The 57,671-nt window shown below is 69.2% G+C and carries 48 protein-coding genes and 1 pseudogene (2 of these 49 only partly in view); 27 read left to right on the forward strand and 22 right to left on the reverse strand.

The features are described from left to right. Positions 1 to 538, reverse strand: the 5' end (the start) of a protein-coding gene (locus tag QSK05_RS01340) for an MMPL family transporter (RefSeq protein WP_285593045.1). It extends 1,643 nt beyond the left edge of the window; only the first 538 of its 2,181 coding nucleotides appear in the window; the start codon lies at positions 536 to 538; the stop codon falls past the left edge of the window. A gap of 185 nt (positions 539 to 723) precedes the next feature. On the opposite strand from QSK05_RS01340, the gene QSK05_RS01345 reads away from it, so the two are divergent. Further along, positions 724 to 990 (forward strand): metal-sensitive transcriptional regulator, encoded by a 267-nt coding sequence (locus QSK05_RS01345; protein ID WP_285593047.1) that lies wholly within the window; start codon positions 724 to 726, stop codon positions 988 to 990. 119 nt (positions 991 to 1,109) lie between these two features. On the opposite strand, the gene ileS is transcribed toward QSK05_RS01345, so the two are convergent. Beyond that, positions 1,110 to 4,262: an isoleucine--tRNA ligase gene (ileS, locus tag QSK05_RS01350; protein WP_285593049.1), complete on the reverse strand. Its 3,153-nt coding sequence runs from the start codon at positions 4,260 to 4,262 to the stop codon at positions 1,110 to 1,112. Positions 4,263 to 4,639: 377 nt separating this feature from the next. On the opposite strand from ileS, the gene QSK05_RS01355 reads away from it, so the two are divergent. Next, a complete protein-coding gene (locus QSK05_RS01355) occupies positions 4,640 to 6,283 on the forward strand; it encodes a glutamate--tRNA ligase (RefSeq protein WP_285593051.1) in 1,644 nt (547 codons plus the stop codon). Between the two features lie 78 nt (positions 6,284 to 6,361). On the opposite strand, the gene QSK05_RS01360 is transcribed toward QSK05_RS01355, so the two are convergent. Together QSK05_RS01360 and QSK05_RS01365 are read right to left on the reverse strand one after the other, a co-directional pair. Further along, the gene (locus QSK05_RS01360) at positions 6,362 to 6,793 is read right to left on the reverse strand and encodes a TraR/DksA family transcriptional regulator (protein ID WP_285593053.1); all 432 of its coding nucleotides are present in this window, start codon (positions 6,791 to 6,793) and stop codon (positions 6,362 to 6,364) included. Between the two features lie 234 nt (positions 6,794 to 7,027). Beyond that, entirely contained in the window at positions 7,028 to 7,879 is an 852-nt protein-coding gene (locus QSK05_RS01365; RefSeq protein WP_285593054.1) for a patatin-like phospholipase family protein, read from the reverse strand. Between the two features lie 345 nt (positions 7,880 to 8,224). On the opposite strand from QSK05_RS01365, the gene QSK05_RS01370 reads away from it, so the two are divergent. The 3 genes from QSK05_RS01370 (at position 8,225) to QSK05_RS01380 (ending at position 10,858) form a co-directional block, all read left to right on the forward strand. Beyond that, entirely contained in the window at positions 8,225 to 8,431 is a 207-nt protein-coding gene (locus QSK05_RS01370; RefSeq protein ID WP_231483722.1) for a hypothetical protein, read from the forward strand. An 85-nt stretch (positions 8,432 to 8,516) separates the two neighbouring features. Then, on the forward strand, positions 8,517 to 9,227 hold the full coding sequence (locus QSK05_RS01375; RefSeq protein ID WP_285593055.1) for a pyridoxamine 5'-phosphate oxidase family protein: 711 nt from the start codon (positions 8,517 to 8,519) through the stop codon (positions 9,225 to 9,227). Between the two features lie 173 nt (positions 9,228 to 9,400). Continuing rightward, positions 9,401 to 10,858, forward strand: coding sequence for an FAD-binding oxidoreductase (locus QSK05_RS01380; protein WP_285593057.1), 1,458 nt, complete (start codon positions 9,401 to 9,403; stop codon positions 10,856 to 10,858). A 13-nt stretch (positions 10,859 to 10,871) separates the two neighbouring features. Here the strand turns inward: QSK05_RS01380 and QSK05_RS01385 are convergent, their stop codons facing one another. Then, positions 10,872 to 11,378: a methylated-DNA--[protein]-cysteine S-methyltransferase gene (locus tag QSK05_RS01385; RefSeq protein ID WP_285593059.1), complete on the reverse strand. Its 507-nt coding sequence runs from the start codon at positions 11,376 to 11,378 to the stop codon at positions 10,872 to 10,874. A gap of 113 nt (positions 11,379 to 11,491) precedes the next feature. Here QSK05_RS01385 and QSK05_RS01390 point away from each other — a divergent pair, with 113 nt between their 5' ends. The 3 genes from QSK05_RS01390 to QSK05_RS01400 all read left to right on the forward strand — a co-directional run bounded on the left by QSK05_RS01390 (position 11,492) and on the right by QSK05_RS01400 (position 15,789). Continuing rightward, complete coding sequence (locus QSK05_RS01390) at positions 11,492 to 12,268, forward strand: LamB/YcsF family protein (protein ID WP_285593061.1); 777 nt, start codon at positions 11,492 to 11,494, stop codon at positions 12,266 to 12,268. 452 nt (positions 12,269 to 12,720) lie between these two features. After that, on the forward strand, positions 12,721 to 13,944 hold the full coding sequence (locus QSK05_RS01395; protein ID WP_285593063.1) for a lycopene cyclase family protein: 1,224 nt from the start codon (positions 12,721 to 12,723) through the stop codon (positions 13,942 to 13,944). A gap of 150 nt (positions 13,945 to 14,094) precedes the next feature. Beyond that, positions 14,095 to 15,789: an alpha/beta hydrolase gene (locus tag QSK05_RS01400; protein WP_285593065.1), complete on the forward strand. Its 1,695-nt coding sequence runs from the start codon at positions 14,095 to 14,097 to the stop codon at positions 15,787 to 15,789. Here the strand turns inward: QSK05_RS01400 and QSK05_RS01405 are convergent, their stop codons facing one another. The 3 genes from QSK05_RS01405 to QSK05_RS01415 are packed head-to-tail and all read right to left on the reverse strand — an operon-like array spanning position 15,790 to position 18,587. After that, entirely contained in the window at positions 15,790 to 18,030 is a 2,241-nt protein-coding gene (locus tag QSK05_RS01405) for a heavy metal translocating P-type ATPase (protein WP_285593067.1), read from the reverse strand. Between the two features lie 14 nt (positions 18,031 to 18,044). After that, positions 18,045 to 18,269 (reverse strand): heavy-metal-associated domain-containing protein, encoded by a 225-nt coding sequence (locus QSK05_RS01410; RefSeq protein WP_285593069.1) that lies wholly within the window; start codon positions 18,267 to 18,269, stop codon positions 18,045 to 18,047. Between the two features lie 36 nt (positions 18,270 to 18,305). Further along, positions 18,306 to 18,587: a metal-sensitive transcriptional regulator gene (locus tag QSK05_RS01415; RefSeq protein WP_285593071.1), complete on the reverse strand. Its 282-nt coding sequence runs from the start codon at positions 18,585 to 18,587 to the stop codon at positions 18,306 to 18,308. A gap of 328 nt (positions 18,588 to 18,915) precedes the next feature. Here QSK05_RS01415 and QSK05_RS01420 point away from each other — a divergent pair, with 328 nt between their 5' ends. Further along, positions 18,916 to 19,491 (forward strand): Uma2 family endonuclease, encoded by a 576-nt coding sequence (locus QSK05_RS01420; protein WP_285593074.1) that lies wholly within the window; start codon positions 18,916 to 18,918, stop codon positions 19,489 to 19,491. A gap of 15 nt (positions 19,492 to 19,506) precedes the next feature. Here the strand turns inward: QSK05_RS01420 and QSK05_RS01425 are convergent, their stop codons facing one another. Then, positions 19,507 to 20,355, reverse strand: a complete 849-nt coding sequence (locus QSK05_RS01425; protein WP_285593076.1) for a helix-turn-helix transcriptional regulator — start codon at positions 20,353 to 20,355, stop codon at positions 19,507 to 19,509. Between the two features lie 102 nt (positions 20,356 to 20,457). On the opposite strand from QSK05_RS01425, the gene QSK05_RS01430 reads away from it, so the two are divergent. Next, entirely contained in the window at positions 20,458 to 21,222 is a 765-nt protein-coding gene (locus tag QSK05_RS01430) for an SDR family NAD(P)-dependent oxidoreductase (protein WP_285593078.1), read from the forward strand. Between the two features lie 74 nt (positions 21,223 to 21,296). On the opposite strand, the gene purB is transcribed toward QSK05_RS01430, so the two are convergent. After that, positions 21,297 to 22,679, reverse strand: a complete 1,383-nt coding sequence (purB, locus tag QSK05_RS01435; protein WP_352300196.1) for an adenylosuccinate lyase — start codon at positions 22,677 to 22,679, stop codon at positions 21,297 to 21,299. 95 nt (positions 22,680 to 22,774) lie between these two features. Here purB and QSK05_RS01440 point away from each other — a divergent pair, with 95 nt between their 5' ends. Then, positions 22,775 to 23,224, forward strand: coding sequence for a cupin domain-containing protein (locus tag QSK05_RS01440; RefSeq protein WP_285593082.1), 450 nt, complete (start codon positions 22,775 to 22,777; stop codon positions 23,222 to 23,224). A 64-nt stretch (positions 23,225 to 23,288) separates the two neighbouring features. On the opposite strand, the gene QSK05_RS01445 is transcribed toward QSK05_RS01440, so the two are convergent. Further along, positions 23,289 to 25,025: a hypothetical protein gene (locus tag QSK05_RS01445; protein WP_285593084.1), complete on the reverse strand. Its 1,737-nt coding sequence runs from the start codon at positions 25,023 to 25,025 to the stop codon at positions 23,289 to 23,291. A 145-nt stretch (positions 25,026 to 25,170) separates the two neighbouring features. On the opposite strand from QSK05_RS01445, the gene QSK05_RS01450 reads away from it, so the two are divergent. The 3 genes from QSK05_RS01450 to QSK05_RS01460 are packed head-to-tail and all read left to right on the forward strand — an operon-like array spanning position 25,171 to position 29,961. Then, positions 25,171 to 26,091, forward strand: coding sequence for an AAA family ATPase (locus tag QSK05_RS01450; RefSeq protein ID WP_285593086.1), 921 nt, complete (start codon positions 25,171 to 25,173; stop codon positions 26,089 to 26,091). 1 nt (position 26,092) lies between these two features. Continuing rightward, entirely contained in the window at positions 26,093 to 27,241 is a 1,149-nt protein-coding gene (locus tag QSK05_RS01455; protein ID WP_285593089.1) for a DUF58 domain-containing protein, read from the forward strand. Beyond that, complete coding sequence (locus QSK05_RS01460) at positions 27,241 to 29,961, forward strand: transglutaminase-like domain-containing protein (protein ID WP_285593090.1); 2,721 nt, start codon at positions 27,241 to 27,243, stop codon at positions 29,959 to 29,961. Before QSK05_RS01455 ends, QSK05_RS01460 begins: the two co-directional genes overlap by 1 nt. A gap of 30 nt (positions 29,962 to 29,991) precedes the next feature. On the opposite strand, the gene QSK05_RS01465 is transcribed toward QSK05_RS01460, so the two are convergent. The 3 genes from QSK05_RS01465 to QSK05_RS01475 form a co-directional block, all read right to left on the reverse strand. Beyond that, on the reverse strand, positions 29,992 to 31,464 hold the full coding sequence (locus tag QSK05_RS01465) for a UDP-N-acetylmuramoyl-tripeptide--D-alanyl-D-alanine ligase (RefSeq protein ID WP_285593091.1): 1,473 nt from the start codon (positions 31,462 to 31,464) through the stop codon (positions 29,992 to 29,994). Positions 31,465 to 31,516: 52 nt separating this feature from the next. Beyond that, positions 31,517 to 32,383: an MBL fold metallo-hydrolase gene (locus tag QSK05_RS01470; protein WP_285593096.1), complete on the reverse strand. Its 867-nt coding sequence runs from the start codon at positions 32,381 to 32,383 to the stop codon at positions 31,517 to 31,519. A 206-nt stretch (positions 32,384 to 32,589) separates the two neighbouring features. Next, positions 32,590 to 33,339, reverse strand: coding sequence for a GntR family transcriptional regulator (locus tag QSK05_RS01475; protein ID WP_285593098.1), 750 nt, complete (start codon positions 33,337 to 33,339; stop codon positions 32,590 to 32,592). A gap of 180 nt (positions 33,340 to 33,519) precedes the next feature. On the opposite strand from QSK05_RS01475, the gene QSK05_RS01480 reads away from it, so the two are divergent. From QSK05_RS01480 to QSK05_RS01500, 5 genes are read left to right on the forward strand one after another with little or no spacing between them, the layout of a single operon-like run. Next, positions 33,520 to 34,497, forward strand: a complete 978-nt coding sequence (locus QSK05_RS01480) for a substrate-binding domain-containing protein (protein ID WP_502879700.1) — start codon at positions 33,520 to 33,522, stop codon at positions 34,495 to 34,497. Next, positions 34,497 to 35,558: an ABC transporter permease gene (locus tag QSK05_RS01485; protein ID WP_285593101.1), complete on the forward strand. Its 1,062-nt coding sequence runs from the start codon at positions 34,497 to 34,499 to the stop codon at positions 35,556 to 35,558. Before QSK05_RS01480 ends, QSK05_RS01485 begins: the two co-directional genes overlap by 1 nt. After that, complete coding sequence (locus QSK05_RS01490; RefSeq protein WP_285593102.1) at positions 35,555 to 36,331, forward strand: ATP-binding cassette domain-containing protein; 777 nt, start codon at positions 35,555 to 35,557, stop codon at positions 36,329 to 36,331. The genes QSK05_RS01485 and QSK05_RS01490 overlap by 4 nt, the downstream gene beginning before the upstream one ends. Continuing rightward, the gene (locus QSK05_RS01495; RefSeq protein WP_285593103.1) at positions 36,328 to 36,600 is read left to right on the forward strand and encodes a Gfo/Idh/MocA family protein; all 273 of its coding nucleotides are present in this window, start codon (positions 36,328 to 36,330) and stop codon (positions 36,598 to 36,600) included. Before QSK05_RS01490 ends, QSK05_RS01495 begins: the two co-directional genes overlap by 4 nt. Beyond that, positions 36,597 to 36,929, forward strand: coding sequence for a hypothetical protein (locus QSK05_RS01500; protein ID WP_285593105.1), 333 nt, complete (start codon positions 36,597 to 36,599; stop codon positions 36,927 to 36,929). Before QSK05_RS01495 ends, QSK05_RS01500 begins: the two co-directional genes overlap by 4 nt. A 69-nt stretch (positions 36,930 to 36,998) precedes the next feature. Here the strand turns inward: QSK05_RS01500 and QSK05_RS01505 are convergent, their stop codons facing one another. After that, complete coding sequence (locus QSK05_RS01505) at positions 36,999 to 37,604, reverse strand: TetR/AcrR family transcriptional regulator (RefSeq protein ID WP_285593107.1); 606 nt, start codon at positions 37,602 to 37,604, stop codon at positions 36,999 to 37,001. 97 nt (positions 37,605 to 37,701) lie between these two features. On the opposite strand from QSK05_RS01505, the pseudogene QSK05_RS01510 reads away from it, so the two are divergent. Then, a pseudogene (locus tag QSK05_RS01510) lies at positions 37,702 to 38,900 on the forward strand (MFS transporter). Here QSK05_RS01510 and QSK05_RS01515 read toward each other — a convergent pair. Further along, positions 38,855 to 39,634 carry a (2Fe-2S)-binding protein gene (locus QSK05_RS01515; RefSeq protein WP_285593109.1) on the reverse strand — a complete coding sequence of 260 codons (780 nt, stop codon included), beginning with the start codon at positions 39,632 to 39,634 and terminating at the stop codon, positions 38,855 to 38,857. The pseudogene QSK05_RS01510 and the gene QSK05_RS01515 sit on opposite strands and share 46 nt — an antisense overlap. A 341-nt stretch (positions 39,635 to 39,975) precedes the next feature. Between QSK05_RS01515 and QSK05_RS01520 the strand changes: the two genes are divergently transcribed. Genes QSK05_RS01520 through QSK05_RS01530 form a run of 3 tightly spaced genes read left to right on the forward strand, consistent with a single transcriptional unit; the run spans position 39,976 to position 44,698 of the window. Further along, entirely contained in the window at positions 39,976 to 41,169 is a 1,194-nt protein-coding gene (locus QSK05_RS01520) for an ATP-grasp domain-containing protein (protein ID WP_285593110.1), read from the forward strand. Then, positions 41,166 to 43,037 carry an IucA/IucC family protein gene (locus tag QSK05_RS01525; protein ID WP_285593112.1) on the forward strand — a complete coding sequence of 624 codons (1,872 nt, stop codon included), beginning with the start codon at positions 41,166 to 41,168 and terminating at the stop codon, positions 43,035 to 43,037. The genes QSK05_RS01520 and QSK05_RS01525 overlap by 4 nt, the downstream gene beginning before the upstream one ends. An 8-nt stretch (positions 43,038 to 43,045) precedes the next feature. Continuing rightward, positions 43,046 to 44,698 (forward strand): IucA/IucC family protein, encoded by a 1,653-nt coding sequence (locus QSK05_RS01530; protein WP_285593114.1) that lies wholly within the window; start codon positions 43,046 to 43,048, stop codon positions 44,696 to 44,698. A gap of 44 nt (positions 44,699 to 44,742) precedes the next feature. On the opposite strand, the gene QSK05_RS01535 is transcribed toward QSK05_RS01530, so the two are convergent. The 4 genes from QSK05_RS01535 to QSK05_RS01550 all read right to left on the reverse strand — a co-directional run bounded on the left by QSK05_RS01535 (position 44,743) and on the right by QSK05_RS01550 (position 49,427). Continuing rightward, complete coding sequence (locus tag QSK05_RS01535; protein WP_285593116.1) at positions 44,743 to 46,140, reverse strand: M949_RS01915 family surface polysaccharide biosynthesis protein; 1,398 nt, start codon at positions 46,138 to 46,140, stop codon at positions 44,743 to 44,745. A 160-nt stretch (positions 46,141 to 46,300) separates the two neighbouring features. After that, positions 46,301 to 46,681, reverse strand: a complete 381-nt coding sequence (locus QSK05_RS01540) for a phage holin family protein (RefSeq protein WP_285593118.1) — start codon at positions 46,679 to 46,681, stop codon at positions 46,301 to 46,303. Between the two features lie 30 nt (positions 46,682 to 46,711). Then, on the reverse strand, positions 46,712 to 47,257 hold the full coding sequence (locus QSK05_RS01545) for a DUF5317 domain-containing protein (protein ID WP_285593120.1): 546 nt from the start codon (positions 47,255 to 47,257) through the stop codon (positions 46,712 to 46,714). Between the two features lie 511 nt (positions 47,258 to 47,768). Further along, a complete protein-coding gene (locus tag QSK05_RS01550; protein WP_285593122.1) occupies positions 47,769 to 49,427 on the reverse strand; it encodes an MDR family MFS transporter in 1,659 nt (552 codons plus the stop codon). Positions 49,428 to 49,670: 243 nt separating this feature from the next. Between QSK05_RS01550 and QSK05_RS01555 the strand changes: the two genes are divergently transcribed. The 4 genes from QSK05_RS01555 to QSK05_RS01570 all read left to right on the forward strand — a co-directional run bounded on the left by QSK05_RS01555 (position 49,671) and on the right by QSK05_RS01570 (position 55,563). Continuing rightward, entirely contained in the window at positions 49,671 to 50,480 is an 810-nt protein-coding gene (locus QSK05_RS01555; protein ID WP_285593124.1) for a carbon-nitrogen family hydrolase, read from the forward strand. A gap of 64 nt (positions 50,481 to 50,544) precedes the next feature. Then, positions 50,545 to 52,575 (forward strand): bifunctional copper resistance protein CopD/cytochrome c oxidase assembly protein, encoded by a 2,031-nt coding sequence (locus tag QSK05_RS01560; protein WP_285593125.1) that lies wholly within the window; start codon positions 50,545 to 50,547, stop codon positions 52,573 to 52,575. A 13-nt stretch (positions 52,576 to 52,588) separates the two neighbouring features. Continuing rightward, positions 52,589 to 54,634 carry a S9 family peptidase gene (locus tag QSK05_RS01565; RefSeq protein ID WP_285593127.1) on the forward strand — a complete coding sequence of 682 codons (2,046 nt, stop codon included), beginning with the start codon at positions 52,589 to 52,591 and terminating at the stop codon, positions 54,632 to 54,634. Positions 54,635 to 54,774: 140 nt separating this feature from the next. Further along, entirely contained in the window at positions 54,775 to 55,563 is a 789-nt protein-coding gene (locus QSK05_RS01570; RefSeq protein ID WP_285593129.1) for a hypothetical protein, read from the forward strand. 47 nt (positions 55,564 to 55,610) lie between these two features. On the opposite strand, the gene QSK05_RS01575 is transcribed toward QSK05_RS01570, so the two are convergent. Next, positions 55,611 to 57,464 carry an acyl-CoA dehydrogenase gene (locus QSK05_RS01575; protein WP_285593130.1) on the reverse strand — a complete coding sequence of 618 codons (1,854 nt, stop codon included), beginning with the start codon at positions 57,462 to 57,464 and terminating at the stop codon, positions 55,611 to 55,613. 186 nt (positions 57,465 to 57,650) lie between these two features. Continuing rightward, positions 57,651 to 57,671, reverse strand: the final stretch of a protein-coding gene (locus QSK05_RS01580) for a GlsB/YeaQ/YmgE family stress response membrane protein (RefSeq protein WP_285593132.1). Its footprint extends 246 nt past the window's final position; the window shows 21 of its 267 coding nt (coding positions 247–267); its start codon lies off the right edge, out of view; the stop codon is at positions 57,651 to 57,653.

The raw sequence follows: 57,671 nt of genomic DNA on the forward strand, positions 1-57,671 counted from the left end.
GGTCGACCTGGATCCCTTCCCCGGAAAGGGCTTTCAGGGGGCCCTTGAGATCGTCCGCAGCTCGGACCATCTCGTTGGTGTCCGCGGCCGCGCCTGCCAGGAGGATGGCGGTGGACCCGTCCGGGCTGGTCTGTGGCGGGTTGACCTGCGAGATCCGGGGGTCGGCCGTCAGCAGGCGGGTGGCCTCGGTGATCACCTCGGCGCCCCGGCCCTGCGTCACCTGACCTTGGTCGGCGTGCACCACGATCTGCAGGGCGTGTGACGCAGCGCCCCCGAAGTGACTTTGAGCGGCCTCACGCACGGCGACCGATTCGGAACCGTTGGCCTGCCAGCCCGCTCCGGACAGTTCCGCCTCGACACGCGGGGCGAAAAGGCCCAGCCCGACGATCAGTACGACCCAGACGAGTGTCGTGATCCGCGTGTGGGCGGTCACCATCAACCCGAGGCGCCCGAGTGGGCCGAAAGGTCTCTCCGGTGGCTTCGGCCGGGACGGGCCGCTCGGCATGGGCACCGTCGGGTCGGAGACGGGAAAGGACATGGGTGATTTCCTCCGGGCCGGCGCATGGATGACCGGTGTGGGCAGGGTGGGACGGCTATCCCCCCGGGGGGATAGCTAACCACATCCCCCCAGGGGGATGTAGAATCACGGACGATGGCCGAGGCGGATCACGGCTCAGCGCCGGCTGGCGTCACCTCGGAGCGTGCACGCGTCAGGAGGCCCTCGTGGAGCTGGAACCCACTGAAATCAAAAGCATCATCACCCGCATGAAGCGGGCCCACGGCCATTTGGGCAGCGTGATCCGGATGATGGAGGAGGGGGCCGACTGCGAGGCAGTTCTCACGCAGTTGGCGGCCGTGAACAAGGCCATCGCCCGATCCGGCTACGCCGTGGTCGCGACGGGGCTCACCCACTGCATCGCGGAGTCCGAGAACGGTCTCGAGGGTGTTGATGTGAAGAAATTGGAAAAGCTCTTCCTGGCGCTCGCCTGACCGAAGAACCACCCTCGTGAGGGCGGTTCAGGTGACCTGTCCCGCGGAGTCCGTGAAGTACGGACATCCGCGGGACTCGGTCAGCGAAGTCCTCGCACCCTGATCCAGGGGTGGACCGGTCAGGCCTTGGTCACCGAGACAGTGACGTCCACCTCACCTGCGATACCGGCGAAACCTGAGGCCAGCGCCTCGGAGCTGGTCTCTACCGCATCGGCCAGCACCTCACCGGCCACGAACTCCTGGTGGGTGCGCACCGCGTCGAGAACCTCTGACGGGCCGCTGACCACCAGGTTGATGCGGTCGGAGATGTCCAGGTCGGCGTCGCGCCGGGCCTGCTGCACGACACGGACCACGTCGCGGGCCAGGCCCTCGACCTCGAGCTCGGGGGTGACCTCGGTGTCCAGCGCAATGGTGACACCGCGCTGGGTCTCGACCACCCAGCCCGAGCGGGGGAGCTCGGTCACGACGACCTCGTCGTCGGTCACGTCGACCAGCGCGCCCTCGAACTCGACCTTCACCACACCGTCGGCGCGCAGGGCGGCGACCACGTCGTCCGCCGGTAGTGCCGCCAGCGCCTTCGCCACTGTTTGCGTCTGCTTGCCGAAACGCTTACCCAGGGCCCGGAAGTTGGGCTTGATCTCGACGTCGACGACCGCGCCGGCGGCAGCCAGCGTGTCGAGGTTCTTGACGTTGAGTTCCTCGGCGATGTCGTCGAGCAGGGCCTGCGACAGCGTTACGCCGCCCGGCAGCCCGACATAGGCCGTGGCCAGGGGCTGACGCACCCGCACCTTCGACGCCTTGCGCGCGGCCCGGCCGGCCTCGACAGCGTTACGGGCGGTGCGCACCTCCTCCGAGAGCGCCGCGCTCATCAGCGACACGTCGGCGGTCGGCCAGTCGGCCAGGTGCACCGACTCCGCGGCCGAGGCGTTACCCGGCCGCACGACCAGCTGCCAGACCTCCTCGGTGATGAACGGGACGATCGGCGCGAGCAGGCGGGTCAGCACATCGAGGCACTCGTACAGCGTGACGAGTGCGTCCATGTCGCCGTCCCAGAACCGCTGGCGCGAGCGCCGCACGTACCAGTTCGACAGGTCGTCGACGAAATCGCCCAGGACGCGGCCGGTTCCGGCGGTGTCGTAGTTCTCCAGCTTGGAGTCCACATCGCGGGCGAGCGCGTGCAGCTCACCCAGCACCCAGCGGTCGAGCGTGTTGCGCTCGCGGACCGGCTTGGCCTCAGAAGGCTTCCAGTCCACGTGGCTGGCGTACAGCGAGAAGAACGACGCCGTGCTCCAGTAGGTGGCCAGGAGCTTGCGGGTGATCTCGTCGAGCGGGCCCGGACCCACCCGCCGCGGCGACCAGGGCGAGCCCGAGCAGGCCATGAACCAGCGCAGGGCGTCGGCACCGTGGTCGTCCATCAGGGGGATGGGGGCCAGGATGTTGCCCAGGTGCTTGCTCATCTTGCGGCCGTCCTCGGCCATGATGTGGCCCAGGCAGACGACGTTCTCGTACGGCGAGCGGTCGAAGACCAGCGTGCCGACGGCCATCAGCGAGTAGAACCAGCCTCGCGTCTGGTCGATGGCCTCGGCGATGTACTGGGCGGGGTAACGGCTTTCGAGGGCCTTCTCGCTGCCGGGCACGTGTGGGTAGCCGATGGCGGCAAACGGCATGGCGCCGGAGTCGTACCAGGCGTCGATGACCTCGGGCACGCGGGTGGCCGTGGCCTGGCACTGGGGGCAGTCGAAGGTGATCTCGTCGATGAACGGACGATGCGGGTCCAGGTCGGAGAGGTCGCGTCCGGTGAGCTGGCCCAGCTCCTTCCGCGAGCCGATCGCCGTGACGTGCTCGTCGTCACCCGAGCAGCGCCACAGGGGCAGCGGCGTGCCCCAGTAGCGACTGCGCGAGAGCGCCCAGTCGATGTTGTTCTCGAGCCAGTCACCGAAGCGACCGTGCTTGATGTGCTCGGGGAACCAGTTGGTCTGCTCGTTCTCCCGCAGCAGCTGCTCGCGCACCGTGGTGGTGCGGATGTACCAGGCGGGCTGCGCGTAGTACATCAGCGGCGTGTGGCAGCGCCAGCAGTGCGGGTACGAGTGCTCGAAGCGCTGCGAGCGGAACAGCACGCCGCGCTTCTTCATGTCCATGATCAGGGGCTCGTCGGCGTCCTTGAAGAACAGGCCGCCCACGATCGGGACGTCGTCCTTGAAGTGGCCGTTGCCCAGCACCGGGTTCACCACGGGCAGGTCGTTGGCCCGGGCGACGATGAGGTCGTCGGCGCCGAACGCGGGGGCCTGGTGCACGAGGCCCGTACCGTCGGCGGTGGTGACGTACTCGGCGAGCACGACGCGGTGTGCGTCGGGGATCTCGATGAGGTCGAACGGACGCTGGTAGTTCAGGCCTTCCAGTTCCCGGCCCGGGAACGAGGCAAGCACCTCGGAGTCCTCACCGAGCACGGCGACCCGCAGCGGTTCGGCGACGACGAACGTCCCCTTGTCGTTCTTCGCCAGCTGGTAGGTGACGTCGGGGTGCACCGCGACCGCGGTGTTCGACACCAGCGTCCACGGGGTGGTCGTCCAGATCAGCAGTTCGGCGTCGGCGTGGCCGGCCAGCGGCTCGACCAGCGGGAACCGAACGTAGACCGAAGGGTCCTTGACGTTCTCGTAGCCCTGCGCGACCTCGTGGTCGGACAGCGCCGTGCCACAGCGCGGGCAGTACGGCGTGACCCGGAAGTCTTCGTTCAGGCGGCCGTCGGTGTGGATCTTCTTCAGCGACCACCAGACGCTGTCCACGTACTCCGGGGACATCGTCTCGTAGGGGTTGTCGAGGTCGATCCAGTAGCCCATGCGCTCGGTGAGCTGGGCGAACTCGCCGACGTGACGGGTCACCGAGGTGCGGCAGCGCTCGTTGAAGAACGCGATGCCGACCTTCTCGATGTCGGGCTTGCCGGAGAGGTTGAGCTCCTTCTCCACGGCCAGCTCGACGGGCAGGCCGTGGCAGTCCCAGCCGGCCTGGCGGGGCACGGAGTACCCCTTCATCGTGCGGTAGCGCGGGAAGAGGTCCTTGAACACGCGCGCCTCGACGTGGTGCGTGCCGGGGGAGCCGTTCGCGGTCGGCGGGCCCTCGTAGAAGACCCAGCTCGCGCCGTCCTTCGTTCGCTCCAGGGTGCGCTCGAAGATCCGGTTCTGCTTCCACCAGTCGATGATCTTGTGATCCGTGGCGGGCAGGTCGATCCGCGTGGGAAGGCTGGCGAAGGGGGTGGCGAACGTCTGTTCGGCCATCGGGCGCACTCCTGGTTCGTCGGCTCGCATGAGGCATGGGACTCATGCGGGGACGAAGCTGTGCGGCTCCGCGGTACCACCCCGCTTGCACCCACAACCTGCGTGGATGCCGCTCGAAAGCCGCGATGACGTGCGGCGATTCCGTCCGGTTCTACTAGGAGGGCAGGGCCCTCGGTTCTTCCGGAGGCTCCCCGGTGATGGCCGGATCGGTGCCTTTACGTCAACTATACGCGCGGCTGCAAGTCGAAATGAGGGACGAGGTGGCTGGCGCGGCGCGCAGGAGGGAGTCGCCGGGGCGGGGCGACTACCATCGTGGACGTGTCCACAACCGGTTGTGGACACGTCCACCGGTAGACGCCCTCAAGGACTGGACCCCAATGCTCGACCGCCAGGTCATCGACTCGCTGTTCCCGGCCGACCTCCCCGAACCGGCGGAGCTGGAGCAGAAGTACCCGCCCCGGCAGCTGCCCGAGGGTGCGATGGTGACCCGGCTCGGTCCGTCCCCGACGGGGTTCGTGCACATCGGCGGTCTCTACGTCGGCATGATCAACAAGGATCTGGCCGCGAGCACCGGGGGCACGTACCTGCTCCGGATCGAGGACACCGACCAGGCCCGTGAGGTCGAGGGTGCCGCCGAGCAGTTCGGGCGGGCGTTCGGCTACTTCGGTCTGGAGGCCGACGAGCCCGAGGGTGAGTACGGCCCTTATTACCAGTCGCAGCGCGAGACCCTGTACCTGACCTTCGCGCGCGAGCTGCTGCGTGAGGGCAAGGCCTACCTGTGCTTCGCCACGCCCGAAGAGCTGGCCGACATCCGGGCCCGGCAGGAAGCGTCCAAGGCCCCGACCGGCTACTACGGTCGCTGGGCGATCTGGCGCAACGCCACTGACGAGCAGCTGCAGACCGCCCTGGACGAGGGCCGGCCCTACGTGGTCCGGTTCCGCACCCCGGAAGACGGTGACCGCCGGGTCTCGTTCCACGACGCGATCCGCGGCAAGCTGCAGCACGAGGCCAACCGCAACGACGTCGTCATCCTGAAGAGCTCGGCCGCGGCTCTGCGTCTGCCCACCTACCACTTCGCGCACGCGGTGGACGATCACCTGATGCGGGTCACCCACGTGATCCGGGGGGAGGAGTGGATCAGCTCCGTTCCGCTGCACCTGCAGCTCTTCGACGCGCTGGGCTTCGAGCGGGTCACCTACGCGCACATCGCCCCGCTGATGAAGACGATCTCCGGTGGAAAGCGCAAGCTCTCCAAGCGGAAAGACCCCGAGGCGGGCGTCGACTTCTACATCGAGCAGGGCTTCCCGGCCCCCGCGGTGCAGTACTATCTGCGCGGCCTGGCCAACGGCCGGCTGGCCGAGATGCCGCTCGAGCAGGCACTGTCCACGCCGCTGGAGCTGGGCGAGTTCGGTGTCGCGGGTCCGCTGGTCGATCTGGTCAAGCTCGAGGGCATGAGCGCCGACTACATCGCCTCGCTCACCAGCCCGCAGGTCTACGACCAGGTGCTGATCTGGGCGGAGCAGTTCGACCCCGAACTGGCGACGGTACTGAAGGCGGAGAAGGACCTGGCCGTCAAGGCGATCGGCGTGGAGCGCGAGGGCGTCGAGAACCCGCGCAAGGACCTGCGCAAGTGGTCGGACTTCGGCCCGCAGTACGGGTTCTTCCTCCCGACGGTGTTCCCCCTGATCGCAGGTCCCACGGACGAGCGGGCTGCCGCCCTGAACGTGGCCCCCGAGGTGGTCACCGCGTTCGTGAACACCTTCATCGAGGGCTACCAGCACCTCGAGGACCAGCCCGAGTGGTTCAACCAGATCCGTGAGGCTGCGGCCAAGAACAACTTTGCGCCCAGCCCGAAGGAGTTCAAGAAGAACCCGGACGCCTACCCGGGCTCGATCCGCGAAGCCTCGCAGCTGATCCGCGTCGCGCTCACCGGCTCGACCCGCAGCCCCGACCTGCACGCCATCGCCGTGGTGCTGGGCCAGGACGAGGTGCTGCGTCGCCTGCGGTCGCTGGCGGGCTGACAAAAATCTGATGGAGGTCCCCCAGCCCTGGCGGGTCGGGAGGTGCCCCCAGCGCGTGAGCTCGCCTTTCCGGCGAGCTCACATGCGTCCTCGATGGGCGCAGTTGATACACGTGGTCGCGAGAGGCCTTGCCCGGAGCCGCTCTACGGCGATCGGCAGACCGCACGACGCGCAGATGCCGTAACTGCCCGCCTCTAGCTCGGCCATCGCCGCGACGATGCGCTCGCGGGCAGCACGGGTGCGGTGCAGCGCCGCGGTGAGCTGCTCCCGCTCGAACGCGATGGTGGCGCCCTCCGGGTCGTGCTCGTCGTCGGCGTTGGAGTCGAGCGACGCCTCGATCATCCGGGCATGATCCTTTTCGAGCGCGGCCAGAGCCTCGGTGCTCTCCCGCAGCGCCGCCGTCAGGATCGTGAGCGGCTCCATCAACGCGGTGGCAGCCGGGACTCGACGGCCTTCGTGCCTGGCCAGCCCTGCCCCGGGTCGGCGCCGGGAGGTCTGCGTTGTGTACACCTGGTACATCCGGTACCGGATGTACCAGGTGTACACAACGCTTCAGCGGCCAGGCCACAAATCGTCTGAGCGGCGGTCGACGTGCCACGACAAGGGGCGCCGCGAGGGGGCGCGGGGTGACGCGACGGGGCGCGACGGGGTGCGGGGTGACGGGGCGCGGTGCCCTGGCGGCCAAGGTCCCGGGCGGGTCGACGGCAGGTCGCACCGAGGCGACGTATGTTCGTGGTCACCGCCTCAGCTCGGTGGCTCGCCCCAGGCCACGGCCACGCTGTCGCGTACGAGCCGGGCCTGTGACCTCCCAGCCTTGGCGGCGTCGGAGCGGAACGCCGGGTCCAGGGGGTTGGAGCCCATCGCCCGCCTGGTGTTGGCGTCGGGCATGACCACGGCACTGTGCACGTGCGGCCCGAGCTTCTCCAGCTGGTTGCCGACCCGGCCGCTGCGCCGCACCGAGGCGGCGAACGGGGCCAGCACCACCACGCGTCCGTACCCCTGGGCCAGGTCGGCGTTGGCCGACGAGCGCACCCCTCCGTCGATGTAGCGCCGGCCCTGGATCGTCACCGGCGGCCAGACCATCGGCACCGCGCAGCTCGCGCCCACGGCATCGACCAACGGCACCCCGGACTCCCGGTCGAACACCACGAACTCGCCGGTCGAGGCGTCTACCGCCGTGACCTTGAGAGGCTCGCTCGGCCAGCGCTGCTCAGGCAGCCGGCTCTCGATCACCGATCGCCGATCGCTCTCCGGCACCGTTCGCGACGCCAGGGCGGCTTTGCCGATGCGCTTGCGGGCCCGCTCTTCCCGGCCCGGTGCCAGACCCAGCAGGGCCCAGCGCAGCAGTGTGCGTTTACCCAGCTCGGACGCCAGTTCGCCGCGGGCCTCCGCGAGCTGCTCCTCGTAGAGCTGCTCGATCGGCCGGCCCGAGCGCAGTTGCGCCCCGGCGACCGAGCCCGCCGATGTGCCGATCACCAGGTCGGCCCGGGACAGGTCGACACCCAGCTCGGCCAGACCCGCGATCATGCCGAGCTCCCAGGCGATGCCCGTGATGCCGCCGCCGGCCAGGACGAGCGCGCGTCGATCGTCCTTCACAGCTGAAGACCCCCACGAGTGGCCAGAATGGAAACTTGATTCTAGATCGGGAGCCCGCGTCTTCCTATGCCCGACAGCGGGCCCGGGCCAGGGGGCGGCGGTGGGCCAGGCGGGGAGAACTGGTCGTGAGCCCCCCGAAATCGCCACGGTGGCAATCCGGCTCGGCGGCCGTGACCTGCGGGCCGGGCCGGTTGATGATCACAACTGGCGGGATCCGGGCAGGTCAGTATGGTGATCAACAGCGAGCGAAAGTCCGGAAGGCCGGATTCCATCCGGGTTTCACGGATTGCAAGATGGTGCAAGGAATTGGTACCCGACGGAACGTGACGGCACTCGGAGGAAAAGATGCGAATCCTGTCAGTGGTTCTCGTGGTCTGGCTCCTCATCGGTGTTCTGGCGTCCGCCCAGCGCGGATACTTCGACAGCGACAAGGACCCGGACGTGAGTTGCTCCGACGCGGGCACGATCGCGGTCAGCATCGTCGCCGGCCCCCTGAACTACCTGGGCGCCAACCCCAAGGTCGACTGCAAGGTGCCCCAGCCGAGCAAGTGACCGGTAGGTTGCTCAGAGTGAAGGACGAAGCCAAGACGGTGACGAAACTGGCGAAGGTCGTTCTATTCGGGCAGGGTCGGCTCGTATGACGACCGAACCGAACTCTGTCGGCGGGACGAATGATGTGGCGGCCGAGGATCAGCTGCCCACCTACACGCGACGCAGCGACCAGACCCGGTACGACGCCCAGGCCATCAATTCGGCCCTGGACGAGGCATTTCTGTGTCATGTCGCCTATATCGACAGCGGCGACCCGATCGTCGTCCCGATCATTCACGCTCGGGTCGGCGAGGAACTCATTCTGCGTGTCGGGCCGGAGTCGCGGCTGGCCGAGCTGGCCGCCTCCGGTGACATCGCTCTCTGTGTCACCGTCACGCTGCTCGACGGCCTGGTGCTGGCCCGGGCGAAGGTCGACAACACTGTCAACTACCGCACCATCGTGATCCGGGGTACCGGCACGCTCGTGACCGACCCGGAGGGTCAGCGGGCCGGGCTGGACGCGGTGGTCGAGCACCTGGTCGCCGGGCGGTCGAACCACTCCCGCCCGCCGACGCCCGAAGAGTTCGCCGAGGTCGTCCTCATCCGCCTGCCGCTCGCCGACGTGGCACTGAAGACCCGCACCGGGCCGCCGCAGGACGCCGAGGAAGACCTCTCGCTGCACCACTGGGCCGGCGTCATCAGCGTGCGCAATGCCTACGGCCCGCCCTTCCCTTCGCCCGACCTGCCCTACGACCGGCAGGTGCCGGCCCAGCTGGCGAACTACAACCGCTCGGCCCGGGCACAGGGCTACCGGTAGTTACCGGTAGCCCTCCAGCAGGCGAACACCCGCGGTCGACCCTCTCTCGACCGGCGGATCGCACGCTAAAGTCGCGCGCGGAGGATTGCGACATCCCGGACAGTGACCGTCCGGGTGCGCACCGCATGCACCGCTCGGCACTGTCCGTCACCTGCTGACGGTCGCTAGGAGGGATGCCCGCAGTGGACCTGCTCGCCGACCTGCGCGAGATCGTCGGGGACACGCACGTCGTCACCGACCCGGAAGCGGCCCAGCCGTACGCGCAGGACTGGACCAGACGCTGGCACGGCAAACCCCTCGCGGTGGTGCGCCCGGCGACCGTGGCCCAGGTCTCGGCGGTGCTGAGAGCCTGCGCGGCGGCCGGGGTCTCCCTGGTGCCGCAGGGCGGCAACACCGGACTGGTCGGCGGCGGGGTACCGCACGACGGGGAGGTCGTGCTGAGCCTGGCCCGCCTCGACTCGGTGGGACCGCTCGATCCGCTCGGCCGCACGCTGATGGCCGGCGCCGGGGTCACCCTGGCCCAGCTGCAGCGGGCCGCCCGGAGTGCGGGTCTGGACGTGGGTCTGGACTTCTCCGCCCGCGACACCGCCACGGTCGGCGGCATCGCAGCCACCAACGCCGGCGGTGAGCGCGTGATGCGCCACGGTGCGGCCCGGTTCCGTATCCGCGGGCTGGAGGTCGTGCTCGCCGACGGCTCGGTGGTGCGGCGCATGTCCGGCGTGGCCAAGGACAACACCGGCTACGACCTGGTGCAGCTGATGATCGGTAGCGAGGGCACCCTCGGCGTGATCACCGCGGTGCAGGTCGATCTGATCCGCCCGCACAAGATCGTCGGTACCGCCCTGGTCGCGGTGAGCACCGTGGACGACGCCCTGACCGTGCTGCGGGCCGTGCAGCGCGACTTCACCGGGCTCGAGGCGGCCGAGTTCTTCCACCACGACGGGCTGCAGCTGGTGCTCAAGCACGAGCGCCTGGCCCAGCCCTTCGAGCGGCCGCACCCGCTCTACCTGCTCTTCGACCTGGCCGACGACGACAACCGGCCCGACTCCTTCGACGAGCTCACCGCACTGCTCACCGACCTCGACTGCGTGCGTGACGTGGTGCTGGTCGCCACCGCGGCCGAGCGCCGCCGGCTCTGGGAACTGCGCGAGCTGCAGACCGAGGCCGTCAGCGCCGAAGGGGTGCCGGTCAAGCTCGACGTGGCCCTGCCGCTGAACCAGCTCTCCAACTTCGAGCGGCAGCTCGCCGAGGTGGTGCGCCCGGTCGCCCGGCACGCCGTGTCGATCATCTTCGGGCACATCGCCGAGGGGAATGTGCACGTCAACCTGCTGAACGCGCTGGACGAAGACGCCGACGGCGCGGTCACCGAGGCCGTGCTCGACCTGGTGGCCGCGCTCGGTGGCAGCATCAGCGCGGAGCACGGCATCGGTCAGGCCAACCGCCGGTGGCTACCTCTCACCCGGGGCTCGGCCGACCTCGCCGCCATGCGCGCGATCAAACAGGCGCTCGACCCGCAGGGCACTCTCAGCCCGGGCCGGATGCTGCCCGACCCGGTGGTGGCCACGCCCGAGCCCAGGAGCAAGGTCCCGGTCAGGAAGACCGGTCGGGCCAAGGCCAAGACACCGCGCTGACCGTTCAGAAGAGTCAGAAGAGGGCGTTGCCCTGCTCCAGATCGAGCAGGTAGCGCTTGCGTTCCAGGCCGCCGCCGTACCCGGTGAGCGAGCCGTTCGCACCGATCACCCGATGGCACGGCACGATGATCGAGATCGGGTTCGCGCCGTTCGCCAGGCCCACCGCGCGGGAGGCGCCCGGCACCAGCCCGAGCTGCGCCGCCACCGCGCCGTACGAGGCGGTGCGGCCGTATCCGATGTGCTGCAGGCGTTCCCACACACCGAGCTGGAACCCCGTGCCGGTGGGCCGCAACGGCAGGTCGAACACGGTCAGGGAACCGGCGAAGTACTCGTTCAGCTGCGAACGTGCTGCGGCGATCACGATCTCGTCGTCGTTCTCGGTGCCGCTGAACCGCACCTCGTCCCAGTGCCGGTGCGATGCCTTGTGCGGGCTGAAGAACAGTCCGGTCAGGGCCCCGGACTCAGCGATCAGGAGAAGATCACCGACCGGGCTGGGGAGTACCGACCAGCTGATGGACATTCCCTGAGGTTAGAGGGCCGGGGTCGGCTGATGCTGGCAGAAAAGCGACACTGAGCGATCACAGGTCACCACAGTTGTTCGTCATCCAACGTTCAGATTGCTGGGGAAGAATCATGGCCGTGCCGGTAATCGACCTCAACGCCGATCTCGGTGAGTCCTTCGGCCGCTGGACGCTGGGCGACGACGCCGCTCTGATCGAGGTGATCAGCAGCGCGAACATCGCCTGCGGGTTCCACGCCGGTGATCCGTCCACGCTGCGGCGTAGCTGCGAACTCGCCGCCGCCGCCGGGGTCGCGATCGGGGCTCAGGTGGCCTACCGCGACCTGGCCGGTTTCGGCCGTCGCTTCATCGACGTCGCCCCGGCCGAACTGCGCGACGACGTGCTGTACCAGCTCGGCGCGCTCGACGGCTTCGCCCGGGCGGCGGGCAGTCGCGTCACCTACCTCAAGCCGCACGGCGCGCTCTATCACGCCGCGGTCGGCAATCATGGTCAGGCGAAGGCGATAGTGGATGCGGTGCGCACCTACGACCCGACCCTCGCGGTGCTCGGGCAACCGGGTTCGTTGCTGCTGAAAGAGGCTGCGGCGGTTGGACTGCGGGCGGTTCCCGAGGCCTTCGCCGACCGGCGGTACACCGCGGACGGCGGCTTGCTCCCCCGGTCGCGGCCCGGGGCGGTGCTCACCGACCAGGCCCGGATCGCCGAGCAGGTGCGGCGGCTGATGGCCGGCGAGGGCGTGATCGCCGACGACGGCACGGTCGTACCGGTGAGCGCCGAGTCGATCTGCGTGCACGGTGACACGCCGGGGGCCGTCGAGATCGCGAGAACCGTGCGCACCGGGATCACAGCGTCCGGTGGCTGCGTCCAGGCCTTCACGAATCTGCCGTCGTGAGCGTGGCCAGGTGGGGGGACAGGGGAAGGGGACACATGCCACTGGCCGAGAGGATGAATTCATTCTCGTCAGGTTCGATGATCTGCAGCGTGATCGCCGGTCACCCGGAGAATCTGAACGATGACTATGTGTAGAGTAAAACCGCTGTCGAGGGGACGACGTCAGCGGTGTGGGCCGGGGGGCCCATGGGATCGGCATCGCCGACGTCGCGCCAGCTCAGCGGGCACGGCCGACGCCCACGAAGGGCGTCTGGCCGCTGACCGGCGCACCACCAATGTCGGGGGACCGGTTGGTGCGCCGGTCAGCGCTCGTTGCCGGCCGGAGAATTCGTCAGCTCATTACCCCCACGGATCGGAAATCCTGTGCGCGTCAGTGGCCAGCCCGTATCTACCGGTGAACCGGGTCCATCGACCGGAGAAGAACGCGGGAGCCGTCCAGGCTCGGGTCCAGCGATGATCCCGGTGGCGCGCCGTCCCGAGCGAGGGGCCGGGATCGTCGTCGACGTGGCGATCGTCGGCGGTGGGGGCGCCGGGCTGAGCCTGGTGCTGGCCCTCGAGCACGCCGCCCGCACCTCCGGGCGCCGGGCGCCTTCGATCGCCGTCATCGATCCGGTGCGGCGGTCCGGTCAGGATCGCACCTGGTGCTGGTGGGCCGGCGCGCACGACCAGCCCGCCTGGCTCCCGCCCCTGCTCACGCAGACCTGGCCGACCATGCGCCTGGTGAACGGCCTGGGCGCCGCGAAGACCTACGACCTGGCACCGCTGCGCTACCAGATGCTCCGCTCCGCCGACCTCTACGCCGCTGCCGATGCCGCACTGGCGCGCATGGGGGGCGTCCGGATCACCGCCGCGGCCGACGGCGTGTACGACGGCATGCCGCACGCCGTGGTGCGGGCCGGGGACGAACGGATCCGGGCGAGCTGGGTGTTCGACTCCCGGCCCTCGCCGCCCTCGACCCCCGGCTCCACGCAGCTGCTGCAGCATTTTCGGGGCTGGACCGTCCGGTTCCCCGAAGGCTCGGCCAAGCTTGACGAAAATGTGGCCACGCTCATGGATTTCAGCGTGCCGCAGCCCGAGCGCGGGGTGGCGTTCGCCTACTGCCTGCCGGTGGCGACCGACACCGCCCTGATCGAGTACACCGAGTTCAGCCCTGCGGTTCTGGATCCCGCACGCTACGACGAGGCTCTGCGGTCCTACCTCGATCGCATCTGGCCCGGCGTGGACTATCGGATCGAGGCGCAGGAAGACGGCGTGATCCCGATGACCGACGCGTCGTTCGCCCGCCGCACCGGTGACCGGCTCTTCCGGCTCGGCACCGCCGGTGGGGCGACCAGGGCGTCCACCGGATATACGTTCTCGGCCATGCAGCGCCAGGCGCAGCAGATCGCCGACTTGCTGCTGGACGACCGGCTCCCGGTGCCTCCCCGTCCCTACCCGCTGCGGCACCGCTGGATGGACGCCGTGATGCTGCGCGCCCTCGACCGCGGTTATGTCGACGGACCCGAGCTCTTCACCAGCCTTTTCGAGCGCAATCCGAGCGACCGGGTGATCCGGTTCCTGGACGGCACGAGCAGCCCGGCCGACGAGCTGGCCATCATGAGCTCCACGCCCGCCCCGGCGATGATGCGCTCGGCGATGGAAGACGCGTCGGCCCGGCTGAAGCGGATCTTCCGCTAGCGAGCTGTCGTCGCACAGAGTATCGACTGATCACCTGATGTGACACTACAGCTTTTCCCATGGCAGAGTCGGTCTGCCGCGGGCAGTCACCGCAGCACCGGGCGTCCTACGGGACATGTTCCGGTAAGCCGACTTTGGGGAATTCACACGATGCTGCCACGGGCCTTCCGGCGTGCCGGAACCGGTGTTCTGATCAGCGCGGTCGCGGGCGGAGTACTGCTCAGCACCACCGGTGAAGCAGTGGCCACGGTCGGTCCATCGTCCAGGAAGAAAGCCGCGGCTGCGGCCGTGGACCGTTACGACGCGCAGAAGCTGCACTGGCGCGCCTGCCTGGACCGGGACGAGATGCCCGGTCTGCCGGACGGCTACTACCGGCTGGAATGCGCCACCCTGCTCGCGCCCCGCGACTGGAACGTGCCGCAGGGCGGCGTGGACATCCGGCTCAAGGTCAGCCGCCTGAAGAGCCTCACGGCCGCGAAACCGGGCATGCTCTTCACCAATCCGGGTGGCCCGGGCGCCGACGGCGCTGATCTGCCCCTGCTGATGGTGAGCGCCCGCCGGAAGAAACTGATGGCGAGCCAGGACGTCTACGGCATGGACGTGCGAGGTGGCGGGGGATCGAGCAACATCACCTGTGGTGGTGCGCAGAATCTGACGGCCGATCCGCGCCTGCGCTCGGAGGCGAGTGTGAACCTGCAGCTCGACGCGGCCGAGCTGACCGCGAGGGCCTGCGACGTGGCCGGCCGCGAACTGAGCCAGTACGTCACCACCTCGCAGACCATCCAGGATGTCGACCTGTTGCGCCGGATCGCCGGGCACGACCGGGTGAACTGGCTGGGCTTCTCGGCCGGCACCTGGATGGGCGCGCACTACGCCACCCGGTTCCCCGAGCACGCCGGGCACCTGGTGTTCGACTCCAACGTCGATTTCACCGGCACCTGGGAGAACGCGTTCAGCCGTCAGCCGCTCGGATTCCAGCGCCGTTTCGAGCATGACTTCGCACCCTGGGTGGCGAGGTACCACAACCTCTACGGCCTTGGTCCCACCCCCAAGGCCGTGATCGCAAGCTACGAAAAGCTGCGCGCCCGAATGACTCCCGATGCCCCGGTGCAGGACGCGGTCACGCTCGACGACGTCATCGCGGGCACCATGTATGCCAAGGTGCTCTTCCCTGACGCCGCCGCGTCCCTGGCCGATCTCAACGGCTACCTGCAGGCCCAGGGCAGTGGAAAGTTCCGCACCGCAGACCGGTACGCCGCGAAGGTGCGCAAGGCAGTGGCCGTGATCCAGCGCGACGGTCTGCGCAACACCTTCTCCGGCGATGCCAACAGCTCCGTGTTCCTGGCCGTGACCTGCCAGGACACGCCGTGGAACGCCAGCCGCGGGTCACTGGTCAAGTCCTCGGCCGAGGCCGGCAAGAACTACCCGCTGATCGGCTGGTCGACGATCGACCAGCCCTGCGCCTTCTGGAACCGGCCCGCCGGCGTCGACCTGCCCACGCCGACCGGACAAGGTGTACAGCCGGTGCTGATGGTGCAGTCGGTCAACGACCCGGCCACCCCGATCGAAGGGGCCCGGGCGGCCGCCGCGAACTTCGAGGGGGCCCGGCTGCTGACCGTCACCGGCGAGGGTGACCACGGCCTCTATGCCGGCGGAAACAGCTGTGTGGACAAGAAGGTCGATGACTTCATCATCAACGGCAAGCTGCCTCCGGTCGGCGCGACCTGCAAGGGCACGGCCCTGCCCGACCCCACCGGCGTCGGAGCGATGAGCACCGCCCGGCTACCGGTCCGGGGCACCAACCCGCTGCTGGCTCTACGCCAGATCAGCGAGCTGGTGCATTGATCAGGCCCGGAACCGCCGTAGCCGCAGCGAGTTCGTCACCACGGCAACGCTGCTCAGGGCCATGGCCAGGCCCGCGATCATCGGGTTGAGCAGGCCGAACGCGGCCAGGGGCAGTGCGGCGACGTTGTAACCGAAGGCCCAGAAAAGGTTCTGGCGCACGATGCGAGAAGTGGCGCGGGAGAGCCGGATGGCCTGCGGCACGGTCTCCATCTCGCCGCGCACCAGGGTGATGTCCCCGGCCTCCATCGCGGCGTCGGTGCCCGTACCCAGCGCCAGCCCGAGTCGCGCGGTGGCCAGGGCCGCAGCGTCGTTCACGCCGTCACCCACCATCGCCACCCGGTGGCCGCTCGCCTGCAGTCTCTCGACCACGGCGACCTTTTCCTCCGGCATCAGCTCGGCGAACACGTCGTCGGGGGCGATCCCGACCGATGAGGCAACCGCACGAGCAGTGGACGCGTTGTCCCCGGTGGCGAGCATCGGTGTCAGTCCCAGCGCCCGGAGCTGGGTGATGGCCTCGCGGGCACCGGGTTTGATGGTGTCGGCAATCGTGAGCACGGCGGCGGGGGTTCCATCGATCCAGACGACGACCGCGGTGCGTCCCTCGGCGGCCGAGACGGCACCGGTCAGAGCACCCGGGAGCGCAGCGACGGCATCACGCTGGTCGTCGACGCTGCTGCCCGACTGTTCCGGAACCATCCCGGAGGCCGCGCGGCCGGGTGCCGACGCGTCCTCCATCGGGTTGGTGGGCAACCACGAAGGCCGCCCGACCCGCACGCGCCGACCATCCACGGTGCCCTCGACCCCGAGGCCCTGGGTGCTGCCGAACTCGGTGACCGTCGGCAGCTCACCGGGAACCGCGGCCACCACGGCCCGGCCCAGCGGGTGCTCACCCGCATGCTCCACGGCTGCGGCCAGGCGCAGTACCTCGTCACGCCGGAACCCGTCGGCCACCGTGACGTCGGCCAGGCTCATCCGCCCCTGCGTCAGGGTGCCGGTCTTGTCCAGCACGATCACGTCGACGTGCTGGGCGTCTTCCAGCGTCTGTGGTCCGCGGATCAGGATGCCCATCTGAGCGCCCCGACCGGTCCCGACCAGCAGCGCCGTCGGGATAGCCAGGCCCAGCGCGCACGGGCAGGCGATGATCAGCACCGACACCGCCGCGATCCCGGCGCTCTGCCAGTCGCCGGTGAGCACCACCCACAGCACCAGAGACAGCAGTGACAACATGATCACCGCCGGCACGAACACGCTGGAGACCCGATCGGCCAGACGCTGGGCCCGGGCTTTACCCGACTGCGCTTCCTGCACGATGCGCGTGATCCGGGACAGCGTCGTGTCAGCACCCACCCGGGTCGCCCTCACCACGATCCGCCCGGCACCGTTCACGCAGGCGCCGGTGACGATTGAGTCTGGTTTCACGTGAATCGGGAGGGGTTCACCAGTGAGCATGGATTCGTCCACATCACTGTCGCCCTCGGTCACCACGCCGTCGGTACCGATGCGCTCACCCGGCCGGACCACAAAAAGGTCTCCCACGGAGAGCTCTTCGGCCTTGATGCGGATCTCCCGACCGTTCTTGAGCAGGTTGACGTCCCGGGCGCCCAGGTCGAGCAGGGAACGCAGCGCAGCCCCCGAGCTACGGCGGGCACGAGCCTCCAGCAGCCGCCCGGTCAGCAGGAAAGTAGTGACTACGGTGGCGATTTCCAGGTAGGGCTCGCCGGTGCCGGTCAGCAGGACGCCCACCGACCAGGCCGTGGCGGCCGTGACCCCCATCGACACCAGCGTGTCCATCGTGGCCGCACCGTGCCGCGCGTTGATGCCCGTGGCCCGGTGGAACGGCCAGGCCGCCCACGTCACCACCGGCAGGGCGAGCGCCAGGGTCACCCAGCCCCAACCGTCGAACCGCAGGGCGGGGATCATCGAGATCGCGGCCACCGGCACCGTGAGGATCCCGGCCAGGATCAGCCGGGGTTTGAGAGCTCTTTCCTGGTTGCTCTTTTCGTCACCACCAGAGGGCGCTTCGGGTGCCGGGAGCGCTGCCGTGTATCCGGTCGTCTCGACCGTGGTGATCAGGTCGGCATCACTCACCCCGCCGGCCACGAGCACGTGGGCGCGCTCGGTGGCGAGGTTGACGGTGGCGTCGACGCCGGCGAGGCGATTGAGCTTCTTCTCCACCCGGGTGGCGCAGCTGGCACAGGTCATGCCGCCGATGGTCAGATCGACCTGCCGGCGGGGAGTCACCTCGGTGTCCACCGTCAGGCCCGGGCGGCGAGTTCGTACCCGGCCTCGTCGACGGCGGCGGCGACAGCCGCGGGGTCGAGGGGTGACTCGCTGACGATGGTGACGGGCGTGGTGCCTTCGGGGTGTAGGTCGATCTCGACCGCGCTGACGCCCGGAAGGGCCGACAGCTCAGAGGTGACCGCCGAGACGCAGTGTCCGCAGGTCATGCCGGTGACATCAATGTTCGTCGTGGTGCTCATGATTTCCTCTCCTGAGGTTTGGCTAGCTAGGTTTGGCTAGCTCCGGACGAGACGGGCGATGGCGTCGGCGGCCTCGGTGATCTTGACCCGGGCCTCTTCGTCGCCCTGCCGCGCGGCCTCGACCACGCAGTGCGACATGTGGTCTTCGAGGAGTCCCAGGCTCACGGCCTGGAGCGCCTTCGTGACGGCGGCGACCTGCGTCAGCACGTCGATGCAGTAGGTGTCTTCGTCCACCATGCGCTGCAGCCCCCGCACCTGCCCCTCAACGCGACGCAATCGCTTGAGGTAGTCCTCTTTCGAGCCGGCGTACCCAGCCATGTCCGCTCCTTCCAGGAAACCCTACCCCCCTAGGGTATGCATAGAGTCAAATGAATCTTGGGCCTGGGTATTCCGGCGGGGGTGGTCCATGAGTTACTCGGGCGAGGTTTCGGGGGCCGAAGGCAGGCCTGCAAGCGCAGGAGATCTTGATGATCAAGCACAAAGTATCCAGTAAAGTACTCTTGGTAATTGATCGGCTGGTCGCACGTGCGTCACTTGAATGCCATCTTTTGTCTGAGCTAGCGATTCGATGGGCCTGGTTGTGTCAGGCGCTGCTTGCGACGCCCCCGGTTAAAGTGATGCAGGGGATGAAGGGAGGTGGTGCCGGATGAGCGCAGAGCCCGTGGAACCGCTCGACGAGTTGGACATGCAACTCGCACGGCTGATGCACCTCGCTCGCCGGCGACCGTTGACGATCGATGATCTGTGGGGCCTGCCTCCGGAACTGGGGCGCACGGAACTGCTCAACGGGAGCCTGATCTTGACACCCCTGCCGGACGTGCAACACCAAGACCTGGTGGCGCGCCTGACTCTGGCATTACGCCAACTGCTGGACGAACCCCACGCACCTTCCCCGGCGTTGGCGCTCCCGGGATGCAACGTCTTCAAACCGGACTCGGACGGAGAGTTGTTCGGGCCTGATGTTGTGGTCATCGATCCCACCAAGGTGGTCCGCATCCATGGCAAGGGCGATGGCGTCTACCCGGACGATGTTCTGCTGGCGATCGAAGTGACCTCGTCGAACGCCAAGATGGATCTCGAGACCAAACGGCAGTGGTTCGAGGCCCATGGAGTTCCGTATGTCGTGCTGGATCGCACCCAGAGTCCGATGACGTTCACGCCGTTCAGGTCCTGGCCCCGTTGGGCGAGGCCGGACGTGCTGCGGGCGGCGGCGGACCTCTGAGGGAACAGGCCGGAGTCAAGAGTTCGGCGATACCGGTGTAGCGGCAGCCCAGGAGGCCAGCATCGGCAGTACCCGGGCCGTCGCCGAGTCGGGCTCGACGGTGTAGACGATGAGCCGCTGGTCCGGGTCGAGTGGACCGGTCAGCATCTCCACGCCGAAGGTCAGGTCGCCGGCCACCGGGTGACGGATGCGCTTGGTCATCGAGGCGTAGTCGAGCACCCCGTGGTCGTCCCACCAACGGGCGATCTCCGGGTCGGCGCGCAGGCGCTCGATGTCGGCGTGCAGGCGCCGGTCGTGCGGTCGCCGCCCGGCCTCACGCCGCAGCGTGGCCACGGTGGCCCGGGCGAAATCGGGCCAGTTGATGATGCGATCGCGGGCACCCGGATCGGTGAGGAGCCATCCGCTCAAGAGCGTGCCGGGCTCCATCGGGTGGCCCAGCACCTCGCGGAGCAAGGTGTTGCGGGCCAGGACCTGTGACCGGTTGCCCAGGAGCAGGGCGGGCAGGTGATCGAGGGCGGACAGCACCCGCAGCAGGCCCGGGTCGGCGACCGGGTCCGGCTCGGGGCGATGGCGGGGGCGGGCCGAGGGGGCGGCGAGGTCGTGCAGGTGGGCCCGTTCCACGTCGTCCAGGCGCAGGGCCCGGGCCAGTCCGTCGAGCACCTCCACCGAGATGTTGGCCTGTCGGCCCTGCTCGAGACGGCTGTAGTAGTCCGGGCTGAGACCGGCCAGTACGGCCAGTTCCTCCTTGCGCAGCCCGGGTACCCGGCGGGCTCCGGGGAACGGGGTCATACCGGCCTGCGCCGGGGTGATCCGGTCGCGCCGGGAACGCAGAAAAGCCCCTAGCGCCGTGCGGTCCTGTGCCATCGCTTCACCGTACGCCAGGCTCTGGACAGCTACCTGGTCATGCTGTGACCAGGTACGACAGGGTGCTGGCCGGGTCGGACACCGACTGCGAGAACTGGTTCCATGACAGACGAACTGCACGGCCGTACCGCCCTGGTCACCGGCGCCACCAGCGGTATCGGCGAGGCGATCGCCCGCACCCTGGCCCGGGCCGGAGCTCACGTGGTGATCGGTGGACGGGACTCCGTCCGCGGTGAGGCGCTGGCCGGCGAGTTGCGCGCGGCGGGTGTCGAGGCCGACTTCCTGGCCGGCGACCTGAACGTTCCGGCGGATCGGGTGCGGGCGCTCGCGGCGCAGGCCCAGGCCCTGCTCGGCGGTCGGATCGACATCCTGGTCAACAACGCCGGCATCTACCCGGTGGGCCCGACGGCGGCCTTGTCCGACGACGATGCCGACGCGGTGCTTGCGGTGAATGTCCGGGCGCCGCACTCCCTGGTGGGTGTGATCGGCCCGGAGATGGCGCAGCGGGGCAGCGGCGTGATCATCAACATCGGCTCGTGGATGTCCCGGGTCGGGGTACCGATGGGCGCGATGTACACGGCCAGCAAGGCGGCGAACGAGCAGATGACGCGTACCTGGACGGCGGAGTTCGGTCCGGCGGGCGTGCGGGTCAACACGGTGGCGCCCGGGATCACTCTCACGCCCGGCAACGACTATGCCCGCGAGCAGGTCGAGGCGCAGGCCTCCGGCACACCTGCCGCCCGGCCGTTGGCCCCGCAGGACATCGCCGACGCGGTGCTGTTCCTGGCATCGGACAAGGCCCGGATGATTCATGGCGTCACGCTCGACGTGGACGGCGGCCTGACTGCCACCCGCCTGCGCTGGTAAAAGCCAGGTAGCAGAATCAGAACGGTGGGCCCGGCGCTGTTTCAGGCGGGGTCCACCGTTCTGAACCCAGTAGTTCAGTGCAGCTGGTCGACCAGTTTCGACGCCACGCCGACGTAGGTGCCCGGCGTGAGCTCGATGAGGCGCTGGGCCACGTCGTCCGGCAGACCGAGGCCGGACACGAACTCGCGCATCACCTCGGCGTCGACCTTGCGGCCGCGGGTGAGCTCCTTGAGCCGCTCGTAGGGCTGCTCCAGGCCGTGCACCCGCATCACCGACTGCACCGCCTCGCCGAGCACCTCCCAGGTGGCGTCGAGGTCGCGGGCCAGGGCCACCGGGTCGGCGTCGAGGCCGGCCAGACCCTTGCGGGCGTTGTCGATGGCGAGCAGCGAGTGGCCGAACGCGATGCCGATGTTGCGCTGCATCGAGGAGTCGGTCAGGTCACGCTGCAGGCGGGAGGTGACCAGGGTCTGCTCGAGCACACCGAAGAGGCCGTTGCTGACCTCGAGGTTGGCCTCGGCGTTCTCGAAGCGGATCGGGTTGACCTTGTGCGGCATGGTCGACGAGCCGACCGAGCCCTGACCGCGCACCTGGATGAAGTAACCCATCGAGATGTAGGTCCAGACGTCGGTGCACAGGTTGTGCAGCACCCGGTTGAACCGGGCCACGTCGGAGTACAGCTCGGCCTGCCAGTCGTGCGACTCGATCTGCGTGGTCAGCGGGTTCCAGGTCAGGCCGAGGTGCTCCACGAAGGTGCGGGAGATCTCGATCCAGTCGGTGTCGGGGGCCCCGGCGATGTGCGCCGAGAACGTGCCCGTGGCGCCGTTGATCTTGCCCAGGAACTCGGTCTTGTCGATGCGGCGCAGCTGCCGGCCCAGGCGGTGGGCGAGCACGGCCAGCTCTTTGCCGAGCGTGGTCGGCGTGGCCGGCTGACCGTGGGTGCGCGCAAGCATCGGCAGGTCGCGCAGCTCGTGGGCCAGATCGGTGATGTCTTCGTGCAGGGCCCAGGCGGCGGGCAGCCAGACCAGGGCCACGGCGTCGCGCACCATCAGCGCGTAGCTGAGGTTGTTGATGTCTTCACTGGTGCAGAACAGGTGGACGATCTCGCCGAGGTCGGCGAGGGAGTGCCCCTCCATGCGCTTCTTCACGTAGTACTCGACGGCCTTGACGTCGTGCAGTGTGACCCGCTCCGTCTCGGCCAGCTCGGCGACGCTCTCGGCGTTGAAGTCGGAGGCGATCGCCCGCAGGTAGGTGACCTCCTCGGGCGTGAGCTTGCGCAGGCCCGGAACGGCCTGGTTCTCGGTCAGGTGGATCAGCCACTCGACCTCGACGTGCACCCGGCGCTGGTTCAGCGCGGCCTCGGACAGGTGCTGGGCCAGCGGCGCCACGGTGGCCCGGTAGCGACCGTCCAGCGGGCCCAACGGCACGTCGCCGAGCACGTTCGGCGGCGAGTTGAGCAGGCCGGGCTGATGCAGGGACGGGCCGGGGCGCGGGGTGCTGAGCTGGGTCACAGGGGCAATGGTCCCATGACGCCGCAGGCTCTACGGTGCTGGCCATGCCGACGCTTCCCGACTGGGCCCACGGCCTCGCGCTCCAGCAGCACCCCGAGGGTGGCTGGTTCGCCGAGACCTACCGATCCACACACGAGGTCGAGCCCGGGCAGCTGCCCGCGGCCGGTTACGAGGGGCCTCGGCCGCTGGCCACGTCCATCGTGTTCCTGCTGTTACCGGGTGAGACCTCGGCCTGGCACGTGGTGCGGTCCGACGAACTCTGGATCCATCAGCGCGGCGGTCCGCTGGCTCTGGGTCTGGGCGGCTCCGACCCGGCCGGCCCGGGACCGGCGATCGAGTCGATCCTCGGAACCGATCCGGGGCAGAGCCCACAGCTGCTGGTCCCGGCCGGCATCTGGCAGACCGCGCGCCCGGCCGGCGACGAACCGGTGCTCGTGGGCTGCGTGGTCACGCCCGGCTTCGACTACCGCGACTGGCGGCTGGCCCGGTCATGAATGAAGGACGAGGTGGTCACCTGGGAGGTGACCACCTCGTCCTTCATCGGTGGACTTTCGAGGATCAGACGGTGGCCGGGGCCTTCTCCGCCTCGGCGACCTCGAGGTTGAGCGCCTCTTCCTCGGCCTTCAGCTCGGCCAGGCGGTCGTTGCTGTTACGCAGCAGGCTGCCGAGCACCAGCAGGGCCAGGCCCACCACGGTGTAGATGATGAAGACGAGCAGGGCGGACTTGCTGCCCTGACCGTCGAAGAACGCCATCGACCGCAGCACCGTGGCGGTGGCACCGGGCGGCAGCAGCTGGCCGACCGTGTCCCACGGCGACGGCAGCCACTCCGGCACAGTGCTCAGACCGGACAGCGGAGCGCCGAACAGCACCAGCACCGCCACGCCCAGACCCAGCGCGATCCGGCCGGCCAGAGCGTTCAGGCCGAGCAGGATGATCGTCGTGGCGAAGAATCCGGCCGCCAGGCCGGCGGCCAGGAGCGGGTAGTTGCCGTGCCAGGTGGAACCGGACACGTAGGTGAGAACGGCGGCGACCGTCAGACCGAGAGCAGCCGAGGCCAGCACCGCGCCACCGACCTGGGCCAGCGGACGGCGACGGTAGAGCAGGATCAGGCCGATCGCGGGCAGGGCGGCGACGATGACCAGCGGGAGCTCGGCGCCGGAGAGGCCGTCGGCGCGCGGGTCCTTGGTCGGCTGGGCCTTGACGTCGGTCACCGTGACCTGGGCCTGAGCCTGGGTCATCAGCGTGTTCGCCACGGTCTGCAGCGCGTCGGAGGCCTGGATGCCGGCCGCCGTCGAGACCATCATCTGGGCCTGGGTGTCGTCCACGTACAGACCGCCGTAGACCTCACGGTCCTCGATGGCGTTCCGCAGATCGGCCTGGGTGGTGTAGGTGTGCACCTCGAAGGTGCCCTTGCCACCGATCTGCGTCATCAGCGTGCTGAGCTGGGAGCTGATCTCCTTGGCCCCGGCCACACCGACCGGTACGTCGTGCGGCTTGGCCTTGGCCAGCGGCAGCGCCATCGACCCGATCAGCAGGGCGGCCAGGGCGGCGAGCGCCACCAGCGTGCCCAGCAGCGGGAAGAGCGTGGCGTTCTTGTCCACCGGGACCTTCTCGGCCTTCTCGACCTTCGCGCCCCAGGGGGCCGGAGGCTGAACCGGCTCGACCGGTCCGGCGGGGGTTCCGGACGTGATCACCTCGGCGGGCTTGGCGTCCGGGCCGTAGCTCGGGGCGGTGGCAGGGGTGGAAGCCGGTCCAGCACCCACGGCGCTGCCGGCGGCGCCGACGGTCGTGGCGGCCAGGCTGGTCTCGATCGGAGCCGTCTTGTCCTCCGGCTCCTCGGCCTTCGCCGTGGTGGTGTCGGCCTTGGCCGTCTCGACCTCGGTCGTCTCGGTGCTGTCGGTGCTGCCGGTGGACGCCTTGTCGGCCGCTGTGGTGGGCAGCGGGCGGAGCGTCAGGTCGGCGGGCTCGGCCTTGGCCGACGTCGCCGGCTTCGCCTCCGGGGCGCTGCCGGAATCGGTGCTGACAACCTTCGTGTCCGCTACCTCGTCCTTGCCGTCCTTGGCCGTCTCGACCGCACCCTCGTCCGTGGTGTCCTGGGTGTCGCCGGGCTCGTCGTCCGTCGTGTCGACGGCGACCTTCGTCTCCTCAGCGGGGGACGCGTCCTTCGTGGACGTCGCCTCCCCGGTGCCCACGGCGTCCTCAGATGAACTCTTCGGGGTCGTCCCGGTGGTGTCCGGGGCCGCCTTCTCCGAGTCGGTTTCGGGTCCTGTACCGGACGCCGAATCGCGGGTCATCGTCTCTCCTCTTCACGGGGTGGTTCACGAGGGCCGGTCGGGGCGCAGATTAGCCGACTCGGCAATGAGTCCTTCACAGACAATTTGACCTGGTCGACCCCAGGTCAAGTTCAAGCACAGCCATCGGCTGCCGACGCAAGAGTGCATGGACGTCGTGCCCGCAGCCCGCCTGGTGGCCAATATCGAGCAGGTGGTGCGCGGGCAACACGCCGCCGTCGAGCTGCTGGCGATCGCCGTCCTTGCCGGCGGGCACGTCCTGATCGAGGACGCGCCGGGCACCGGCAAGACCACCCTTGCACAGTCGGTGGCCCGAACGGTGGGTGGCGTGTTCCAGCGGATTCAGGCAACGGCCGACCTGATGCCCTCGGACATCACCGGCTCGTCGGTCTGGGATCCCAGTCGCCGGGAGTTCAGCTTCGTCCCCGGACCGGTGTTCGCCGACGTGCTGCTGGTGGACGAGCTGAACCGGATGCCCCCGCGCACCCAGTCCGCGCTGCTCGAGGTGATGGCCGAGCGGATGGTCACGGTGGACGGTGTGCGGCATCCCGTCCCACCGACGTTCTTCCTGGTCGCGACGCAGAACCCGTTGGAGCAGCACGGCACCTACCCGTTGCCGGAGGGCCAGCTCGACCGGTTCGCCGTGCGCCTGCACCTGAAGCCGCTGACCTCTGTCGACGAGTTCACGGTGGTGCGGGAACAACTCACCGGGCCCACCGTGGACGCCCTCGAGGCCGTGCTCGACCCGGCCGGCCTGAACCGGCTGCGCGACACCGTGCACGCGGTTTTCCTGGCCGAGCCGGTGCTGGAATATGCGGTCAAGCTCACCCGGTCCACCCGCGCCGACCAGCGGATTCGCGCCGGGGCGGGGTCTCGCGCCGCGATCGCCCTGGCCCGCTGCGCCCAGGCCCGGGCGGTACTGCACGGGCGGGAGTACGTGACACCCGAAGACGTCGCCGAACTCGCCGTGCCGGTTCTGGCCCACCGCATCGTGCCCGCCGTGGCGACGCCGGCCGAGACGCTGATCAGCGAACTGGTCAAGGCCCAGCCGGTTCCGGTGCCGGCCTGAGATGCGACTGGACCGGCAGGGTTTACGGGTCGGACTACGGGTCGGCCGGCGAAAAGAGGTGCGCCTGGTCCGGTCGATCACCCCGGGCGGCTGGCTGGCGATCATGCTGGCGGCGGTGCTGGCGGCGATCGCGATCCGGGCGCTGAACCCCTGGCTGCTGCTCGTGGCCTGCGCCCTGGCCGTGCCGGCGCTGGTGTCGCAGTTCTTCCGGCCTGACCTGCGGTCGGTATCGGTGGCCTTCCGCTCGCCGGAGCGCATGGTGGTGGGCGAGCCGGTCGAGCAGGTGCTCTCGGTGCGCAACGACGGCCGGAACAGCACTCCCGGTCTCGGGGTGGTGCACACCTGCGCCGGGCTGGCCCCGGTCACGCTGGCGGTGCCGCCGCTGCCGCCCGGTGGTCAGGTCGAATTCACGCTCAGCCGGACACCTGTTCATCGCGGTCACACCGAGATCCACGAGATCCGGCTGTGGACCACCGCCCCCTTCGGGATGGCCGGGCACGCCCGGCGGATCCGCCGGGAGGCCGAGTTCGTGGTGCACCCGGCCCGGGTGCCGGCCCTCGAGATCGGGGCGGGCCGCTTCTCGATCGAGGACGCGGTGGGCGCCCGGCTCTCGCAGCCCGGCACCGAGCCGCACGGGTTGCGGGAGTGGCGGCACGGCGACGACCGCCGGCACGTGAACTGGCGGGCCACCGCGCGTCAGCCCCGCCCGGAACAGCTGATCGTGGTGGTACCGGAGCCCGAGGTCGAGTCGCGTCTGGTGCTGGTCGTCACCGGCTCGGCCCAGGACGACGACTGGGAGGACCTGGTCTCCCTGGCCGCCTGGTCGGCCTGTGCCGCGGTCGGCAGCCACGCCGAGGTGACCCTGCTGGCCCCGGGCGTCACCGAATGGACCGGGACCGACGAGCAGCAGATCCTGGACTGGTTCGCCGGGCTGGGCGCCGAGCCCGACCCCGGCGCCCCGATCGTGGACGGTGAAGAGTTCCACGCCGATGTGCATGCCCGGGAGTCCGCCGGGGTCGTCGTGGTCGTGGCCACCACCCAGCCGTTCGGTCTGCACCTGATGGCCGGTCCTGCTGCGATGCCGGGTCCTGCGACGACGCCGGGTCCTGCTGCGATGCCGGGCCCCGCGACGACGCCGGGTCCCGCGTGATGAGCCCGGCCACGCTGCTGACCCTGGTCTCCGCGGCGCTGGCGCTGGGGCTGGCCGGGTTGCTGCCCGCTGCTGTCTGCCTGCTGGTGATGGTGCTCGTCGTGGCCGTGGGCGTGCTCGTACCCCTGAAGTTTCCGCAGGTCACGGGGTCTTCCTGGAGCCGGACCGCAGTGGCCGGGGCGGCCCTGGGCCTGGTGGTGTTGGCCACGGCCCTGACCGGTTCGCGGGCTCTGATCACGGGTGACGTCGACGATCAACTGGCCTCTGCGGCGGCCGTGCTGGCCGTACCCGAGGGTGTGCCTCTCGGTCTGCTCGCGGCGCTGGCTGCCGGGTCGCTGGTCGCGGTGACCCTGGAACTGGGCGACCGGCGCGGGGTGCAGTCCGGTCTGGTGCTGGGGACCGCCGTGCTCGGTCTGGCCTGCGTCGCGGCGCCGTCCGGCCAGCGGCTGCTGATCCCGATCATCCTGGGCTGGCCTGCTGCCCTGTTCGCCCTGACCAAGCTCACCACCGTGCAGGCCCGGCAGGCCTCCGCCGTCACCGCGATGAAGGTGACCGGCCGGCCCGGGTCGGGCCTGACCCCGGCCCTGCGCTGGCGGGTCGTGCCGGTGCTGCTGGCGATCGCGGTGAGCTGTGCTCTGCTGGGGGCCGCCGCGGTCTCCGGGCTGGCCGAGATCGCGATGAGTGCCGCGGCCGGTGCCTCGGGCGGTCCCTCAGCCGGCAGCAACGCCCGGGCCTGGGAGACGAAGTTCCTCGGCGGCCGCATGAGCCTCAACTCCCGCGGACCCCTGAGTGAGACCCCGGTGGCCGAGGTCCCCGCCGACGCGCCCACCCACTGGCGCACCGCCACGCTGGACTTCTACACCGGCACCGGATGGCAGACCACCGGCAGTTCGAGCCTGACCACCGTGCTGGAGTCCGATGGGGACGGGGTGGTGCTCCGGACCGTCGGCGAGGACTCGGCCGGCAGCGTCGAGGATCTGGACGGCACAACGGACAGCGGGGGCAGCTCGACCGCCGGCGGGGACGGCTCTACCGGCGATGTGGCCGGCTCAACGGACGATGTGGACGGCGCGACCGACGGCACCGACGGCACGGACGGCACGGACGGCACCGAGGGCATCGGTGACGACGCGGACGGCACCGCTGGCGATGCGAACGGCACCGACTCCTCCGACGGTTCCGGCCCTTCCGGCTCAGGATCCAGCTCGGACCCGGAATCCGACGCGAACTCCGGTGCGGATCCGACTCCGGTTCCGGGCACCACCGACCCTCTCCTCGACCCCGACCCGGCCTTCCCGAACGATCTGACCAGCCCCGCCGACCCCGGCGACCTGGGCATCGGTAGCAGCAGCCTGACGTCACGCTCCGGTTCTGCCTCGGATTCTGCCTCGGATTCTGCCTCGGACCAGGACCCCGGCTCCGCCTCCGGACCGGTCCCCACCTCGGGATCGAGCTCACCTTCGGGTTCTGGCAGCGGCACCTCGGGCGGCGCCGACAGCCTCGAGGAAGCAGCCGGCTCCCCGGCCTCGACCACTCAGCTCGGCACGGTCCGCAGTGACGAGGTGGTGATCCGGGGGCGGGGTACGGCCCAGCTGATCTCTCCGGGTCGTGTGCTCACGGCGAATCTGCCCGCCCGGTATGCCGACCGCATCTTCACCTCGAACGGTGACCGGGTGATGCTGCCCGCGAGCAACGGCGACGAGTACCGGGTGCGTAGCCAGGTCTATCCCCTCACCGCCCAGCCGGAGTCGATCGGGACCGGCGCTGACGACCCGGTGGGGAGCAACTCGTCCACCAGTGACCAGTTTGACCAGCGCTGGCTACAGGTCCCCGAGAACCTGCCCCCGCGCGTCCTCGATCTGTCCACCGAACTGACCGCGAACGCGTCCACCCGCCTGGCCGCAGTGCAGGCGGTCGAGCAGCGACTCGAGCGGATGATGACCTACACGCTCGACGCCGAGGTGCCGCCGCAGGGCCGTGACGCCGTCGATTTCGCGTTGTTCGACGCGGGGCAGGGCTACTGCGAGCACTTCGCCAGCGCCGAGATCGTGCTGCTGCGGGCGGCGGGCATCCCGGCGCGCATGGTGGTCGGGTACCTCGCCGACGGCAGTGACCGGACCGGCGACGGCCGTCAGGTCATCCGCGGCGCCGCGGCGCACGCCTGGGTCGAGGTGTGGTTCCCGGGTGCGGGCTGGGTCACCTCCGACCCGACCCCCGCGGGCGGCGCCGGGCAGACCTTCATGCAGTCGCTGAACTCCCGGTTCAACCGGTTGATGTCCGATCTTGCCGATCGCACCGTGGCTTTCGTGACCGGCATCGTCGGCCCGGTGATCCTGGTCGCGGTCGGTCTGGTGCTCTGGTTGTTCCGCCGGCCACTCGTGAACCGGTGGCGGCGGCGGTCGCGTCGGGCGCGGATGCCGCAGGAGCACCGGATCGACCTGGTTCTGCGAAAAGCCTTCACCGATCTGGAAGCAGCGCTTGCGCAGCAGGGCGAGGCCCGGGCGGAGAACGAGACCCTCGCGACACTGAAAGACCGGGTGATCGGTGGCCGGGCCTATCTGGAGACGGCGGAGAAGGACGAACTGGAGAGGGCCTTCGATGTGCTGACCCGGGCCCTGTATGCGCGGACTCCACCGGACGAGAATGAATGCCGGGAGGCCGCAAGGATTTTTGACGAGGAGACCGGTCGCCGGCACGACGCCCTGCGAACCTCTCCGTGATTATGCAGAACCACGGAGAGGGTGAAGGGCTCAGCCGGTGGTGAGTTTCGGGCAGTCGGCGCAGTTGATGTAGAGCGGGCACGAGGTCAGGGCACAGGCGACCGTGTGCCCGGCCAGGCCCAGGTAGACCCGCTCCATGTGCATGGCGCGCGATCCCTTGGCCAGCACCACCGCGGGCTCCGAAGAGGCGTCAAGAATGTCCTTGACCTGAGCGAACGCTTCTCGTGCAGACGAGACCGGGTAGATGTCGGCCACGGGCACCCCGCCGTCGGCGGCGCTCTCCCGCAGCGGCGCGGCGGCCTCGCCCACGGTGACCAGATGCGTGACGCTCGTGGCCGCCTTGCGCCCGACCCGGGAGTGCAGCTCGTGCGAGAACTGGCCCAGCTCGCCCATCTGCCCCAGCACGGCCACCTTCACCCCACCGGGCAGGCTGCCCAGCAGGTCGAGCGACGAGATCATCGCGTCCGGGCTGCCGTTGTAGCTGTCGTCGATCATCAGTAGGTCGTCGTCGATGCGCCGCAGCGACGCCCGCCCGGCCGGCGGCTGCACACCCCGCAGTGCCTCGATGCTCTCGCTCGGCGCGATGTCGTAGACCCGCCCCACGGCCACGGCCAGCATGGCCGCGTAACCGAAGTGCCGCCCGGCCGCGCCGGTGCCGAACGGCAGTGACTGACCGTCCACCTCGATCACCCCGCGGGTGCCGTGCTCGTCCACCGTGACGTCGACCGCGCGCAGGTCGTTGCCCTCGTCGAAGCCCACCCGCACCACCGTGGCCTGTGCGGCACCGGGGAGGGCGAGCGTGGTGGAGGTGAGCAGCTGGTCGTCACCGTTGATGATCCACACCCCGCCCGGGCGGGTGTGGTTGAAGATGTCGGTCTTCTCGTTCGCCAGTTCCTGCTGGTCGGCGAAGTTTCCGAGGTGGGCGAAGCCGACGTTGGTGACCACCGAGACGTCTGGTGCGACCAGCCCGGCCAGGTGGCCGATCTCGCCGGGATGGTTCGTGCCGATCTCCGAGATCACCTGGGTCTGCGTGGGCTCGATGGCGGTCAGCGTGAGCGGCACACCCAGGTGGTTGTTGAAGCTCGCCTTGTTCGCCAGGATCTCGAACTTGGACTGCAGCACCTGCGCGATCAGCGTCTTGGCGGTGGTCTTGCCGGCCGAGCCGGTGACCGCGACCACCGAGGCGGTGCTGCGCGCGCGGGCGTGAGCCGCGGCCTGCTGCAGCGCGATCAGGGTGTCGGGCACCCGGATCACCGTGATGTCGAGATCGGCCAGATCCGGAACCTCGGCGAGATCGCGGCTGACCAGCGCTCCCGTGGCCCCGGAACGCACGGCCGCAGCCACGAAGTCGTGGCCGTCGCGCGAAGGACCCGGGATCGCGACGAACAGCTCGCCGCCGGTGATGTCACGGGTGTCGACGCTCGCGCGACTGAACTGTTCAGCGTTCTTCCGCACGACCTCGGCATCCTCGATCGCCGCGAGGACGTCGCCCACCTGGATCACAGAATCGTTCCCTCCACGCACCAACCGCCGGAAGGCCCGATCTTAGGCCCGATCAGAGCTGGGCGAGTTCGGCCAGGTGCTCCTGGGCCCGGCGCAGGGCGATCAGACCGGCCGGCCCGCCGACGGCCAGCCGGTTGGCGTGCCACTCCAGGTCGGTGTCGTCGAGCTGCGAGGGAAGTCTGCGGGCCAGGTCGGCGACCTCCGCGATCTGCGCGCACTGCCGCATCAGGAAGCGGGAGTCGACCACGTCACCGTGGCCGGGCACGATCACGCTGCCCACGCGTTCCAGCAGCCGGGTCAGGGTGGGCGCCCAGTCGAGGGGATAGGCATGGTCGAACGAGGGTGGCGCACCCTGTTCGATCAGGTCGCCGACGAAGGTGACGTCGGCGTCGGGCACCTCGACGACCATGTCGTTGTCGGTGTGGCCGCGGCCCGGGTGGTGCAGCACCACCTGACGGCCCCCGAGGTCGATCGTCGTGTCGGCCGCCATCGTGCGGTTCGGCGGGGTCACCCGCACCGCGTCCAGCTCATCGGCGAGCACCTCCTCGCCGGACTCCCGTAGCCAGCTTGCGATCTCCACCCTCTGTTGCAGGCCGTTCGCGGCCAGATCGGCGTGAGCGCGCTCATGGGCCCAGATCTCGCAGTCGGGCTGGGCCTCGGCGAACACCGCGGTGCCGAAACAGTGGTCGAAGTGCGAATGGGTCAGGGCCACCACGTGGGGCAGCCCGGTGATCGAGCGGACCGCCCGGTACAGCTCGAGGCCCTCGCGCTCGCTGCCGCGGGTATCGATCACCAGGCAGCGGTCGTCGCCGAGCACCAGGCCGGCATTCACGTCGAGAGTCTTGTTGCGCCGCACGAAGACACGGTCGCCGACCTCGCGCCAGCGGCCCCAGTGGGCGGTGTGGTGCTGGGTGAACAACTCGGCTCCCTCGTTCCGGCCTTCAGCTCCCCAGCCGAAGACACGCCGACAGCTGTTGCCTGGATTGCCGGATTGCTCCGTCGTTGCAGCGACAATCCGCATCGAGCACACAACGCAGCGTACGCCCGTTCTGGGCGAATACCGACACTCGGGGTGACTTGACAATTACGAAGGGCTTTCGGCCCGCTCGTGACCAGGTGTTTTACCTATGGCCGGCGCAAGCTCAGTTCGAAGCTGTATCTCGACGCCACGTACACATGGGTGCCGAACTCCACCACTCGTCCTCGATCGTCGAAGGTCTGACGGCTCATGGTGAGCAGGGCGGCGCCCCGGTGCTCGCCCAGCAGGCGGGCCTCCTCGGCGGTGGCCGTGCGCGCGCCGATGGTCTGGTGCGCCGCGTGCAGCATCACCCCGGCGGCCCGGATCAGTGAGTAGAGCCCGTGTTCCTCGAGGGCCGGGGTGGTCAGCCCGCCGAGATCGGCCGGTAGCCAGTTGGTCAGCCGGGCGATCGGGCGCCCGTCGGCCGAGCGCAGCCGGACCAGGCAGATGGTGGACGCGTGCGGCGGCAGAGCGAGTCGGTGGGCGACGTCGGGTGGCGCCGGTTCGATGCTGTTCGACAGCACCCGGGTGGTGGGCGACCGGCCGCCGGCGGCCAGATCGTCGTGCAGGCTGGTGAGTTCCAGTGGGCGCCGCACCCCGGGGCGCACCACCCGGGTGCCGACACCCCGGCGCCGTACCAGCAGACCCTTGTCGACCAGGTACTGCATGGCCCGGCGCACCGTCGGCCGGGACAGGCCGAGCTCGGCGGCGAGCTGGATCTCGTTGGACAGCATGGTGTCCGGTGGCACCTCGCCGGCATCGATGGCGTGCTCCAGGTGCCGCGCCAGCTGGAAGTACAGGGGCACCGGGCTGGACCGGTCGATCACCAGGGACCGCAGCACCGGATCGACCGGCATGGCGCCCTCCAGGGCAGCGGATGTCCCGGCAGATCTCGGCAGCCGTTCGTCGCTCGACCCGCCCGGGGGCATTGATCTGGATGTCTGACAATCCGACCGTATGACTGTAACTACTGACAAACAGACATGGAAGGCCTGGTCGGTTCTCGGAAAGTCCCGCTGGCGAAGGGTTTTTCACGTATGTCCAGAACGGGAAGAGCTGTCGTGGCCCTGGTTGTCGCGGCCTGGGTGCTGACCGCCTGCAGCGACGGCGGCCGGGTCAAGCATCCGGATACCAGCGACGGTACGGCCGGTGACAACTCCGGCTACACGATCGCGATGATCACGCACGAGACCCCGGGCGACTCGTTCTGGGACCGGGTCCGCGCCGGCGCGGAGCAGGCCGCGAAGAACACCGGCGTGAACCTGAAGTACTCGAACGACCCGGACGCGGGCAAGCAGGCCGTCCTGATCCAGAATGCCGTGGACAGCCGCGTCGACGGCATCGCGACCACCCTGGTCACCCCCGTCGCCCTGGCCGGATCGGTGAAGACCGCTACCCAGGAGGGTATTCCGGTGGTCGGCCTGAACGCGGGCATCGATGACTACCAGCGACTGGGTGTCTCCATGTACTTCGGCTCGGACGAGACCCGGGCCGGCACGGCCGCGGGTGAGCGCATCGCGGCCGAGGACGCCCAGCATCCGCTGTGCGTGATTCATCAGGCCGGGTCGGTGTCGCTGGAAGCCCGCTGCGAAGGAGTTCGCTCGGCCGTGCCGGACACCGAGAATCTGCAGGTCAACGGCACCGACGACGCCGCCGTCGTGGCTACTCTCCAGGCCAAGCTGCAGCAGGACCCGTCCATCGACTACATCGTCAGCCTGGGCGCCCCCATCGCCCTCGACGCGGTGAAGGCCAAGGAGGCCGGCGACAGCCAGGCGAAGATCATCACCTTCGACCTGAACGAGGCGACCGCGCTGGGGGTCCAGGACGGGTCGATCGAGTTCTCCATCGACCAGCAGCCCTACATGCAGGGATTCATGGCGGTCACGTCGCTCTACCTGAACTTGAAGAACGGCAACGATCTGGGCGGCGGTGAGGCGGTTCTGACCGGTCCGTCGTTCGTGGACGGCGACAACATCGATCAGATCCTGCCGTTCGTGCAGAACGGGACCCGCTGATGACCGAGAGCCTGGTCGCCGGGAGCCCGAACCCGCTCCTGCGCCGTCTCTTCGCCCGCCCGGAGATCGGCGCCACCGCCGCGGCCGGCGTCATCCTGGTCTTCTTCCTGGTGGTCGCCCCGGCCTTCCGCTCGGGTGACTCGTTCTTCACGGTGCTCTACCAGTCGAGCACCATCGGCATCGTCGCGATCGGCGTGGGCGTGCTGATGATCGGCGGTGAGTTCGATCTCTCCGCCGGCGTCATCGTCACCACCGCGGGCCTGGCGAACTCGATGTTCTGCTGGTGGTTCGGCATCGACCTGTGGGTGGGCGCGCTGCTCAGCCTGGTGTTCTGCCTGTTCATCGGCTTTGTCAACGGCTACCTGGTGATGCGTACCGGCATCCCGAGCTTCCTCATCACCCTGGGCACGTTCTTCGTCCTGCAGGGAGCGAACCTCGGCGTCACCCAAGTGATCACCGACTCGGTCACCTCGCCCGACATCTCCCACATGGACGGATATTCGGTGCTGGAGCGGATCTTCGCCTCGAACTTCGACGCCGGTGGCGTGACGGTGTGGGGAACCGTGCTCTGGTGGCTGGGTCTCACCGCGCTCGCCGCCTGGGTGCTGCAGCGCACCCGTACCGGCAACTGGGTGCTCGCCATCGGTGGCAGCGCCGACAGCGCCCGGGCCGTCGGGGTGCCGGTGGTGCGCACGAAGATCGGCCTGTTCATGACCGTCTCGTTCCTCGGCTGGTTCGTCGGCATGCACTCGCTCTACCGGTTCAACACGTTGCAGGCCGGCAACGGCGTGGGCAACGAGTTCCTCTACATCATCGCCGCGGTGGTCGGCGGCACACTGCTCACCGGTGGCTACGGCAACGCCACCGGGGTCGGCATCGGTGCGTTCATCTTCGGCACGACCAGTTTGGGCATCGTCTACGCGGGCTGGGACCCGAACTGGTTCAAGGCCTTTCTCGGCGTGATGCTGCTGCTCGCGGTGCTGGTCAATCTCTACGTGAAGTCGCTGGCCACCTCCACCCGGCTGCTGCACGACTCCCCCGGGAAGGCGGACGATGCATGACGCTCATCGAGATGTGTGAGGTCGGTAAGACCTACGGCCCGATCCGGGCCCTGTCCGGCATCAGCCTGAGCGTGCGGGCCGGCGAGGTGACCTGCGTGCTGGGTGACAACGGGGCGGGCAAGTCGACCCTGATCAAGATCATGTCCGGGCTGCTCGAGCACAGCGAGGGACAGTTGATGGTGGACGGGGAAGAGCTGGTGTTCACCTCGCCCCGGGAAGCCCTGGGTCGCGGCATCGCCACCGTCTACCAAGACCTCGCGGTCGTGCCTCTGATGGAGGTCTGGCGCAACTTCTTCCTCGGCGCCGAGCTTCGCAAAGGCCGTTTTCCCCTGGCCGGCCTGCGCATCCGGGAGATGCGCCGGATCGCCGACGAGGAACTGCGCAAGATGGGCATCGCGGTACAGGACATCAATCAGCCGATCGGCACCCTGTCGGGCGGACAGCGGCAATGCGTCGCCATCGCCCGGGCCGTCTACTTCGGGGCCCGGGTGCTGATTCTCGACGAGCCGACGGCCGCCCTCGGGGTGAAGCAGTCGGGGGTGGTGCTCAAGTACACCGCTGCCGCCCGGGACGCCGGTCTGGGCGTCGTCTTCATCACCCACAACCCGCACCACGCCTATCTGGTGGGTGACCGTTTCCTGGTGCTGAAACGTGGCCGGGTGGAACTGGACTCACGACGTGACGAGATCTCGCTGAACGACCTGACCCAGGAGATGGCCGGTGGCGACGAACTCGACGCACTGGCCCACGAGCTGCGCCGGCCGACAGAGTGAGCCGGCCCCTGCGCGTGGCCCTGATCGGTTGCGGCAACATCGCCGTGAACTCGCACCTACCGGCGTTCCTGGCCGATCCCGCGCGCTACCAGGTCGTCGCGGTGGCCGACCCGACCGCCGAACGGCTGGAGATCGCCCGGGAGGCAGCCGGTCTCCGGCCCGAACAAGCGTTCACAGACCCGCTGCGGGCCATCACCTCACCTGACGTGGACGTCGTCGACGTCTGCACCCCGCAGCACCTGCGTCGCGATCTGCTGGTCTCTGCGTGACCACGGCCGGAGGTACCCGGCACGAAAACGTGCCCATCGGCGTCCCTCTGCCGGAGAAGATGCCGGTTTCGGTGGCCGACGCGCTGGCCGACATCGCCGACGCGATCAGCTCTGGCCGCAGCCCGGCCGCCGACGGCCGCGCCGCCCTGCACACGCTGGCCTGCACGGTGGCGGTGTACACCTCGGCGGCGCTGGGGCGAACGGTCCAGATCGAGGACGCGGGTGAGCCCGCGGTCTGGTCGGCGGGCGTGGGTGCACTGGCCGGTCTGGACCTACCGGTCCACAGCCCGGTGGCCCGAGGTCGCCTGTTCCGGGGAGGTTTTGCATGATCACGAACTCGTTTTGTCGTGATCATGCAAAACCTCCCCGAACTTCTCCGGGTTGACTGACCTTTCGGTTCAGCGCGCGTAGGCCCGCAGGAAGGTGTCGACGCCGTCGCGAACCGAGGTCTCGAAGGTCTCGGCGGTGATGCGCAGAGTGCCGAGGGCGGTCAGACCCGGTAGTTCGGCGTTCACGAGCACCACGAACTGGCGGGCCGCCTTCACCGGGTCGGCGACCTGAAGGCGCCCGGCGTTGCCCAGCATGGCCAGGCGCCCAGCCAGGGCCTCGTGCATCGGCCGCACCGCACGGGTCTGCACCATGGTGAAAATCTCCGGATCGCGCCCGATCTCGGCCGTGATCAGGCGATCGAGGAAGACCGAGCAAGGACTGAGGGAGAAGTCGGCCAACGCCAGGCCGAGGCGGTAGAGGCCCTCGCGCCAGTCGTCGCCGGAACAGTCCAGCTGGCTGATCGCGCTGAGCGAGGCCTCGTTCTGCTGCTGCGCCGAGTCGGCCACCGACTCCCGGAACAACTGCTCCTTACCGCCGAAATGGCTGTATACCGTCGGTTTGGAGACGCCGGCGCGGGTGGCGATGGCATCGATACTCGCGCGCTCGTATCCCTCTTCACCGAAGATCGGTGCCGCTGCGTCAAGGATCTCGCGTTTTCTATCCCTCAGTGCCACGTGGTTGATCCTACGGCCAATTTCTTCTGTCGCACCAGTAATTTCTACCGCACTTATCGGTTGATTAAATCAAACCAGTGAGTTTAGTTTGACTGGCATGTTGGTTAACGAAGTGCGGTGGCCTGCGTTGGCAGCCGTGGCGGCGGTTGCTCTGCTGGCGGTGCTGGACGGCACGGTGGTGGCCGTGGCGCTCAACTCGCTGGCCGGATCTTTCGAGGCGCGTCTCGACCAGGTGGTGTGGGTGACCATCGGCTACCTGCTCGCCGTAGCGGCCGTGTTGCCGGTGCTCGGCTACCTGACCGCGAGGTTCGGCGCCCGGATGGTGTTCGTGGCCGGACTGCTGATCTTCCTGGCCGGCTCCGGCCTCACGGCGCTGGCCTGGTCGGTGCCGACGCTGATCACGTTCCGGGTGATCCAGGGGGTGGGTGGGGGCCTGATCGAGCCCACGGCCATGACCCTAGCCGCCGGGCTGGCGCCGACGCGGCAACTCGGCCGTGTCATGGGGGTGATGTCGATGATCATCAACGTGGCCCGGTGCTCGGCCCGCTCGTCGGTGGCCTGCTGCTGCAGACCGGTCACTGGCAGTGGATCTTCCTGATCAACCTGCCCCTGGGTGCCCTGGTGCTGCTGGCCGTCCTCGGTGCCACCCGGGAAAGCACTTCCGCCGCTCAGGTATCCGTCCCGAAGGCCGACGGTCCCGGTCTACTGCTGCTGACCGTGGGGTTCGTCGGGGTGCTCTTCGCTCTGAACCGCTCCGGTGAGGCAGGCATGAGCCCGCCCGTCGTGCTGGTGGGCGGGCTCGGGGCTCTCCTGCTGGCCACCTACGTGCCGTACGCGGCTCGCATCAGCCGGGAGGGACGTTCGCCCGCCCTGGATCTGCGACTGCTGGCCCGACCTGGGTTCGGGGCGAGCACAGCCGTGATGGGACTGGTCGGTCTGGTCATGTTCGCCCAGCTCACGGCCCTGCCGTTGTTCGCCGCGCAGCGTTTTGGACTGACCGGTCTCAGACAGGGTGTGCTGGTCAGCGCGCTCGGTCTAGGCCTTCTGGTCTCGATGAGTGCCGGCGGGCGGCTGAGTGACAGCGTCGGGGCGAGGCCCTTGGTCATGGGCGGGGCGGCGGTGACCTTCGCCGCGGTGCTGGGCTTCGTCGTGACGCTGCTGGGGCTGCTGCCGGCCGTCACCCAGAACTGGGTGACCTGGCTGTTTCTGGTGGTGGCGGGAGTCCAGGTGATCGTATTCGGTCTGGGCTCTCAGCTTTTGACCAGAGGGCAGCTGCCGCACTTCTCCTCGCCCTGACGGTAGAAGAGGCAGCACATGCCCCGCACCGGGTCGAGTATCGGCTGCCCGGCACCGTTCTCGGCGATGCGCACGGTGCCGCGCCGACGGATCGGCGCTCCCTGTGCCACCAGGGCGTCGAGGAAGAGCTGCCCGGCGGCCCGGCCGGCCTCCTGACTGCCTCCGGCCGGCAGCGGGCTCTTGGTGGTCGGACCGAGCACGGAGTCGGCGACCTGGTTCCACATGGCGACGGTGCCGTACCGGATGCTCGTGTGGATCTGCTCGATCAGCGGGGCCAGGGTGGCGTGGGCGCCCTGGGCGGCCCACACGACCAGCGCGGCCAGGTCTTCGACGACCTCGACACCCGGAGCGCCGACCAGCGGGTCGTCGGGCAGAACGGCGAAGCGCCCGGAGCGGACGGCGATCTGCTCCACGAGTCCGTCCTCGTCGAGGCGCAGCATCAGGGAGTCGGGGCTGACGTCGTAGGCCTGGCCGGTGGTGGCGATCGCGATGCCGAGACGCCCGGCCGCCGCATATCCGAGGCTCCCGATCAGGCGCGCACCGACGACGGCGGGGCCGTACCCGTGGTGCGGACCGTCCGACGCCAGCATGGCCTCGATCACCTCACGCGGTGTGAACCATGGGCCACTCTGCGAAACGCGGGAGTAGTGCTCGGCCGCGTACGAGTGCGGGCGGTCGGGGTCGAGGGTGCGCAGGCGCTCGGCCAGCAATTCCACCGGGTTGACACTGATCACTTTAGGTGACCTGCCAGTAGGTCCAGTAGGTCGGGGGAGCCTGCCAACGGCATGATGAACTGCCAAGACGACGCCTCCTCCGAATGGCCCGGCGTAACTGCGTGCAGCCACTATAAGGTAAGGCTTGCCTTAATCTTGCGTCGGCGCGGGGTCGTTCCTGGGGGTTCTTCAGCGGTGTTACGTCATGTATCCAGCAGGTACCTGTCGGCGGCCGGCGTCTCGTTCTTGAGGGCCGGATCTGGTGACATTGCGTCATGTCGGGAAAGCTCTGCGCCGACGGGCTGCCGCCGGGGATCCCCAGAACTTCCCGGAGCCTTTGAAGCCGTGCTGGAGTGATCCACATGGCTGTGGTTCTGCTTGCCCGTAATCCCACCGATTCCGTGACCCACGGGCTGCTTCCGGCCGCCCATGATCTGGGGCTCCCGCTGCGGGTGCTGACCGACGACCCGCAGGCTCACCGCGACGCCTACGGCGTCCTCAGTGAACGTCTGGGCCACCCCGAAGTGGTCGGTTGTGATGTGCGGGACGTCCGTGCGGTGCTGGCCACGATCGAGGCCACCGGCAGGCCCCTCGGCGTGGTCAGTAACAGCGATCACCTGCAGGTCCAGACCGCTCTGATCGCCCACTACCTGGAGCTGCCGGGCAAGGATTGGCGCTCGGCCCAGCGCGCCCGCGACAAGGGGCTGATGCGGGCCAGGCTGCGGTCGGCCGGGCTGGATGACACGTACTGCCACCGTCTCGTGCCGGAAAGCGCACTCCCGGAAGAAGTTTCTTTCCCGGTCGTGCTCAAACCCGCAGAAGGCGTCGCCAGTGAAGACGTCGTGATGGTGCGTGACCGCGCTGAACTGGTGAGCCGGGTCGATGAGGTGCGGCGCCGGCGCGATGGTGACCTGCTGCTGGAAGGGCTGCTCGAAGGCCCGCTGCACACGCTCGAGACCTTCGGTGACGGCGAGCGCCTGCGGGTGCTCGGTGGGTGGCAGACCCGGGTGTCGCCCCCGCCGTACTTCATCGAGGAGCGCCTGACCTGGAACCCCTCACCCGAACCGGCGGTGGTGAAGGTCGTGCTCGGGCAGCTCGAGCGGCTCGGCGCGGGTTTCGGGGCCTGTCACACGGAGTTCGTTCTCACCGGCGACGGCCCCCGGATCGTCGAGGTCAACGATCGGCTGATCGGCGATCACTGCGATTTCGCCATGGCCCGGCTGACCGGGGAGCCGCTGTTCCACGACCTGTTCCGCCTGCTGATCGGTGAGCCGTTGAAAGAGCCTCCGGCGCAACCGGTACGGCGGGCGGGGGTGGTGCACTGGGTGCTGGTTGACCGCGACGGAGTGCTGCGTTCGGCCCCGGGAGAGTTCACCGAGCAGCGGGGTGAGTACCGCCTGGACTACCGGCCGATGAAAGACGTCGGCAGTGCGGTGCGGGTGACCGGTACGAACCGCGACTACCTCGGTTCGGTCACCGTCACCGGGCCCGCTCCGGACGGTGTGGAGGCTGTGACCGGTGAATTCCTGGCCGGTGGACACTGGGTGATCGCGTGAGGTCCGGTCGTCGCCCGGCCCCCGCGCCGGTGCCCGGGTGGGAACGAGACCTGGTGCTGCGCCTGGGCACGGCTCTCCTGCGGGAAGATGTCGCGGCTCTTCGTACGCGGGGGCAGCTCCTGCCGGCGGCGGGGGCGAAGGTGGCCGGGCGGCGGCAGGAGCTGCGATCGTCGATCGGCTGGACTCCCCGGGTCGAGGCCCGGGAGCGGAACACCGATCTGTGGCTGGCTCTGAACGGCCTGCGGATGCCGGTGCGGGTGGGCTCTCCGTCGCGCGGTGACCTGGTCAGTGACCTGGTGATGCGGGAATCCCGGGTGATCCGGGTGAGTCCGACCGCGCGTACCGAGGCGACCCGGCTGAGCGCGGTGGTGCACGTACTGGAGTCCGAGCTGCTCGACGGCGTGGCCCCGGCGCTGGAGGCCGAGTACCGCACCGGGTTCCGGGCCTTGCTGGCCGAGGCCCGGGCCGCAGCCGCGGCGGCGCAGGTACGGCGTCAGTACCGGCCCGAGGTGATGGGACGGCTGCGCGTGGCCTGGACCGGACTCGCCGGTGAGAACAATGTGATGGCGGTGCCGGCTGAGGACCCCCCGGTCGAGGACAGCGGGACCGTGGACGCGGCCACCGCCCGGGCCTGGGAGATCACCGAGACCCTGGCCGCTCACCGAGACCATCCGATCTACCCGCTCTCGGTGGCCCGCGTCGGCCTGCGCCGGGCCGACCTGCGGCGCTGGGCCCCCGAGCACGCGCCGCGTTTCGGTCTGCGCTGGGTCTGCGTACCGCGGGAGCACGTCCGGTCTTCCGGCGAACTACCCGGCTGGTGGCCGGGTTCGACCGATGTCGCCTTCCCCGTGCACCCGGCTATGTCGAAAGAATTACTGGCCGAGATGCTGCCGGTGCCCTGGCAGCCGCTTGCGGCCCCCAGACTGCAGGCGCGCCCGACCCTTTCCATGCGCACGGTGGTGCCGGAAGCCGATCGGTCGGTGCATCTCAAGGTGCCCATGCCGATGCGCACCCTGGGCCGGCTGAACCTGCGCCTGGTCAGCCACGCCTCGCTGGCCGACGGGGCCGTGCTGACCCGGAGCCTGCGCGGTCTGCTGGAGAGGGACGAGCAGTTCCGCGACACCGTGCTGACGGCGGACGAGACCACCTGGCTGCACGCGGACAACCACCTCGCCGTGCTCGTGCGCCGCTGGCCGGTCATGGCCGAGGCCCGGGTGCTGCCGGTGGCGGCACTGACGGCCCGGGGATGGGACGGGCGCCTGCTCGGTGATCTTCTGGCCGACGAGTTCTTCGACGGAGACCTGGACACCTTCTTCGACACCTATCTGCGGACCCTGCTGACCTGGCAGCTCACGCTCTGGTTGCGCTACGGCATCGTGCACGAGGCCCACCCGCAGAACGTGCTCGTGGTCGTGGACCGGCACGAGGGCGCCCCGCGGGTGCGGCTGTTGCTGCGTGACCTGGACAGCTGCCTCATCGATCCGGAACTGGCCGGGCCCGCCCTGGGCGAGTACATGCCGTCGGGTCTCACCGACCACCGCCTGATCTCGAAAGACCCGGTGGATCTGGCCGCCATGTTCGTCACCACGACCCTCCACCAGTGCGTGGCCTCCGTCCTGATCTCGACGGCGACGGCCCTGGACCGACCGGTGCGACCGCTGCTGGACCGCGTGCGCCCGGTGCTGCGCGAGCTCGCCGAGATGCACCGGAATGCACGTGACACCGCACTTCTGACCTCGGGAATCATCCTCGCGGAGAGACTTCCGGTGAAACGGACTCTGACCGCCGCCACCCTGCTGCCGAAATCTCGTACCGGAGCTGCCGACGTGAACAAGTTCTACGGCGCCGACGCGCCCACCTACCTGTGAGCGGGCCGATGACCCTGACCGGTAGCAGCTGTGAGGTCGTCACCCGGGACGAGGCGAGCGCAGAGGCCGTCACCGTCGTCGCTCTGCTGAACTGCCTGGTGCGGGAGGTCTCCGCCCCGGGCGGCAACGTCGTGCCCGACGGGGCCGATCGGGTGGTCATCACGCTGGAGAAGACCGGTCAGGCCTTGAGTGCCCGGCTGTATCGGCCGATGATGAATGTTTCCCGTGGAACATTGCAGCCCCGGTTCACCGGCGAGGTCGAGAACAACGGGATCCGGCTCGGCTGGCGTGAGCTCCTGGTGCTGGTGGATGCGGAACTGACGGCGATCACCGGTGAGACTGCCGGTCACCTGCTGCGGCAGATCGAGGCGTCCCACCAGCTGATCGCCGATGCGCTCCAGCACCGGAAGAACCAGCAGTTCTCCCCGGACGTCTACCTCGACCTCGAGCAGTCACTCCTGGCCGGGCACCGCTACCACCCGGCTCCCAAGGCCCGTTCCGGCCCGGCGGACGAGGTACGGCAGTATGCGCCCGAGCTGGGCGCCCGCTTCCAGCTACGTCACCTGGCCGTACGGTCCGAATTGGTCCGCGAGATCCATCTTCCCGGCGCGCCTCCCGACAGTGACGCGGCCCCGGCCGGATACCGCCGGTTGCCACTGCACCCCTGGCAGTACGCGATCCTGCTGCGCGGCGACGAACTGCCCGCCGCGCTCGCGGACGGCCGGGCGATCGACCTGGGTCCGAGCGGGCCGTGGATGCGTCCCACCTCGTCGGTGCGCACGGTCGCCGCCGACGACTCGGAATTCGTGAAACTCAGCCTGAGCGTGCTGATCACCAACTGCCTGCGGATCAATCCGTGGCACGAGGTACAGGCCGCCGTCACCCTGGCCGGTCTGCTCGAGCCGTTGCGCCGCGAGCTGGCCACCCGGTTCCCGGGCACGGTGATGCTGCGGGAGACCTCAGGGCTGACGGCCGATCTGGGGCCGGGCACGACCGATCAGCTAGGGGTGATCCGGCGCGAGGGACTGGCCGGCCGGTTGCGCCCCGACGTGCTGGCGGTGCCCTCTGCGGCGCTGGCCGAGCCCTTGCCCCACCCAGTAGTGCGGCAGTTGCTCGATCGCCTGGCCGGTGACCGCGCCCGGCTGCTGGACTGGTGGCAGCACTACCTGGGGCTGCTGCTGCCGCCGGTGCTGCACGCGTACGCCCGGCACGGGGTGGTGTTCGAGGCGCACCTGCAGAACGTCGTGATCGGGCTCGACGGCGACGGTCAGCCCGTGCAGCTCGTCCTGCGGGACCTGGAGGGTGTGAAGCTGGTGCGGGAGCTGCGCGGCGAGGATCTGGCTGCGATGCCCGAGCCGGTGCGGGCTCACGTCGGCACTCCCCGGAACCGGGGCTGGGACCGGGTCGGCTACTGCCTGCTGGCCAACCACGTGGGTGGGCTGATCTCGGCGCTGGCCGACCGGGCCCCGGACGCCGAGCCGGCGCTGTGGGCGGCCGTGCACGACCAGTTGGCCGAGGTCGAGCCCTTCGACGAGCTGCAGGCCGTGCTGGCCGGTGAGCCGGTGCCGGTCAAGACCAATCTGCTCACCCGCTGGCGTTCCGCCGCCGACCGGGACAGCGGTTACGTGCCGCTCTACCTACCGCTGGGGCCTGTTCCGTAGGTTCCTGCAATTTCGTAGGTTCCTGAAACAGGCCCCACCGGGCCTTACTTGGTGACCGGGAAGAACAACTGCGCGTAGAGCTTGGCGACGGTGTTGTAGTAGCCCGTCGGCCAGCTGTCCGCGGCCGGGGCGGGTGCGGTGGAGCCGGTCTGGCCGCCCACCACCCCGGAACCCCGGATGATGTACTTGTCGCCGTCGCTCACCAGAGCCAGCTTGGCCTCGCTGGCCGTGGTGGCGCCGCCGCAACGTGACGACCAGCCCGCCATCACCTCGGCGGTGCCGTCGCTGTCCAGGTCACGGATCTTCAGGCCGTTCTTGGCGAACCCGGCCTGTCCACCGGCCCGGCCGCTCTTGCACTGCGGCAGGTCGGGGTCGGTCATGGAGCGCAGCACCTGAGGGTCTTTGGTCTCCAGACGGGCGACCTGGATCACCTTCAGCGTGGTCTTGCCCCGCGAGTTCGGCACCTTGATCGTGACGGCGAGGTTCTTGCCGTTGGTGTCCTGCCAGGAGAACGCCGACACGATCTGGCCGCCGGCCGAGACACCCGCCCGCTGGAGCAGGCGCGACGCGGTCACCCGCTTCACGTTCGACAGGCCCTTCGGGTCCGAACCGCTGAGCGCGGTGCTCGGGGTGGTGGTCTCGGGTGCTGCGGTGGGCGTCTCGTCGGGACTGCTGCCCCGGCCGCTGAGCAGCGCGACCAGCACGATGAGCAGCACCACGAGGCCACCGGCCACGCCGATGAGTACGAAACGGGCCTCGGGCACCTGCACCGTGAGGAACTGCTGCAGGGGGCTCTTGTCACCACCGCCCGCGGGTTCCGGGGCCGGGGCGGGAGCAGGGGCCGGCCGGGCGGGCTTAGCGGTCTGCGGGGCCCGGCCCTGCTGCGCCAGTACCTCGTCGGGCAGGGGGATCGGGCCGCTGAACGTGGCCCAGATGTCGCCGTTCTGCGGTGGGGCGTAGGCGTTGCGGTCTTCGGGCACCGAACGCCGGGGCTTGGCGGGCTTCACCGGCGGCTTCGGGGGCTCCGGCGCGGCCACCCGCCGGATCGGCGCCTTGGCCGGCTTCGGACCAGCCGGTGCGACGCCGGAAGGCGTCGCCTCCGCCGGGGGAGCCTGCGGGGCCGCGGGAAGGCCGTAGGCGTCGAGTGCCGTGCCGTCGCCGAGCATCGGCAACTCCATCGTCACGGCAGCGTTCTGCGGCGCGACGAAGTCGGCCGGCGGCATCTCGGCCGGCGGCTGGTTGTCCGGTGCCGGAGGTGGCGGATAGGTGCGGGTGGGATCGTCCGCCCCGGGACGATAGAGCTCCGTGTCGTACGGATCTGACCCCTCGTCGTCCGAGGACGCTCCGGAAGATCCGGAGGAGGCGTCGCGCTCTTCGTCGCGAACCCGCACTCGACCGGGCTCCGGCGGGCGGGTCCACCAGGGCCCCTGCTCGTCGTCCACGTGCCGTTACCCCTTCCACAGCCACTCGAACCGCTGACCGCCGGCTACTTCCGGCAGGTGGCCCACGTGGCTCTCGACCAGATTCGATCCTCCCACGCTCGCCCGGGTACTGCTGTCCGCAGTGCGGCCAGGGAACCGGAAGCGCTCAACCTGATGACTCTCAGTCACTGTCCGGAAGGACCAGATTGAGCACCATGCTCACGAACGTCACCACCACGGCTGCGCCGATGGCCGACCAGAAGAAGTCATCGATCGTGAACGAGATGTTCAGCTGATCCGACAGCCAGGCCACGAGCTCCAGCATCAGGGCATTGACGACGAAGGCGAACAATCCCAGTGTGAGGATGTAGAAGGGCAAAGAAAAGAGTTTCACGACCGGTTTGATGATCGCATTCACCACACCGAAGATCGCCCCGACGACGAGAAGCGTCAGCGCGGTGCGGCTCGCCCCGTCGCCGCTCACCGACACACCTGGCACCACGGCGGTGGCGACCCAGATCGCCACCGCATTCACCAGAACCTTGATCAAGATGTTCTGCATCTCGTGAATCCTGCCAGAGCGGGCCCAGGATCACGATGCTTCGATCGTCACCGGTCTCCAGCGCGTTCCACAGATACCGAACGCGGCCACGGCCACACCGGCCAGGACGATCACGTCACCGACACTGAACACGTTCGCCATCGGAACGTCTGCCGGTATACCGAAAACGTCACCGAAGAACCACAGCACCGGTGACGGGACCGGCGCCGAATTGCTGAATCCGTTCTCGTCCGGCGTCAGACCGGCCGTTCGTAGGGCCGAGGGCGAGGCCGGCAGGGTGCCGCCGTTCACCGCAATGGTCAGCCCGTTGAGAAAAGCGCCGGACGCGATGAACCCGGCGCCGGGCAGTCGGCGGTTGGCCCACAGCACGGTGGCCAGCACCAGGTAGCTGAACACATGCAGCCCGGCCAGCACGTTCCGAGCCACTCGTCCCGACAGGCCGATGGCAGCCACCTGCAACAGCAGTCCGGGCAGGAGCCGGTGCCGGTGCGCGATGCGAACCAGCGCCAGGTTCGAGAACCGACCGCCGAGGGCTGCCGGGAACAGCAGCGCAACGGCGGCCAGCACACTCAGCATCACCGGCCCTCAAACAGCTCTCTCGTCCCGGCGGCGATCAGGCAATCCCGCCGGTCCCGGGCCGGGAGGTGCCCCCACTTCCCCGGGGAGGGCCGGCTGGAACGGTCGGTTCACCGAATGCCTGGTGGACCGACCGGCCGGTCCACCCCGTGCGTCCGTGATCGGACCGTCCGGTTCACCGAAAAGTGCCCCTACCACCACTTGTGGCCCGCGCCGGCGATGGTGACGAGCAGGATGAGACTCGTGAGAGTGAGGGCTGCGCGGGCGGTCAAGTGAGCCTTCATGGGTCACGTCCGTTCGATCGGGAGCTGTCGAAACCCGATCGTGAGGTGACTACTTTTCGTGGCGCCATGCTGGCTTTCGGCTGTCACCCCGGTGGCTCAGGCGCTCACCCGGACGGCAGCGACGTTGCCGGGCAAATCGGCGCGCGGGCCCGTTGGCGGCAGCCGTGGGCCAACCTGCTGGCGGACGCGGGTGCGGACGCGGGTGCGCGGCTCGGTGAGGGTGAGGTCTACTCCGCTGCGGCGCGGGCCTGGAGGCCCGACTCCGTGCGGAGCTTCTCCTCCGGCAGGAACCAGCTGATCACGAACGCGATGACCATCACCCCGGCGCCGATGGCGAAGACCAGGTGCATGGACTGGGCGAAGCCCTCGAGGACAGGCCGGGCCAGATCGTGGTCCAGCCGGCTGAGGAACGACGAGTCGTCGATATTGATGCCGCTGCTGTCGTGGTTCTTCACCAGGTTCACGATCGGCGCGTTGGCCGGATCGCCGGCCACGGCCGGATCCTGCAGAGCCTTGCTGAATGCCGAGTCCGGGTCTCTCGCCGCCGCCTGGATCTTGCTCATGATGTTGCTCGCGACCGTGCCGAACAGCACCGACAGGAACACGGCGGTGCCCAGGGTGCCGCCCATCTGCCGGAAGAAGGTGGCCGACGAGGTGGCGACGCCCATGTCGCGCGGAGGAACCGAGTTCTGCATGGCCAGCACCAGGGTCTGCATGTTGAAGCCCAGGCCCAGGCCGAAGATCAGGGCGAAGCAGCCGACCACGACCAACGACGTGTCCACGTTCATCGTCGAGTACAGGAACATGCCGAGGGAGAAGAGCACCGAGCCGGCGATCGGGAAGATCTTGTAGCGGCCGGTCCTGGAGATGAACTGCCCGGACAGGATCGAGCCGGACATCATTCCGGCGGTCAGGGGCAGCATCAGCAGGCCCGACTCGGTCGGCGAGTGCTCCTTCACGATCTGCAGGTAGAGCGGCAGCGCGGCCAGGCCACCGAACATCCCCACACCGATGATGAAGTTCAGCGTCGAGCCGATGGTGAAGGTGCGGTTGCCCAGTAGGCGGATCGGGATCAGGGCGTCGTCACCGATACGCCGTTCGGCCGCCACGAAGGTGAAGAACCCGATCACCCCGACCGCGATGCAGGCGATCGAGCGGCCACTGGTCCAGCCCCAGATGCGGCCCTGCTCGGCCACGACCAGCAGCGGCACCAGCATCACGGTGAGGGCCACGGCCCCGGGCACGTCGATGCGGTGGTCCCGGCGGGTGTGCGGGATGTGCAGGACGCGTCCCACCACGGTGAGCGCGATGATGCCGATGGGAACGTTGATGAGGAAGACCCAGCGCCAGCCGCTGACCCAGAGGATCGTGTCGGTGCCCGCGAAGAACCCACCGACGAGCGGGCCAAGCACGCTGGACGAGCCGAAAACGGCCAGGAAGTAGCCCTGGTACTTGGCCCGGTCGCGGGGCGGGACGATGTCGCCGACGATCGCCAGGGCCAGCGAGAACAGGCCGCCCGCGCCCAGCCCCTGGAAGGCTCGGAAGGCCGCCAGCTGGTACATGTCCTGCGCCAGACCGCACATCGCCGAGCCGACCACGAAGAGTGAGATCGCGGTGAGGAAGAACGGACGACGTCCGTAGAGGTCGGACAGCTTTCCGTAGAGCGGGGTCGAGATCGTCGAGGTGATCAGGTACGCCGTGGTCACCCAGGCCTGCACGCTGAGTCCGTCGAGATCGTCAGAGATCGTGCGGATCGACGTCGAGACGATCGTCAGGTCGAGAGCCGCCAGCAACATACCCATCATCAGCCCGCTGATGATCACCAGGATCTGACGGTGCGTGAGCGCAGTGGCCGCACCGGGCTCCGGTGGCGTCGGGGTGGACATGCTGCTCCTCGGGCAAGGGCACCTCACCGGGTGGCCGGTGCAGGCGGGGTCAAGGGTGCATCGGACGATCGAGCCAGTGCAGTAAGCGATCGGGCGCGAGCAGATGGAGCCTTTCGATGGTGCCTCGCGATGGTGCCAGGAAGCACCCCGGGGCCGCCTCGTGGTCGGCGGCCATGGCTGACCGGGCTGACCGGGCTGACAGGGCTGACCGGGCTGACAGCGGGGCCACGTACGCTGACGTCCATGCGCGTACACGTGCTCCAGCTGGCCTACGGGGACGACGAACCGGTCGCCGAGCGGGTGCGTCGCGCCGCCGCGCTGGTGGCCGGGCAGTCCGGCGCCGATCTGGTGGTGCTGCCCGAGCTCTGGGCGCCGACCGGGTTCGGTTACCGGGGCTGGGCGCAGGCGGCCGAATCGCTGCGCGGCCCCACCGTCACGGCGATCTGCGAGGCGGCGCAGCAGGTGGGCGCCTATGTCCACGCCGGTTCGATCATCGAGTCGGTCACTGAGGACGAGCCTCAGGGCCCCCAGGGGCGGGGCCGGTGGAACACGTCGGTGCTGATCGGGCGGGACGGTCTGCCCATGGTCAGCTACCGCAAGGTGCACCGGTTCGGGTTCGCCGCGGGTGAGCCCGACCTGATCGAGGCCGGCACCGAGCTGGTGACGGCCGGGCTTTCGGTCGCCGGCGGGCACGTCACCGCCGGCCTGGCCACCTGCTACGACCTCCGCTTCCCCGAGCTGTTCCGCGGCCTGACCGATCAGGGGGCCGAGCTGTTCATCGTGCCCGCCGCCTGGCCCGCGGCCCGGGTCGAGCACTGGCGGCTGCTGGGACGGGCCCGCGCGGTGGAGAACCAGGCCGTCATGATTCAGTGCAATACGGCCGGCACCCACGCGGGCACCAGAATGGGCGGGCACAGTCAGGTGGTCGCGGCCACCGGTGAGGTGCTGGCCGAGGCCGGTGCCGACGAGACCGTACTGGTGGCAGACATCGACCTGGTCGCGGCGGCCGAGTACCGGTCGAGCTTCCCGGTCCTTGCCGACCGGCGACTGTGATGCCTGCGCAACAGTTCTGACGAGACCTCAGTTCTGACGAGACTTCGAAACGGATGACCACCAGGTGAGCAGCACGACGACGATCCGCCCTCTCGCCCCTGTCGATCTGGGCCGGATGGCGGCCGTCGGCGCTGTCCTGGTCGCACTGGCCCTCGGCGTCGCGGCGGCTGCGGCGGCCGGGTCCGGGGCCGTGGCACCGAGCATCCTGCAAGACGCCGGGCCGCTGGTGCGCTGGGGACTGATTCTCGCCCGGGTCATCGCCGACATCGCCGGATCGGTCACGGTCGGCGTGCTGCTGCTGACGGCCTTCGCGTTGCCCGTGGGCAAACAGGGCCAGGCCCACCGCCCGGCCTTCCTGATCGCCGCGGCCGCCTCCACGATCTGGGCCCTGGCCGCGATCGCCCTGCTCGTGTTCAACCTCGCCGACGTGCTCGGCGCGCCCGTCGACAGCCCCGGTTTCGGCAGTCAGCTGGTGGCTTACACCCGTGACATCGACCTGGGCCGGGGCCTGGGCCTGACCGCCGCCGGGGCCGCGGTGGTGGGCCTGCTCGCGGCCGGCGCGGTGAAGACCACCTCGGCCGCCTGGCTCGCCGGCGGCTCGCTGGCCTGCCTGGTTCCGACCGCCCTGAACGGGCACGCCAGCAGCAGCTCCGACCACCAGACCGCCGTCACCAGCCTGGGCCTGCACCTGATCGGGGCCTCGGTGTGGGTCGGTGGACTGGCCGCGCTGCTGCTGCTTGCCCCCACGATCAAGGGCACGGTGCTGGCCGCCACGGCGCAGCGCTACTCCACCTTCGCGCTCTGGTCGTTCATCGCCGTCGGGGTGTCCGGGCTGATCAACTCCTGGCTGCGGATCGGCAGCCTGGGCAACCTGGGCAACAGCTACGGGTTGCTGCTGCTGGGTAAGACCGTGGCCCTGGTGCTGCTGGGCCTGTTCGGATATCGCCACCGGGCGGCCACGCTGCCCGATCTGGAGGCCGGTCGGGCAGGCGCCTTCACCCGTCTCGCCGTGGTGGAGCTCGGCGTGATGGCCATGGCGTTCGGCCTGGCCTCGGCCCTGTCGCGCACACCCCCGCCGAACGAGGGCGAGCGCACCACCGACCTGGCCCAGGCCATCACGGGTTACCCGATGCCGCCCGCGCCGAACCTGACCCGCTGGCTCACCAGCTGGCAACCCGATCTGATGTGGGTCGTCATCGCCGCGGTCGCCCTCTACGCCTACGCGACCGGCGTGATCCGGCTGCACCGCCGGGGCGACACCTGGCCGGTGGGTCGCACCGTCGCCCTCGTGGGCGGCCTGGCGTTCCTGATCTACACCACCTGCGGCGGGCCCGCCGTCTACGGTCGGGTCACGTTCAGCGGCCACATGGTCATGCACATGATGCTGACGATGATCGTGCCTCCGCTGCTGGTGCTCGCCGCCCCGGTCACGCTGGCGCTGCGCACCCTGCCGGTGCGCAAGGACGGCAGCCGCGGCGCCCGGGAGTGGCTGCTGATCATCACCGAATCGCGCTACCTGCGGGTGCTCTCGTTCCCCCCGGTCGCGGCCGTGCTGTTCGCCGGCAGCCTGGTGGTCTTCTACTACACCGACCTGTTCGAGCTGGCGCTGACCACCCACACCGGCCACGAACTGATGGACGTGCACTTCCTGTTCAGCGGCTACCTGTTCGCCTGGACGATGATCGGTGTCGACCCCGGCCCCCAGCGCATGGGCTTCCCGTTCCGGCTGATCGTGCTGCTGGCCACCATGGCCTTCCACGCGTTCTTCTTCCTCGCCCTGATGAACGGTGAGACCGTGCTGCAGCCCGATTTCTTCGGCAACCTGGGCCGCACCTGGGGCTCGGGTCTGCTGGAGAACCAGCAGACCGGCGGCGGCATCGGCTGGGGCATCGGCGAGTTCCCGACCCTGCTGATCGCGATCGCCCTGATGATCCAGTGGTCCCGTTCCAGTGACCGCGAGGCCCGGCGTTACGACCGGCAGGCCGACCGCGACGGCGATGCCGAGCTCGAGGCCTACAACCAGATGCTCTCGAAGCTCTCCGGAAAGAAGAACCCAACTCCGACGAACGAGCCGGAGAAGCCCGCCGCTTCGTGATAGGACGAATCGGGTGACCTCCACCGAGCTCGGCTTCGGCGACCTGGACCACTTCATCGAGCAGCCCCGGATCTCCGGGCTGGCGCTCTCTCCGGACGGAACTCGGCTGGTCACAGCCGTTTCCGTGCTCGGGCCGAAGCGCACGAACTACGTCAGTTCGCTGTGGGAGGTGCCGACCGACCCCTCCGGCCCGGCCCCCCGGCGGCTCACCTGGGGGGCGGACGGCGAGAGCGGCCCGGTGTTCCGGCCGGACGGCTCGCTGTTGTTCCTGACCTCCCGGCCCGATCCGGACGAGGAGGCCGATGAGCAGCCGGCCGCGCTCTGGCTGCTGCCGGCCGGTGCCGGTGAGGCCCGGCCCTTCGTCACCCGGCCCGGCGGGGTGAGCAGCGCCGTGGTCGCTGCGGACTCCGGCACGGTGGTGCTGTCGTCGCCGACTTTCGCCTCGTCCACCGCTGAGGACGAGCGCCGGCACAAGGCCCGTCAGGAGCTGAAGGTCGGCGCCACGCTGCACGACGCGGCGCCCTTCCGCTTCTGGGACGAGTTCTGGGGCCCGGCCCCCGACCGGCTCTATCTGGTGTCCGACGGGTCCGACGGGTCTGATGTTTCCGGCGACGCGGCCGGCGATGTCGAGCCGAAAGACCTCACCGGTCACACCGGCCCGGCCCTGCGCCTCGGCCCGGACCACGCGATCACCCCCGACGGCTCCACGGTCATCGCGACCTGGCAGACGATCGGGGCCGGTGGCGTGTTGCGGCCTGTCCTGGTCGCGATCGACGTGGCCACCGGTGAGCGCCGCACCCTGCTCGACGACCCGGGCCTGGAGTTCTCCGGCCCGGTGATCTCGGCCGACGGCACCAAGGTCGCCGTGGTCGCGGAGCAGACCTCCACCCTGGAAGAGCCCAGTGACGTGCGGCTGGTAGTGCTGCACCGGGCGACCGGTGAGACCCACGAGGCCGCTCCCGGCTGGGACCGCTGGCCGGCCGGTCCGGCGGTGTGGACGCCGGACGGTGAGGCGCTGCTGGTCGTGGCCGACGAGCAGGGCCACGCCCCAGTGTTCCGGATCGACCTGAACGGTCGCACCGTGCGCCGCCTGACCGGCGAGGGCACCTTCAGCAACCTGGTGATCGCGCGCGACGGGTCCGCGCTCTACGCCCTGCACTCGGCCGTCGACTCACCACCCACCCCGGTGCGCATCGACCCGGTGACCGGCGAGACCACGCAGTTACCTCGTCCGGTGCTCCGGCCCGACCTGCCCGGCACCCTCACCGAGATCACGACCACGGCGCAGGACGGCACCGCGCTGCGGGGCTGGCTCGTGCTCCCCGACGGGGCCGGCCCGGAAAGCCCTGCCCCGCTCCTGCTCTGGGTGCATGGCGGGCCGATGGCCTCGTGGAACGCCTGGAACTGGCGCTGGAACCCGTGGCTCGCCGCAGCCCGGGGATACGCCGTGCTGCTGCCCGACCCCGCGCTCTCCACCGGCTACGGCCGCGAGTTCCTGCAGCGTGGCTGGTCCGGCTGGGGGCAGGCGCCCTACACGGACGTGCTCGCGCTCACCGATGCGGCGGTGGCCCGCGACGACATCGACGCCGACCGCACCGCGGCGATGGGTGCCTCGTTCGGTGGGTACCTGGTCAACTGGATCGCGGGGCACACCGACCGGTTCCGGGGCATCGTGGCGCACGCCGGCATCTGGAACCTGGAGACCTTCCATCTCACCACCGACGCCGGTTTCTACTGGAACCAGGTGATGGGCCCCAAGACGCGCACGGAGAACTCGCCCCACCACCACGTCGAGGCGATCACCACCCCGGTCCTGATCATTCACGGAGAGAAGGACTACCGCACGCCCGTCAACGAGGGCCTGTCGATGTTCGCCCGGCTCAGCGAGCTGAACGTCACCGACGAGGGCACGATGAAACACCGTCTCCTGGCGTTCCCCGACGAGAACCACTGGGTGCTCAAGCCGCAGAACGCCCGGATCTGGTACGAGACGGTCTTCGCGTTTCTCGCCCACACCGTTCTCGACGAGCCGTGGCAAGCACCGGAGCTGCTGCGGTAGAAGATGGGTGCACCCGGGCACTTGCCCGGGAAACTTCTCGTTGCCCGTGCAACGTTCTACCTTCGGCCCGCGTCTTGCACCGTGGGAGGACGCCGACGGGATGCCGGCGAACGGGACTCCAGGAGTGAGGGAAAGGCGTGATGACGGAGCAGGGAGCAGACGACGAGCTCGCAGCACGACTCGACGTCGCTCTACATGAACGGCTGGACGGCACGACCGTCAACGTCGCCGCGCTCGCGGCCGGCAGCAGACGCCGTGCCCGACTGGTTCGAACCCGGCGGACGGCAGCCCTGGCCGGTGTGCTGGCCGTGGTGGTCGCGGTTCCGGTCGGCTGGCAGCTGGCCACCGCACAGCGCCCCACGGCGGTGCAGGGGGCCGCACTGATGCCCCAGCAGGAGCACGCCAAGGTGGTGCCCGACTCGGTCGGTTTCACCGAGTCCGAGCTTCCGTCCGGCGCCAGGCTTTCCGGTGCCGCGGCCAGTGCCAGTTCCGGGTCGGTCGATCCCGAGCTGGTGGCGGGGCTGAACTGCGCCGGTCCCTCAGGGGCGGCCGCCACCGCGCCCGGGGCCACCGATAACGCCCAGCAGCGGGAGTGGCGGTGGACCACCAGCAATACCGACGTCTCGCTCACCGTCACCCGGTGGGCCAGTGTCGACGCCGCGGCCGACGCGCTCACCACGCTGGCCAACGACACCGGCAACTGCACCTGGAACGACCCGGTCGAGGTGCTGAACCACGAGGTCGCCGGTTCACAGCAGACCTGGGCGGCCGCCGCCACGTCCGACGGGCAGTCGGTGGTGCGCACGGTGGTGCGGGTCGACGAGCTGGTCGCGGGTATCCAGGTGAGTGGTGACGACCTGGAAGACACCACCGAGCTGGCCCGGTCACTCGCCGCCGCCGAGGCCGGGAAGCTTCAGAAGGTCAAGTGAGCCGGACGGGCCTGGCCAGGTGATGTCCTGGTCAGGCCCACCACGGTTCAGAACGCGGACTCGTCGAGCTCCATCAGCGAGTTGTCGGTGCCCTCGAGGATCCGCCGTTCGACCTCCAGGCGCGGCAGCACCTGAGCGGCGAAGAACGTCGCCGCGGCGATCTTGCCCTGGTAGAAGCTCTTGTCGGCGGCGCTGACCGGGCCCTCCAGAGCAGTCGTGGCGATGTCGGCCTGGCGCAGCAACAGCCAGCCGACCAGCAGGTCACCCGCGGCCAGCAACAGCCGCGTGGTGTTCAGCCCGACCTTGTAGATGTTCTTGACGTCGGCCCCCGCCACCCGGGTGTCGGCCGACTGCGTCTCCTTGACCAGGTGGGCGACCATACCGAGCAGGTGCTCGCAGGCCTGGCCCAGCACCTCGCGCTGCACCGCGAGCCGCCCGTCGCCGCTGTCGGCCTTGGCGAATTCGGTGATCTGCTCGGTGATTTCGCCCAGCGCCCGGCCCTTGTCCCGCACGATCTTGCGGAAGAAGAAGTCGGTGCCCTGGATCGCCGTCGTGCCTTCGTACAGCGTGTCGATCTTGGCGTCGCGCACGTACTGCTCCAGCGGGTAGTCCTGGAGGAACCCGGAACCACCGAACGTCTGCAGGCTTTCGGAACCCAGCAGGAGCCAGGCCCGTTCCGAGCCGGCGCCCTTCACGATCGGCAGCAGGAAGTCGTTGATCCGTTCGGCCTTCTCGTCGCGCTCGCCCCGGCGCTCGGCGATCCGGATCGCGTCCTGCTGTACCGCGGTGAGCTGCACCAGCGCCCGGAGTCCCTCGGCGTACGACTTCTGCGTCATCAGTGATCGGCGCACGTCGGGGTGATGGGTGATCGTGACCCGGGGTGCGGCCTTGTCGGCCATCTGGGTCAGGTCGGCGCCCTGCACCCGCTCCTTGGCGTAGCTCAGGGCGTTCAGGTATCCGGACGAGAGAGTGGCGATCGCCTTGGTACCGACCATCATCCGTGCACCCTCGATGATCTTGAACATCTGCGCAATGCCGTCGTGCACCTCGCCGAGCAGGGTGCCGACGGCCGGGATGCCGTCGACCTCGCCGAACCGCAGCTCACACGTCGTCGAGACCTTCAGGCCCATCTTGTGCTCGACGTTCGTGACGAAGGCACCGTTGCGCTCGCCCAGTTCACCGGTCTCGGGGTCGAAGTGGAACTTCGGCACGATGAACAGCGACAGACCCTTGGTTCCCGGCCCTGCTCCCTCGGGCCGGGCCAGCACGAAATGCACGATGTTCTCGGACAGATCGCTGTCGCCCGAGGTGATGAACCGCTTGACCCCACTGATCCGCCACTGCCCGTCCTCCCCCTGGACGGCCTTGGTGCGTCCCGCGCCCACGTCCGAGCCGGCGTCCGGCTCGGTCAGCACCATGGTCGCGCCCCATCGCTTGTCCACGACCATGGCGGCCAGGCGCTGCTGCTCGGGGGTGCCCAGGCGGTAGAGCACGTTGGCGAAGTCGAAACCCGTTGCGTACATGTGGATCGCCGGGTTGGCGCCGAGCAGGAACTCCAGCATCGACCAGCGCAGAGAACTGGGCGCGGTGACGCCGCCGATCTCCTCCGGCACGCCCATCTGCCAGAAACCGGACTCGACGTAGGCCTGGTAGGCCCGGACGAACGGCTCGGGCAGCGTGGCCGAGTGGGTGTCCGGGTGGAAGACGGGCGGAGTGCGATCGCTCTCGATCGCGGACGGGGCCAGGTCTTCGGTGGCGAGACGTGCCATCTCACGCAGCATCTCGCGGGCGGTCTCACCGTCGATGTCCTCGAAGGGCGCGGCACCCAGAACCTGGTCCCGGCCGAAGACCTCGAAGAGATTGAACTCCACATCTCGCAGGTTGTGGCGGTAGTGACTCATCGCTGTTCCCCTCGGCGCTGATGGAACCAACTAAGTTACTGCTTAGTAATATAATTTTAGTGCACGGAGTCACATCCGGCCAGGGGTCCTGCAGCAAAACGGCCGGAAGGCCGATCGCCCTGAGGGGCGATCGGCCTTCCGGTGATGTGGTGCCTGGTGCTAGCTCAGTTCAGTACCGGCTCAGCGTCAGCGAATGCTGCGGTTGGA

Origin of the sequence: Kineosporia sp. NBRC 101731 (assembly GCF_030269305.1) — a bacterium.
Classification (GTDB): domain Bacteria; phylum Actinomycetota; class Actinomycetes; order Actinomycetales; family Kineosporiaceae; genus Kineosporia.

Coding starts and splice junctions, on each gene's coding strand:
- QSK05_RS01375 (WP_285593055.1), top strand. CDS start 8,517: ATGACGACCGAACCGAACTCTGTCGGCGGGACGAATGATGTGGCGGCC.
- QSK05_RS01400 (WP_285593065.1), top strand. CDS start 14,095: ATGCTGCCACGGGCCTTCCGGCGTGCCGGAACCGGTGTTCTGATCAGC.
- QSK05_RS01480 (WP_502879700.1), top strand. CDS start 33,520: ATGTCCAGAACGGGAAGAGCTGTCGTGGCCCTGGTTGTCGCGGCCTGG.
- QSK05_RS01475 (WP_285593098.1), bottom strand. CDS start 33,339: ATGCCGGTCGATCCGGTGCTGCGGTCCCTGGTGATCGACCGGTCCAGC.
- QSK05_RS01540 (WP_285593118.1), bottom strand. CDS start 46,681: ATGCAGAACATCTTGATCAAGGTTCTGGTGAATGCGGTGGCGATCTGG.
- QSK05_RS01390 (WP_285593061.1), top strand. CDS start 11,492: ATGGCCGTGCCGGTAATCGACCTCAACGCCGATCTCGGTGAGTCCTTC.
- QSK05_RS01415 (WP_285593071.1), bottom strand. CDS start 18,587: ATGGCTGGGTACGCCGGCTCGAAAGAGGACTACCTCAAGCGATTGCGT.
- QSK05_RS01520 (WP_285593110.1), top strand. CDS start 39,976: ATGGCTGTGGTTCTGCTTGCCCGTAATCCCACCGATTCCGTGACCCAC.
- QSK05_RS01485 (WP_285593101.1), top strand. CDS start 34,497: ATGACCGAGAGCCTGGTCGCCGGGAGCCCGAACCCGCTCCTGCGCCGT.
- QSK05_RS01420 (WP_285593074.1), top strand. CDS start 18,916: ATGAGCGCAGAGCCCGTGGAACCGCTCGACGAGTTGGACATGCAACTC.
- QSK05_RS01410 (WP_285593069.1), bottom strand. CDS start 18,269: ATGAGCACCACGACGAACATTGATGTCACCGGCATGACCTGCGGACAC.
- QSK05_RS01425 (WP_285593076.1), bottom strand. CDS start 20,355: ATGGCACAGGACCGCACGGCGCTAGGGGCTTTTCTGCGTTCCCGGCGC.
- QSK05_RS01385 (WP_285593059.1), bottom strand. CDS start 11,378: ATGTCCATCAGCTGGTCGGTACTCCCCAGCCCGGTCGGTGATCTTCTC.
- QSK05_RS01455 (WP_285593089.1), top strand. CDS start 26,093: ATGCGACTGGACCGGCAGGGTTTACGGGTCGGACTACGGGTCGGCCGG.
- QSK05_RS01430 (WP_285593078.1), top strand. CDS start 20,458: ATGACAGACGAACTGCACGGCCGTACCGCCCTGGTCACCGGCGCCACC.
- QSK05_RS01545 (WP_285593120.1), bottom strand. CDS start 47,257: ATGCTGAGTGTGCTGGCCGCCGTTGCGCTGCTGTTCCCGGCAGCCCTC.
- QSK05_RS01555 (WP_285593124.1), top strand. CDS start 49,671: ATGCGCGTACACGTGCTCCAGCTGGCCTACGGGGACGACGAACCGGTC.
- QSK05_RS01490 (WP_285593102.1), top strand. CDS start 35,555: ATGACGCTCATCGAGATGTGTGAGGTCGGTAAGACCTACGGCCCGATC.
- QSK05_RS01570 (WP_285593129.1), top strand. CDS start 54,775: ATGACGGAGCAGGGAGCAGACGACGAGCTCGCAGCACGACTCGACGTC.
- QSK05_RS01395 (WP_285593063.1), top strand. CDS start 12,721: ATGATCCCGGTGGCGCGCCGTCCCGAGCGAGGGGCCGGGATCGTCGTC.
- QSK05_RS01530 (WP_285593114.1), top strand. CDS start 43,046: ATGACCCTGACCGGTAGCAGCTGTGAGGTCGTCACCCGGGACGAGGCG.
- QSK05_RS01380 (WP_285593057.1), top strand. CDS start 9,401: ATGCCCGCAGTGGACCTGCTCGCCGACCTGCGCGAGATCGTCGGGGAC.
- QSK05_RS01445 (WP_285593084.1), bottom strand. CDS start 25,025: ATGACCCGCGATTCGGCGTCCGGTACAGGACCCGAAACCGACTCGGAG.
- ileS (WP_285593049.1), bottom strand. CDS start 4,262: ATGGCCGAACAGACGTTCGCCACCCCCTTCGCCAGCCTTCCCACGCGG.
- QSK05_RS01440 (WP_285593082.1), top strand. CDS start 22,775: ATGCCGACGCTTCCCGACTGGGCCCACGGCCTCGCGCTCCAGCAGCAC.
- QSK05_RS01450 (WP_285593086.1), top strand. CDS start 25,171: ATGGACGTCGTGCCCGCAGCCCGCCTGGTGGCCAATATCGAGCAGGTG.
- QSK05_RS01370 (WP_231483722.1), top strand. CDS start 8,225: ATGCGAATCCTGTCAGTGGTTCTCGTGGTCTGGCTCCTCATCGGTGTT.
- QSK05_RS01575 (WP_285593130.1), bottom strand. CDS start 57,464: ATGAGTCACTACCGCCACAACCTGCGAGATGTGGAGTTCAATCTCTTC.
- QSK05_RS01460 (WP_285593090.1), top strand. CDS start 27,241: ATGAGCCCGGCCACGCTGCTGACCCTGGTCTCCGCGGCGCTGGCGCTG.
- QSK05_RS01550 (WP_285593122.1), bottom strand. CDS start 49,427: ATGTCCACCCCGACGCCACCGGAGCCCGGTGCGGCCACTGCGCTCACG.
- QSK05_RS01355 (WP_285593051.1), top strand. CDS start 4,640: ATGCTCGACCGCCAGGTCATCGACTCGCTGTTCCCGGCCGACCTCCCC.